34 protein-coding genes, 1 pseudogene and 1 riboswitch (2 of these 36 only partly in view) are annotated in these 57671 nt (G+C 64.5%); of the genes and pseudogenes, 20 read left to right on the forward strand and 15 right to left on the reverse strand.

Annotated features, from left to right (window positions below; all coding sequences use genetic code 11):
* The 4 genes from tuf to rpsL form a co-directional block, all read right to left on the reverse strand.
* Positions 1–78, reverse strand: the 5' end (the start) of a protein-coding gene (tuf, locus tag EWM63_RS11075; protein WP_130186564.1) for an elongation factor Tu. It extends 1113 nt beyond the left edge of the window; the window shows 78 of its 1191 coding nt (coding positions 1–78); the start codon lies at positions 76–78; its stop codon lies beyond the left edge, outside the window.
* Between the two features lie 76 nt (positions 79–154).
* Positions 155–2260, reverse strand: a complete 2106-nt coding sequence (gene fusA / locus EWM63_RS11080) for an elongation factor G (protein WP_130186565.1) — start codon at positions 2258–2260, stop codon at positions 155–157.
* A 99-nt stretch (positions 2261–2359) separates the two neighbouring features.
* A complete protein-coding gene (gene rpsG / locus EWM63_RS11085; protein WP_130186566.1) occupies positions 2360–2830 on the reverse strand; it encodes a 30S ribosomal protein S7 in 471 nt (156 codons plus the stop codon).
* 134 nt (positions 2831–2964) lie between these two features.
* A complete protein-coding gene (rpsL, locus tag EWM63_RS11090) occupies positions 2965–3348 on the reverse strand; it encodes a 30S ribosomal protein S12 (RefSeq protein WP_130186567.1) in 384 nt (127 codons plus the stop codon).
* A gap of 324 nt (positions 3349–3672) precedes the next feature.
* On the opposite strand from rpsL, the gene EWM63_RS11095 reads away from it, so the two are divergent.
* Positions 3673–5502, forward strand: coding sequence for a phosphoethanolamine transferase (locus tag EWM63_RS11095; RefSeq protein WP_130186568.1), 1830 nt, complete (start codon positions 3673–3675; stop codon positions 5500–5502).
* A 76-nt stretch (positions 5503–5578) separates the two neighbouring features.
* Here the strand turns inward: EWM63_RS11095 and EWM63_RS11100 are convergent, their stop codons facing one another.
* Positions 5579–5980, reverse strand: a complete 402-nt coding sequence (locus EWM63_RS11100) for a DUF4148 domain-containing protein (protein ID WP_130186569.1) — start codon at positions 5978–5980, stop codon at positions 5579–5581.
* Between the two features lie 259 nt (positions 5981–6239).
* Between EWM63_RS11100 and EWM63_RS11105 the strand changes: the two genes are divergently transcribed.
* The 10 genes from EWM63_RS11105 (at position 6240) to EWM63_RS11150 (ending at position 18529) form a co-directional block, all read left to right on the forward strand.
* Complete coding sequence (locus tag EWM63_RS11105; RefSeq protein WP_130186570.1) at positions 6240–7511, forward strand: efflux RND transporter periplasmic adaptor subunit; 1272 nt, start codon at positions 6240–6242, stop codon at positions 7509–7511.
* A gap of 34 nt (positions 7512–7545) precedes the next feature.
* Complete coding sequence (locus EWM63_RS11110) at positions 7546–8238, forward strand: ABC transporter ATP-binding protein (protein ID WP_130186571.1); 693 nt, start codon at positions 7546–7548, stop codon at positions 8236–8238.
* Positions 8239–8247: 9 nt separating this feature from the next.
* A complete protein-coding gene (locus EWM63_RS11115) occupies positions 8248–9558 on the forward strand; it encodes an ABC transporter permease (protein WP_130186572.1) in 1311 nt (436 codons plus the stop codon).
* A 10-nt stretch (positions 9559–9568) separates the two neighbouring features.
* Complete coding sequence (locus EWM63_RS11120) at positions 9569–10810, forward strand: ABC transporter permease (protein WP_130186573.1); 1242 nt, start codon at positions 9569–9571, stop codon at positions 10808–10810.
* Between the two features lie 21 nt (positions 10811–10831).
* Positions 10832–12181: a sigma-54-dependent transcriptional regulator gene (locus EWM63_RS11125; protein ID WP_130186574.1), complete on the forward strand. Its 1350-nt coding sequence runs from the start codon at positions 10832–10834 to the stop codon at positions 12179–12181.
* 62 nt (positions 12182–12243) lie between these two features.
* Positions 12244–13590, forward strand: a complete 1347-nt coding sequence (locus EWM63_RS11130) for a sensor histidine kinase (RefSeq protein WP_130190323.1) — start codon at positions 12244–12246, stop codon at positions 13588–13590.
* A gap of 130 nt (positions 13591–13720) precedes the next feature.
* A complete protein-coding gene (locus EWM63_RS11135) occupies positions 13721–14257 on the forward strand; it encodes an FxDxF family PEP-CTERM protein (RefSeq protein WP_130186575.1) in 537 nt (178 codons plus the stop codon).
* Positions 14258–14421: 164 nt separating this feature from the next.
* Complete coding sequence (locus EWM63_RS11140) at positions 14422–14910, forward strand: FxDxF family PEP-CTERM protein (protein WP_130186576.1); 489 nt, start codon at positions 14422–14424, stop codon at positions 14908–14910.
* A gap of 149 nt (positions 14911–15059) precedes the next feature.
* Positions 15060–15818 (forward strand): spermine/spermidine synthase domain-containing protein, encoded by a 759-nt coding sequence (locus tag EWM63_RS11145; protein WP_130186577.1) that lies wholly within the window; start codon positions 15060–15062, stop codon positions 15816–15818.
* A 260-nt stretch (positions 15819–16078) separates the two neighbouring features.
* On the forward strand, positions 16079–18529 hold the full coding sequence (locus tag EWM63_RS11150) for a TonB-dependent receptor plug domain-containing protein (protein WP_130186578.1): 2451 nt from the start codon (positions 16079–16081) through the stop codon (positions 18527–18529).
* 59 nt (positions 18530–18588) lie between these two features.
* Here the strand turns inward: EWM63_RS11150 and pdxR are convergent, their stop codons facing one another.
* Positions 18589–20085, reverse strand: coding sequence for a MocR-like pyridoxine biosynthesis transcription factor PdxR (gene pdxR, locus EWM63_RS11155; RefSeq protein WP_130186579.1), 1497 nt, complete (start codon positions 20083–20085; stop codon positions 18589–18591).
* Positions 20086–20194: 109 nt separating this feature from the next.
* Here pdxR and EWM63_RS11160 point away from each other — a divergent pair.
* The 3 genes and pseudogenes from EWM63_RS11160 to EWM63_RS11170 all read left to right on the forward strand — a co-directional run.
* Positions 20195–20821: pseudogene (locus tag EWM63_RS11160) on the forward strand (pyridoxamine 5'-phosphate oxidase family protein); the annotation flags it as partial.
* 103 nt (positions 20822–20924) lie between these two features.
* On the forward strand, positions 20925–21731 hold the full coding sequence (locus EWM63_RS11165; protein ID WP_130186581.1) for a class I SAM-dependent methyltransferase: 807 nt from the start codon (positions 20925–20927) through the stop codon (positions 21729–21731).
* A gap of 468 nt (positions 21732–22199) precedes the next feature.
* On the forward strand, positions 22200–22868 hold the full coding sequence (locus tag EWM63_RS11170) for a PEP-CTERM sorting domain-containing protein (protein ID WP_130186582.1): 669 nt from the start codon (positions 22200–22202) through the stop codon (positions 22866–22868).
* Between the two features lie 203 nt (positions 22869–23071).
* On the opposite strand, the gene EWM63_RS11175 is transcribed toward EWM63_RS11170, so the two are convergent.
* Together EWM63_RS11175 and EWM63_RS11180 are read right to left on the reverse strand one after the other, a co-directional pair.
* Entirely contained in the window at positions 23072–24682 is a 1611-nt protein-coding gene (locus EWM63_RS11175; RefSeq protein ID WP_130186583.1) for a serine hydrolase, read from the reverse strand.
* Between the two features lie 10 nt (positions 24683–24692).
* Positions 24693–26540, reverse strand: coding sequence for a M1 family metallopeptidase (locus EWM63_RS11180; RefSeq protein ID WP_130186584.1), 1848 nt, complete (start codon positions 26538–26540; stop codon positions 24693–24695).
* Between the two features lie 113 nt (positions 26541–26653).
* Positions 26654–26787, forward strand: a riboswitch (yybP-ykoY riboswitch).
* Between the two features lie 92 nt (positions 26788–26879).
* Between EWM63_RS11180 and EWM63_RS11185 the strand changes: the two genes are divergently transcribed.
* Positions 26880–27455, forward strand: coding sequence for a TMEM165/GDT1 family protein (locus tag EWM63_RS11185; RefSeq protein ID WP_130186585.1), 576 nt, complete (start codon positions 26880–26882; stop codon positions 27453–27455).
* 164 nt (positions 27456–27619) lie between these two features.
* On the opposite strand, the gene EWM63_RS11190 is transcribed toward EWM63_RS11185, so the two are convergent.
* The gene (locus tag EWM63_RS11190) at positions 27620–36283 is read right to left on the reverse strand and encodes a glycoside hydrolase family 94 protein (protein ID WP_371861209.1); all 8664 of its coding nucleotides are present in this window, start codon (positions 36281–36283) and stop codon (positions 27620–27622) included.
* A gap of 219 nt (positions 36284–36502) precedes the next feature.
* Positions 36503–38437, reverse strand: coding sequence for an aminotransferase class V-fold PLP-dependent enzyme (locus tag EWM63_RS11195; RefSeq protein ID WP_130186586.1), 1935 nt, complete (start codon positions 38435–38437; stop codon positions 36503–36505).
* Positions 38438–38536: 99 nt separating this feature from the next.
* Here EWM63_RS11195 and EWM63_RS11200 point away from each other — a divergent pair, with 99 nt between their 5' ends.
* Positions 38537–39025: an Lrp/AsnC family transcriptional regulator gene (locus tag EWM63_RS11200; RefSeq protein ID WP_130186587.1), complete on the forward strand. Its 489-nt coding sequence runs from the start codon at positions 38537–38539 to the stop codon at positions 39023–39025.
* A 61-nt stretch (positions 39026–39086) separates the two neighbouring features.
* Positions 39087–40208 carry an HPP family protein gene (locus EWM63_RS11205; protein WP_229487853.1) on the forward strand — a complete coding sequence of 374 codons (1122 nt, stop codon included), beginning with the start codon at positions 39087–39089 and terminating at the stop codon, positions 40206–40208.
* A gap of 132 nt (positions 40209–40340) precedes the next feature.
* Here EWM63_RS11205 and EWM63_RS32350 read toward each other — a convergent pair whose 3' ends face one another.
* Positions 40341–41009 (reverse strand): PEP-CTERM sorting domain-containing protein, encoded by a 669-nt coding sequence (locus tag EWM63_RS32350; RefSeq protein ID WP_229487854.1) that lies wholly within the window; start codon positions 41007–41009, stop codon positions 40341–40343.
* Positions 41010–41229: 220 nt separating this feature from the next.
* Here EWM63_RS32350 and EWM63_RS11215 point away from each other — a divergent pair, with 220 nt between their 5' ends.
* Positions 41230–43059 (forward strand): DUF885 domain-containing protein, encoded by a 1830-nt coding sequence (locus tag EWM63_RS11215; protein ID WP_130186589.1) that lies wholly within the window; start codon positions 41230–41232, stop codon positions 43057–43059.
* A gap of 241 nt (positions 43060–43300) precedes the next feature.
* Here EWM63_RS11215 and EWM63_RS11220 read toward each other — a convergent pair whose 3' ends face one another.
* Positions 43301–43747, reverse strand: coding sequence for an acyl-CoA thioesterase (locus EWM63_RS11220; protein ID WP_130186590.1), 447 nt, complete (start codon positions 43745–43747; stop codon positions 43301–43303).
* Positions 43748–43950: 203 nt separating this feature from the next.
* Between EWM63_RS11220 and EWM63_RS11225 the strand changes: the two genes are divergently transcribed.
* Complete coding sequence (locus EWM63_RS11225; protein WP_130186591.1) at positions 43951–45381, forward strand: sensor histidine kinase; 1431 nt, start codon at positions 43951–43953, stop codon at positions 45379–45381.
* Positions 45382–45385: 4 nt separating this feature from the next.
* Here the strand turns inward: EWM63_RS11225 and EWM63_RS11230 are convergent, their stop codons facing one another.
* Positions 45386–45994: a helix-turn-helix domain-containing protein gene (locus EWM63_RS11230; protein ID WP_130186592.1), complete on the reverse strand. Its 609-nt coding sequence runs from the start codon at positions 45992–45994 to the stop codon at positions 45386–45388.
* 75 nt (positions 45995–46069) lie between these two features.
* On the opposite strand from EWM63_RS11230, the gene EWM63_RS11235 reads away from it, so the two are divergent.
* A complete protein-coding gene (locus EWM63_RS11235) occupies positions 46070–48973 on the forward strand; it encodes a M16 family metallopeptidase (RefSeq protein WP_165390802.1) in 2904 nt (967 codons plus the stop codon).
* A 373-nt stretch (positions 48974–49346) separates the two neighbouring features.
* On the opposite strand, the gene rpoC is transcribed toward EWM63_RS11235, so the two are convergent.
* Both rpoC and rpoB read right to left on the reverse strand, forming a co-directional pair.
* Positions 49347–53588 (reverse strand): DNA-directed RNA polymerase subunit beta', encoded by a 4242-nt coding sequence (gene rpoC / locus EWM63_RS11240; protein WP_130186594.1) that lies wholly within the window; start codon positions 53586–53588, stop codon positions 49347–49349.
* A 137-nt stretch (positions 53589–53725) separates the two neighbouring features.
* Positions 53726–57671, reverse strand: the 3' portion of a protein-coding gene (rpoB, locus tag EWM63_RS11245; protein WP_130186595.1) for a DNA-directed RNA polymerase subunit beta. It continues 164 nt past the right edge of the window; 3946 of the gene's 4110 nt are visible here — the last part of the coding sequence; its start codon lies beyond the right edge, outside the window; its stop codon occupies positions 53726–53728.

Here is a 57671-nt window from a genome sequence, read left to right on the forward strand (position 1 = left end):
GGTTTTACCGTGGTCGACGTGACCGATGGTGCCAACGTTGACGTGCGGTTTGGTCCGCTCAAACTTACCTTTTGCCATTTTATTTCTTCCTTAGAACTATGATTTAAGGTTGTCCGGCCGGGGTTTTGCCCCGGCCGATAAACGCTATTCTGATTTATTTCGCTTTTGCGGTCACGATTGCGTCGATAACGTGCTTCGGCGCTTCGGAGTAGTGCTTGAATTCCATCGTGTACGTTGCACGGCCTTGCGTTGCGGAACGCAGCGAGGTCGAGTAACCGAACATTTCGGACAGCGGAACTTCGGCCTTGATGATCTTGCCGCCGCCGCCCGGGATTTCGTCCATGCCCTGCACCATGCCGCGACGGGACGACAGGTCGCCCATCACGTTACCGGCGTAGTCTTCCGGCGTTTCCACTTCCACGGCCATCATCGGCTCGAGGATGACCGGCGATGCCTTGCGGCAGCCGTCCTTGAACGCCATCGAACCGGCCATGCGGAACGCGTTTTCGTTCGAGTCCACGTCGTGGTAGGAACCGAACGTGACGGTCACTTTCACGTCGACGACCGGGTAGCCGGCCAGCACGCCCGAGTTCAGCGTTTCGCGCACGCCTTTTTCCACCGCAGGGATGTATTCGCGAGGAATCACACCGCCCTTGATGGCGTCGACGAACTCGAAGCCCTTGCCCGGCTCTTGCGGTTCGATCGTCAGCACGGCGTGGCCGTACTGGCCGCGACCACCGGACTGCTTGACGAACTTGCCTTCCACGTCGGTGACGGCCTTGCGGATCGTCTCGCGGTAAGCAACCTGCGGCTTGCCGACGGTGGCTTCCACGCCGAATTCGCGCTTCATGCGGTCGACGATAATTTCCAGGTGCAGCTCGCCCATGCCGCCGATGATGGTCTGGCCGGATTCTTCGTCGGTCTTCACGCGGAACGACGGATCTTCCTGTGCCAGGCGGTTCAGCGCCAGGCCCATTTTTTCCTGGTCGGACTTGGTCTTCGGCTCGACGGCCTGCTGGATCACCGGCTCAGGGAAGACCATGCGTTCCAGGATGATCACCGCGGTCGGATCGCACAGCGTTTCGCCGGTCGTCACGTCTTTCAGGCCCACGGCAGCGGCGATGTCGCCGGCGCGCACTTCCTTGATTTCTTCACGCTGGTTGGCGTGCATCTGCAGGATGCGGCCCAGGCGTTCCTTGCGGTTCTTCACCGAGTTCAGCACGGTGTCGCCGGAGTTCACGGCACCGGAGTACACGCGGAAGAACGCCAGCTGGCCGACGAACGGGTCGGTCATGATCTTGAATGCCAGCGCGGAGAACTTCTCTTCGTCCGAAGCGGTACGGGTGACAGGCTGCTCGTCGTCGTCGGTGCCGCCGACCGGTGGGATGTCCACTGGCGATGGCAGGTATTCGATGACGGCGTCCAGCATGGCCTGCACGCCCTTGTTCTTGAACGCGGTGCCGCACATCATCGGCACGATTTCCGAAGCGATCGTACGGGCGCGCAGCGCCTGCTTGATCTCGGCTTCCGTCAGGTCGCCTTCTTCCAGGTACTTGTTCATCAGCTCTTCGCTGGACTCAGCGGCCGCTTCGACCATCTTTTCGCGCCACTCGTTGGCGGTAGCTTGCAGTTCGGCCGGAATATCCTTGTAGTCGAACTTCATGCCTTGGGATGCTTCATCCCAGATGATCGCCTTCATCTTGACCAGGTCGACCACGCCGGCGAACGAATCTTCAGCGCCGATAGGGATCTGGATCGGCACCGGGTTTGCCTTCAGGCGAGCGCGCATCTGCTCGTAGACCTTGAAGAAGTTGGCACCGGTACGGTCCATCTTGTTGACGAAGGCCAGACGCGGCACTTTGTACTTGTTCGCCTGACGCCACACGGTTTCCGACTGCGGCTGCACGCCACCGACTGCGCAGTAGACCATGCAGGCGCCGTCCAGCACGCGCATCGAACGTTCCACTTCGATCGTGAAGTCGACGTGGCCCGGGGTATCGATGATGTTGATGTGGTGCGGCTGGAAGTTGCCGGCCATGCCTTTCCAGAAGCAGGTCGTGGCCGCGGACGTGATCGTGATGCCGCGCTCTTGTTCCTGCTCCATCCAGTCCATGGTTGCTGCGCCGTCGTGCACTTCACCAATCTTGTGGTTCACGCCGGTGTAGAACAGCACGCGCTCGGTCGTGGTCGTCTTGCCGGCGTCGATGTGAGCGGAAATACCGATATTGCGGTAGCGCTCGATGGGGGTCTTGCGGGCCATAATGAGATCCTAAATCTTTGAATGGACAAAACCGAGCAACATTTTTGAATCAAAAATGCGCCCGGCTTGAACAAAGGCCGGTCTTGCCGGCCGGAGTGTTTAGAAGCGGAAGTGCGAGAACGCCTTGTTCGCTTCAGCCATACGGTGCACTTCGTCACGACGCTTCATTGCGCCGCCGCGACCTTCCGCAGCTTCCAGCAGCTCGCCACCGAGGCGTTGCGGCATGGATTTTTCGCTGCGCTTGTTTGCAGCTTCACGCAGCCAACGCATGGACAGGGCCAGGCGGCGCACTGGGCGCACTTCAACCGGCACCTGGTAGTTGGCACCGCCGACACGGCGGGACTTCACTTCAACCATCGGCTTGGCGTTGTTGATTGCTGCGGTGAACACTTCCAGCGGATCCTTGCCGGATTTTTGCTGGATATGGTCGAATGCACCGTAGATGATGTTTTCTGCGACCGACTTCTTGCCGGACAGCATCAGAACATTGACGAATTTGGCGACTTCGGTGTTGCCGAACTTTGGATCCGGCAGAATTTCGCGCTTGGGTACTTCACGACGACGTGGCATGTCTATTCCTTCCTGTCTTCAGTTGAGTGCCTCGATCGGCACTCGCGTGGGCCATCATGGCCTCACACTTACTCGGTCTCGCGACCGCCTCAACTCATTGTGTATGCGACTAAGTATGACTTAGTGCAAGAAAATTACTTCTTGGCTGCCTTGGCGCGCTTGGCACCGTACTTCGAACGAGCCTGCTTACGATCCTTGACGCCCTGGGTATCCAGCGAGCCGCGAACCATGTGGTAACGCACACCCGGCAAGTCTTTCACACGGCCGCCGCGCAGCAGCACGACACTGTGTTCCTGCAGGTTGTGGCCTTCACCGCCGATGTACGAAATGACTTCGAAACCGTTGGTCAGGCGCACCTTGGCGACTTTACGCAGTGCCGAGTTAGGCTTCTTCGGAGTGGTGGTGTACACGCGGGTGCACACGCCACGCTTTTGCGGGCAGTTTTCAAGTGCCGGCGATTTGCTCTTCACGACCAGTGCGGTACGTGGGTTGCGAATCAATTGATTGATGGTTGGCATCGTTCTAAATCCAACAAAATTACTGCTATTGACAACCCGGGCAGCCGAATCACAGATGAATCGTGCTCCCGGGGGCTAAAACCAGTCTCCAGAGTCGAAACCGCAGGGACGCGAACAGCCACCTTGTCGAAAGGCGGCCTGAAAAAGGCGTATACGAGGTGCAGACTAAATTGAGAACTCGCGAGTATAGACGGAGCTCAAGGCCCAGTCAACCAATTTGCAAACCAATTAGGCAAGGCAATGGCTGCCCGGCGTGTGAAATTGCCCGCATAATAGCGCCCTTCCCGCCACCTGCCCTGTCGCGCCCTTCCCGATCACCGCCGCATGCCATCGTTGCCATTCGAATTCCGGTACCCGCGCCCGGCCCACCTGTTCATCCTGCTCAGCTACCTGGCGCTGTCGCTGGTGCCATGGATCCGTGTACTGCTCGACAATCCCGTCGCCGGCGGCTGGCAGATCCTGGGCATCGAGATTGCCGCATGGACCGCCGTATGGGCGGTGTTCAAGCGGCCCGCCTACTTTCACTGGCTGCTGATTCCCGCCTTCATGGCGCTGCCTACCGAACTCTACCTGCTGGTCTTCTATGGCCAGGGGATCTCGACGCACCACCTTGGTATCCTGGCCGAGACCAGCCCCGTCGAGGCGCTCGAATTCCTCGGGAACAAGGTGTGGACGATGCTGGCCGTGATGGTGTTCGTGGCGGCCTGGTGGGTAATGACGTTCCGCGCGGCCCGGCTCACGCGCGGCCTGGACTGGCAGGGACCGTCGCGCTGGGTGGCGCTGGGCCTGCTGGGCAGCTTCGCCCTCGTTGCCGCCTATGCCTGGGAATTCGGCGCGGGCAAGCCGCCAGCCGCGTCTGCCAGCGCCACGGCCTCGGTGTCGGCAGGAACCGCCCGTGGCGCCCACGTCACCGGATGGCCGCTCGCACCGCTGCCGGCCTGGGCCCGCCCGCCCGTGCACTTCGGCGCCTTCATCGATTCCTGGCCATTCGGGCTGGCCGCGCGCGGCATCGATTTCTACCGCGAGCGGCGCTACCTGGCCCAGCTGAACGAAACGAGCCGCCATTTCAAGTTCGGCGCCGACCAGGGCGCGCCCGACGACGTGCCGGAAACGATCGTGCTCGTGATCGGCGAATCGTCGCGCCAGGACCGCTGGCGCCTGTTCGGGTACCAGCGCGATACCAATCCGCTGCTGGCGCGGGAAACCAACCTGGTGGCGCTGCCCGACGTGATCACCGCGGTGTCGGCCACGCGCCTGTCGGTACCAGTCATCATTTCCAGGAAGCCGGCGAGGCAGAGCCTGAAAGATGGCTTCAATGAAAAATCCTTCATCACCGCTTACAAGGAAGCGGGTTTCCGCACATGGTGGCTGTCGAACCAGATCTCGTTCGGCAAGTTCGACACGCCCGTGTCCGTGTTCGCCCGCGAGGCGGACGTGGTGCAATTCACCAACCTGGGCGGCTTCTCCGACAAATCGAACCTCGACGAAGTGCTGTTCGAGCCGCTGCGCGTGGCCATGGCCGATCCCGCGCCGAAGAAGCTGATCGTGCTGCACACGCTGGGCAGCCACTGGAACTACAGCCAGCGCCACCCGCAATCGTTCGACCGCTGGCACCCGTCGCTGTTCGGCATCGACAAGCCCGTGTACACCGATATCGCGATCAAGGAACGCCTGAACAACAGTTATGACAACACGATCCTGTACACGGACTGGTTCCTCGCCCAGTTGCTGGGCCGCCTGAAAGGCGCGGCGCATCCCAGCGCGCTGCTGTACGTGGCCGACCATGGCCAGACGCTGTACGACGGCACCTGCCGCCTGGCCTTCCACGGCCACAACACGCAGCATGAGTTCCGCGTGCCTGCCTTCATGTGGTATTCCGCTCAGTATGGCGACCGCTACCCGGCCAAGGTGCGCGAGCTGCACCGGCACCGCAAGGCGAAACTGGCCACCGAGAACATGTTCCACACGCTGCTCGACATGGCCGACATCCGCTATCCGGGCGACCGCCGCGATTGGAGCTTCCTGTCGCCCGACTTCAAGCGCCACACGCGCTGGGTCGACAGCTATGGCTGGACGGATTACGACAATGCCACGCTGAAGGGCGATTGCCGCGAAGTCATCGCGAAGAAGCCGAAAAAGCCGGCCAGGCATTAGCGGCCAGCGGCAGGTCCGCCGCCGAACGCCCGCGCGTCGCCCTTCCGGGGGCGGCGCGCATTGCCGTGGCGCCGCCTCAGTACATCGCAGCCACCGGATAGGTATCGCCGTCGACCAGCGTGCCGGCTGCGCGTGCCGCCCCCAGTTCCGCGCGCACCGCCGCGCGGGCAACCGGCTTCGCCTCGGGGAACGGGCCCGGATAGGCTTCGCCCGCGTACAGCGTGCCGGCGGCATGGGCGGCCGCGAGGTCGGCCTTCACGTCGGCGCGGCTGCGTGTGGACAGGAAGGCATGGTCGATGGCCTGGTAGCCTTCCCCGCCGCTGGACAGCGTGCCCGCGGCCCGGGCCGCCAGCACTTCGGCGCGCACCTGCTCGCGGGTCAGGCCTTCGGCGCCGGCGGCGCCGGAAGCGATGGCGGAAACGGCCAGCAGCAGCGCGCCGATCAGGTTCTTCGTGTTCGTGTTGTTCGTCGTGTTCATCGTGGGCTCTCGTGGTTGGTTGCGATGGGTTCATTAGACCGCCCGCATGTATGGCGCATATGTCCACATCCCTGCCCGGGTGTAAGGCCGCGTATCGCCGGCCGCACGGATACACGGTGATACACATGGCGCCCGCGTGGACGCCCGCGGACGCCTGCGGACACCGGACAAACCCGGCCCCGGCCAGTCGATTCAAGCACTTAGCGAATGGCACGCTTCCTGCATATCACTACCGCGACAACCACTGACCACTGACACCATGATTCGCGACACCTCTCACCAGGACACCGCCATCGCCACGCCGCCCGGCCGGCCGTGGAAACGCCGCGCGCTGCTCGCTGCCGGTGGCGCGGCCATCGCTGCGGCATTCGCTGCGGCCTTCGCCAACTGGTCGGCCAGCGAACATTCGGTCAGCGCGGCGCGGTTACGCATCGCCGAGGTCACGCGTGGCACGCTGGTGCGCGACGCGGCCGTCAATGGCCGCATCGTGGCCGCCGTCAGCCCCACGCTGTATTCGACGGCGCCCTCCTCCACCGTCACGCTGAAGGTGCGCGCCGGCGACACCGTGAAACGGGGCGACGTGCTGGCCGTGCTGGAATCGCCCGACCTGGCCGACGAACTGAAAAAGGAACAATCGAGCTACCAGGAGCTGGCGGCCGAGGTGGCGCGCCAGCAGATCCTGGCGCGCAAGCAGAAGCTGCTGGCGCAGCGCGATGCCGATACCGCCGAGATCGACCGCCTGTCGGCACAGCGCACGCTGGAGCGTTACGACGGCGTGGCCAACGAAGGCGTGGTCGCCAAGATCGACTACCAGAAAGCCAGGGATGCACTGCGCGCCGCCGAGATCCGCGCCCGGCATGCGATCCAGGCGTCGACGCTGGAAAAGGATGACGTCGACCTGGCGCTGCGCACCAAGAGCGCCCAGCTGGAACGCCAGAAGCTGGTGATGGCGAATGCACAGCGCCGCGTCGACGAGCTGACCGTGCGCGCGCCCGTGGATGGTTTCGTGGGCACGCTGAACGTGGCCAACCGCAGCGTGGTGCAGGCCAACACGCCGCTGATGACGCTGGTGGACCTGTCCGCGCTCGAGGTGGAACTCGAAGTGCCGGAAACCTATGTGAACGACCTAAGCCTGGGCATGCGCGCCGAGATCACCGTCAACGGCGCCACCGCCATCGGCAAGCTGTCGGCCCTGTCTCCCGAAGTGGTGAAGAACCAGGTGTTGGCGCGCGTGCGCTTCGAGGGCACGCAGCCGGACGGCCTGCGCCAGAGCCAGCGCGTGCAGGCGCGCCTGCTGATCGACGAAAAATCGAACGTGCTGTTGCTGCCGCGTGGCTCCTTCGTGGAATCGGAAGGTGGCCGCCATGCCTACCTGGTGCAGGATGGCGTGGCCGTGCGCACGCCGATCCGCATGGGGGCCACCAGCATCAATGCCGTCGAGATCCTTTCCGGCCTGAAACTGGGCGACAAGGTCGTTGTCGCCGGTACCGAAACATTCGAGAACGCCACGCGCGTCGCCATCAACCGCTGACCGTCCGTCCCATCACTCCTGGAAAGAGGCCGCCATGCTGCGCATGCAAAACCTGAGCAAAGTCTATCGCACCCACATGATCGAAACGCACGCGCTGCGCGGCTTCGAGATTCATGTGAAACAGGGCGAATTCGTCACCGTCACCGGCCCCTCCGGCTCGGGCAAGACGAGCTTCCTGAACATCGCCGGCCTGCTGGAGGAATTCACGGCCGGCGAATACATCCTCGATGGCGTCAACGTGAAGGGCCTGGACGACAATGCCCGCTCCAGGCTGCGCAACGAGAAACTGGGCTTCATCTTCCAGGGCTTCAACCTGATCCCCGACCTGTCGCTGTTCGACAACGTGGACGTGCCGCTGCGCTATCGCGGCTTCAACGCGGCCGAACGCAAGGAGCGCATCGAGGATGCGCTGGCCAAGGTGGGCCTGGCATCGCGCATGCAGCACTATCCGGCCGAGCTCTCGGGCGGCCAGCAGCAGCGCGTGGCCATCGCCCGCGCGCTGGCCGGCACGCCGAAGCTGCTGCTGGCGGACGAACCGACCGGCAACCTCGACACGCAGATGGCGCGCGGCGTGATGGAGCTGCTCGAAGACATCAATGCCCAGGGCACCACGATCCTGATGGTCACGCACGACCCCGAACTGGCCACGCGCTCGCAGCGCAACGTGCACATCATCGACGGCCAGGTGTCGGATCTGGTGCGCAAGTCGCCCACGCTGGCGGCGTAAGGAGCGGCCATGTTCACGTATTACTTCAAGCTGGGCCTGCGCAACCTGCGCCGCAACCCCGCGCTGACGGCACTAATGGTGCTCACGCTGGCCATCGGCGTGGCGGCCAGCGTCTCGACGCTGACGATCCTGCACGTCATGTCCGGCAACCCGATGCCGCACAAGAGCGAGCGGCTGATCGCCCCGGTCTTCAACAATGGCCCCAAGGAGGACTATTCCCCCGGCGACGAGCCAAATGACGACCAGGTGTCCTACCGCGACGCGATGAACCTGCTGGCCAGCGGCCAGGGCGACCGTCGCACGGCGATGATGGGCGTGGGCGGCGCGCTGCAGCCCGACCGCAAGGACCTGGCGCCCTTCAATGTCACGGGGGGCGGCCCGACGCGGGATTTCTTTGCGATGTTCGACATCCCGTTCGTGTATGGCCAGGCATGGAGCGAGGCGGACGACAAGGCCGGTGCCGACGTCATCGTGCTGACACGCGCATTGTCCGAAAAGTTGTACGGGAACGCGAACCCGGTCGGCAAGCGGCTGCGCTACAACGGCTTCGACCTTTTCGTGACGGGGGTCATCGACACATGGGACCCGGTGCCGCGCTTCCACCGCATCGTCGGCATGGGCCCCTTCGACCAGAATGACGAGTTCTTCATTCCGCTGTCCCTGGCCGTCCGCCATGAATGGAACAACTGGGGTAGCACGAACTGCACCAGCAACGTACCGGCCGGCTACCAGTCTTTCCTCGATTCGGAATGCACATGGCTGCAATTCTGGTTCGAGCTGCGCTCCGCCGCCGACCGGGAGGCATTGCAGGACTGGATCGACGGCTACGCGGCCGAACAGCGCAAACTGGGCCGCATGCAACGCAATGCGCCGAACGCGCTGTACAACCTGACCGAGTGGCTGGAGCACCTGAAAGTCGTCGGCAACGACAACAAGCTGTCGGCCTGGCTGGCGTTCGGCTTCCTGGTCCTGTGCCTCGTGAACACGATCGGCCTGCTGCTGGCGAAATTTTCCGTGCGGGCGCCGGAAGTCGGCGTGCGCCGCGCGCTGGGCGCTTCGCGCGGCGAGATTTTCCGCCAGTTCCTGGTCGAAACAGGCGTCATCGGCCTGGCCGGAGGCGTCCTGGGACTGCTCCTTGCGGTCGGCGCGCTGTTCCTGATCTCGCTGCAGTCGAAGGAACTGGCCATCGTCGCGAGAATGGACTGGACGATGCTGCTGGCGACGTTCGCCATGGCCGTCACCGCCGCACTGCTGGCAGGCCTGCTGCCGACGTGGCGTGCCTGCCAGGTCACCCCCGCCCTTCAACTGAAATCCCAATGAGAGGCCAGCCATGGAATTCCGCCCCATCCTGTCCGCGCTAATGCGCAACAAGACCGGCCCGATCCTCGTCGCCGTCCAGGTCGCGCTGAGCCTCGCGATCCTGGCCAATGCGCTGCACATCGTCAGCCAGCGGCAAGCCGTATCGAGCCGCCTGTCCGGTGTCGTGCAGGAGCAGGACATCTTCCACCTGCAAGTGAGCGAACTGAAGTCGGAAAGCACGTTCAACGAGATGCTGGCCACGCAGCAGCGACAGCGCGACATACTGCGCGCGGTGCCCGGCGTGCTGTCCGTCGCGCAGACGAACCAGGTGCCGCTGTCCCGTTCCGGCAACAACACGGGCATGGCGGCCAGCCCCACGCAACTGAAGGTCACCAGCAGTACCGCGTTCTATATCTCGCCCGACTCACTGGTCAGGACATGGGGACTGAAACTCGTCGAGGGCCGCGACTTCCTGCCGACCGAGATCGTCAACTATGACACGAACAAGGATGCATACGAAACGAATGTCATCATCCTGACCCAGGCGCTGGCGAAGAAGTTGTGGCCGGATGCCACCGGCTACGTGGGCAGGAACGCGTACTTCGGTACCGGCAAGGATGCGTCGGTGGCGCGTGTCGTCGGCGTCGTCGAGCGGCTGCAGTCGACCGGTGCCGAAGTCGGCGAACGGGGCGAGATGTCGATCATCCAGCCGATCCGCCGCATCAGCGTCCCCCGGGCGATGTTCACGCTGCGCGCCGAACCGGGCCAGCGCGACCGCGTGATGAAGGAAGCCGAAGAGGCACTGCGCAAGGCGGCCGGCAACCAGCTCATCGTGCGCGCAAAAACACTCGAAGGCGACCGGCAGGACCGCTACCGGGCCGACCGTGGCCTGGCATGGATGCTGATCACCGTCAGCGTGCTGCTGATGCTGGTGACGGCCAGCGGCATCGTCGGCATGGCCAGCCTGTGGGTCACCCAGCGCCGCAAGCAGATCGGCGTGCGGCGCGCGCTGGGTGCACGGCGCGTCGACATCCTGCGCTACTTCATCACCGAGAACGTGATGATCACCAGTGCCGGCGTGGCCGCAGGCCTGCTTGGCGCGCTGGCCCTGAACCACCTGCTCGTGAGCAGCCTGGAACTGGCGCGCCTGCCGGGCACTTATTTGCTGGCCGGCGCTGCCATCTTCCTGGCACTGGGCGTCGGCGCCGTGTACGGCCCGGCCTGGCGCGCGGCCAGCATTTCCCCGGCCACGGCCACCCGCGGGGTCGTATAGGGATGCTATGCTGACGCTACCATGCCGACCGTACTGATCATCGACGACAATGCCGCCATCACGATGGCGCTGGAAGTGCTGTTTTCCCTGCACGACATCGCCGCCCTGCGCGCGGCGTCGCCCGAGGAAGGGCTGGCCGTGTTGGAGCGCAACGCCGCCGCGATCGACCTGGTCATCCAGGACATGAACTTCACCGCCGACACCACGTCCGGCGAGGAAGGCGCGGCGCTGTTCCGGGCGATCCGCCGGCGCCACCCGGACCTGCCGGTGATCCTGCTCACCGCGTGGACGCAACTCGATGCGGCGGTGGAACTGGTCAAGGCCGGCGCCGCCGATTACCTTGCCAAGCCATGGAACGACGGTCGGCTGGTCGCCACCGTCAAGAACCTGCTGGAACTGGGCCAGGCCAATCGGGCGCTGCGCCAGCGGCTGCAGGGTGAGCTGCGGCAGCGGCGCGAGCTTGAACAGCACGACCTGCGCGGCATCGTGTGGCAGGATCCGGCCACCGAGCGTGTGATCCACCTGGCATGCCAGGTGGCGCGGGCCGACGTGCCGGTGCTGGTCAGCGGCCCGAACGGCACGGGCAAGGAACGCATCGCCGAGATCATCCAGGCCAACTCGCACGTGGCCGATGGCCCGTTCGTCGTGCTCAATTGCGGTGCGCTGCCGGCGGAACTGATCGAGGCCGAACTGTTCGGCGCCGATGCGGGCGCCTACACCGGTGCCTCGAAGGCGCGCGAGGGCAAGTTCGAGGCGGCCGACGGCGGCACGCTGTTTCTCGACGAGATCGGCAACCTGCCACTGGCCGGCCAGATGAAATTGCTGCGGGTGCTGGAAACCGGCCGCTTCGAACGCCTGGGCTCGAACCGAGAGCGGCAGGTACGGGTGCGCATCGTCAGCGCCACGAATGCCGACCTGCCGGCGATGATCCGCGCCGGCACCTTCCGCGAAGACCTGTATTACCGCCTCAACGTGATCGAACTGAAGTTGCCGGCACTGGCCGCCCGCCCGAACGACATCCTGCCGCTGGCGCGCCATTTCCTCGGCGCAGGCAAGGCGCTGCGGCCGGATGCGGAAGCGGCGCTGCTGGCACACCCGTGGCCGGGCAATGTGCGCGAACTGAAGAATGTGATGGCGCGTGCCAGGCTGTTGTCCGCCGGGCCGGACATCGGCGCCGCCGACCTGGGCCTGCCCGCGGCCCCGCCTGCACCCGCTCCTGGTGCGGCCGCCGAACAGGAACCGGACCGCGATGCGATCGGCGCGGCGCTGGCCCGTGCCAACGGCATCGTGGCGCAAGCAGCCGCCGATCTGGGCCTGTCGCGCCAAGCGCTGTACCGCCGCATGGAGCGGCTTGGCATCGCGCGACCCTGATGGCCACCGGCGGCGAGGAAGCCGGCCACTCCCCCGCGTCGCCGCCCACGCCGGACGCCAGGATGCCCGCCTTCCGTCTCTCCCTGCTGACCCGCTGGTCCGCGCTGGTCGGCACGCTGCTGGCCGTCGGCATCGGGATCGCGCTGGCGCTCGACCATTATTTCCCGGGCCAGCCCCTGGTCGTGCTGGGCATCTGCCTGGTATGCGTGGTGCCGCTGTCGGTCATCACGATCCGTGCGCAATTGAAACCGATGCTGTCGCTGTACCGTGCGCTGGCCGGCACCGTCACCAGCTACCGCGATGGGGATTTTTCATTCAGCCTGCACTGGCCGCAGGATGACGAGCTGCGCGAACTCGTGGCCGCCCACAATGCGCTGGGCGAAGTGCTGCGCGAGCAGCGGCTCGATCTCGTGCAGCGCGAACTGCTGCTCGATACGATGGTGCAGAACACGCCGGTGGCCATGCTGCTGGTCGCCGACGCGGGGCCGATCGTGTATGCCAACGTGGCAGCCCGGCACCTGCTCAACGGGGGCCGCAAGCTCGAAGGCCACCGGCTCGATGAATTGCTCGGGCGATCGAAGGCGGCACTGCGCGAAGCGGTCGTGCGCGGCGGCGACGGCCTGTTCACGATCGGCGAAGGCGAAGACGAGGAAGTCTTCCACCTGGCACGCCGCCGCTTCAGCCTGAATGGCCGGCGCCACGAGCTGCTGCTGCTGCGCCAGCTCACGCTGGAATTGCGACGCCAGGAAGTGCAAACGTGGAAAAAGGTGATCCGCGTGATCAGCCATGAACTGAACAATTCGCTCGCCCCGCTGGCATCGCTCGCCCATTCCGGTGCCGAACTGGTACGGCGCGGCCAGACCGAACGGTTGCCGCAGATCCTGGCCACGATCGAGGAGCGCACGCGCCACCTGGAAGGCTTTATCCAGGGTTATGCGCGCTTTGCCAAACTGCCCGCGCCACGCAGGCAGGCCTACGCGTGGCCCGCGTTCGTGGCCCGCCTTGCCGAGCAGGTGTGTTTCCAGATGGCCGATGCGCCGCCTCTCGAGCCGGCAGCGTTCGATGCCGCCCAACTGGAGCAGGCGCTGCTGAACCTGTTGAAGAACGCGCATGAATCAGGTTCGCCGCCGTGTGACGTCACACTGGACATCCGCCGCCTGCACGACACCGTGCGCATCGAAGTGCGCGACCGCGGCCCCGGCATGAGCGATACGGTCCTGGCGAATGCGCTCGTGCCCTTTTATTCCACCAAACGCAGCGGCACCGGCCTGGGGCTGGCGCTGGCGCGCGAGATCGCCGAAGCGCATGGCGGCCGCATCACGCTGGCCAACCGCGACGGGGGCGGCCTGGCCGTGACACTGCTGCTGCCGGCCAGCTACCCGGCCGATGGTGCCCGCCCCGAACTTTGAGTCGTACGTCGTTATTTTTAATGATTTGAAATTGATCAAAAATTAAACATATAATTTTTGCAACTGAGCCCGACAGTTCTAATGTGGTCCTTGCGCGGCCCGCGGGGCCGCATTTTTCGGGGATTCCACCATGAAATTTTCATCGTTCTTGCCCACCGCCGCGCTGGCCGCGGCGCTGGCCGTCGCGGGTACCGCCCAAGCCGACGATACGGTCACCAATGTCAACCTGGGCGGCAACGGCGACGGTACCCTGTCCGCACACTTTGGCGTCACGCATACCGAAGCGGGCAGCTTCATCGATACCTTCAACTTCTCGCCGACCAGTGGTTCCTGGTTCGTCGACTCGAGCCTCGTGCAGATCGGTTTCCAGCCGTCTTCCGACATCGATTTCCATTGGGCCGAGATCAACGGCCACGCCATGACATTGACGCCGAACGGTGTATTCGAATACGGGTGGATGATCAACGAGCCGATCCTTGGCCCCCTCGTGCTGACGGTCTATGGTACGGTAGCAGGGCTCGGGGGCGGTGCGTCGGCCAGTTTTGCTGGTACGATCAACATCAGCCCGATTCCCGAACCAGGTACTTACGGCATGTTGCTGGGCGGCTTGGGCATGCTCGCCTGGATGAGCCGGCGAAAATTCTCAATTGCACTTAAAAGTGCCTAAAAGAACTCATCAAGTACGGATCAGGTACTGATGAGTAGCAAAAAAGGCGCTTTGGCGCCTTTTTTTGTAGCCAATTGTAACGCACACAATAAAATATTGACAACACCTTAAAGCTGGCTTAACTTGTCGACTCCTATAGTTAATAACTCTTCGACGAGGTAAGCATGAAATTGAAATCCATCGCCGTGGCAGCTGCACTGCTGCCAGCATTCGGTTCCGCTTTTGCTGACGACTTCAACGTCAACCTGATCGGTGGCCCGAATGTCTACTCCGCTGGCCTGGCCGCCACTCACCTGTCGGGCGACTTCACCGATACCTTCACCTTCACCGGCTTCGACGGTGCAGGTACGGTCTTCGCTGGCCTGATCAACAACGCCAGCGCCTTCAGCGACCTGACGTTCACCGAAGTGACGCTGAACGGCGTGGCCGTGCCAGCATACGGTGACGTTGGTCCGCTGTCGATCGCTGCGATCCTGGGTCAAGCCACCACCGGCCCGCTGACGCTGGTCGTCAGCGGCACCGTCACGGGCCAAGTTGCCAGCTACGGCGGCAACTTCAGCGTGACGGCTGTTCCGGAACCAGCAACCTACGGCATGCTGGCTGGTGGCCTGGCTGTTCTGGCCTTCGCCGCACGTCGCCGCAAGCAGCAGTAATCTGGTTTAGCAGTCTCGTATGATTGAAAAGGCGCTTCGGCGCCTTTTCTTGTTTACGCCGTGACAGCTTTTTACGCAGTGGCGGCACCGAAACGCGGGTGGCGGTTCGTATCCCGCACGAACAGGGAGTGCGCTGGTAAACTTCCGGAATGCAAAAGACCCGTTTCGACCAGCCCGGCCATCCTCCAGCCACCATCACCGAATTCGAAGGCGTACGCTCGCTCCACCTCGGCACCTCATGGGTGCAAGGTGCGATGCGCCTGTCGAAACCGGACGCCATCGAGCTTGAATACGTGCAGATGATGATGATCTGGATGCTGTTCCTGAAAAATCCCCGCCATATCGCCCAGCTCGGCCTCGGCAGCGCCGCCTTGACGAAGTTTTGTTACCAGCGCTTTCCGGGTGCGCGGGTCTCGGCGGCGGAACTCAATCCCAACGTGATTGCCATATGCGAGGCAATGTTCGGGCTGCCACCCAACGATGCCCGGCTGGACGTGCGCCGGATGGATGCGCTCGACTTCGTCAACGACCCGGCCAACCGCGGCGCCATCGACGTGTTGCAGGTGGACCTGTACGACGAAGAAGCGCGTGGCCCGGTGCTGGATTCACCGGAGTTCTACCAGGCATGCAGCGACTGCCTGACCGAACACGGCATCATGACGGCCAATGTGTTCGGCGATTTCGACAATTACGACAGGAACCTGCAGCACATGGAGCTGGCATTCGACGCCGTGGTGTGGCTGCCGGAAGTGCATGATGCCAACATCGTCGCGATCGCGTTCAAGAACGCGCCGGTGCTGGACTTTTCGGACCTGTACGAACGCGCCAGCGCGATCCGGAAAACGTTCAACCTGCCGGCGAAAAAATGGGTCGATGGCTTGAAGGAATGGATGCTGGACCAGCAATAGCCCGCAGCCGGGTGGGCGTGCAAGGCGCGCTGGAATGGTGCCTGTCGTAAAAATGCCTCGCGTTGCCCGCGAAATCGACCGTTCCCCCTGGCTGGGGGCAACAGGGTACGGCAAAAGCCGATACAAATCGAGCAATATTTTCCACACGTTCATTCGGCGCAACAGCCCGTTACTACTTTGTTACGTGCGCGGTTAGACTCAGTGCGGGCTACCCCCACGCATGCTTCACACCCATCCAACCAAGAGACGATAAAAGACACATGAAGCAGAATACTTTCCGCCGCACCGTGCTCGCTACCGCCGCACTGCTGCTGGCCACGCACGCCGCCGCGCAGACGGACACCACCACTGCCGCACAGCCAGCCGCGCAGCAAGCCGAACAGCAAACCGTGGTCGTGCTGGGCTCCCGTTCGGCTGCCCGCACCGCCCTCGACACCGCCGCGCCGGTGGGCCTGATCAACGTGAAGGACATGCAGACCGCCGGCCCGCTGGAACTGGGCAAGCTGCTGCAGTCGCTCGACCCGTCGTTCAACTTCTCGTCGACCTTCATCAGCGACGGCACCGACATCATCCGCCCGGCCACGCTGCGTTCGCTGGGCCCGGACCAGCTGCTGGTACTGATCAACGGCAAGCGCCGCCACCAGCAGGCGCTGGTGAACGTGCAGCAGACGGTGGGCCGCGGTTCGGCCGGCACCGACATCAATGCGATCCCGCTATCCGCCATCCACCACATCGAAGTGCTGCGCGACGGCGCCGCCGCGCAATACGGCTCCGATGCGATCGCCGGCGTGATCAACATCGTGCTGAAATCGAACGTGAACGAAACCCAGGTTTCCGGCCAGTTCGGCACCACTTCCGAGGGTGACGGCGACATGGTTTCCGGCAGCGTAAACCGCGGCTGGGCACTGGGCACCGACGGCGGCTACATCAACGTTTCCGTCGAAGGCCGCCGCCGCAACGAGACCAACCGTGCCGGCCTCGATACCGCGCGCACCGATCCGCCACGCGTCACGCAGCGTATCGGCGACAGCGATTCGAAGGACGCCTACCTGTGGGTCAATGCGGCACTGCCCGCAGGCCCCGGCGGCGAGTTCTATGCCTTCGGTGGCGCGTCGAAACGCAAGGGCGACTCGTCCGGCTTCTTCCGTTCGGCGGGCGACGACCGCACGGTGACGGCCGTGTACCCCGATGGCTACCTGCCGAACATCCGCACCACCGTCAAGGATGCGTCCATGGCCGTGGGCTACCGGCTCGACCTGCCGAACGAGTGGAAGGCCGACGTCTCGGTCAACCATGGCCGCAGCGAACTGGCGTTCCATGAAAAGAACACGATCAACGTCAGCTACTGGTACGAACCGCGCCCCAACGGCGGCGGCATCTACGGCGAGTCGCCGCTCGAGGCGGATACGGGCACGCTGAAGTTCAACCAGACCACGTTCAACGCCGACCTGAAAGGCCCGGTCGCCAAGGGCGTGTTCTTCGCCACCGGCTTCGAATGGCGGCGCGACGGCTACGAGATCGAGGCCGGCGATCCGGTGTCATACCAGTATGGCCGCACGAACAATCCGGCAATCCAGATCCTCACGCCGAGCGGCAGCGTGGCCGCTTCCGGCACGCAGGGCTTCCCCGGCTACACACCGTCCACCGAGGTCGACGAAGGCCGCCACAATATCTCGCTGTATGGCGACGTGGAATGGCGCGCGCTCGACACGCTGCTGCTCACCGGCGCGGTGCGCTACGAGAAATACTCGGACTTCGGCAACACCACGACCGGCAAGGTCACGGCGCGCTGGGACCCGAGCAAGCAGGTTGGCGTGCGCGGCAGCTTCTCGTCCGGCTTCCGCGCGCCCGGCGTGCAGCAGGCGTTCTACAGCTCCGTGTCGACCAACCTGAACGCGGAAGGCGTGCTGACCGAGACGTTGACCGCGCGGCAGAACAGCCCCGTGACCCGTGCGCTGGGCATCGCGCCGCTGAAAGAGGAAACGTCGCGCAACGCCAGCTTCGGCCTGGTGCTGCGCCCGGTGCCGAACTTCTCGCTGACGGCGGACGTGTACCAGATCAAGATCAAGGACCGCATCGTGTTCTCCAGCACGATCGCCCCGGAAGCGGGCGGCGGCCCGATCGCCAACGTGCTGACCCCGCTGAAAGTGGGCCAGGCGCAGTTCTTCACGAACGCCGTCGACACGAAGACGCGGGGCATCGACATCGTGGCCGAGCACACGTCGCGCTGGCCGGGTTCCACGCTGGTGCTGTCCGGCCAGCTGGGCTTCAACAAGACGGAAGTGACCGGTCGCCACTCCACGTCGTCAATCCTGACCGGCGAACAGCTGTTCGACGAGTCGCAGGTCACGCTGATCGAGCATGGCCAGCCGCGCAAGCACCATGTGCTGTCGGCCGACTACACGATGGGCAAGTGGAATGGCAACGTGCGCGCCAATTACTACGGCGAGGTGCAGGGCCAGGGCTTCACGCCCGGCTTCATCCAGACCTGGGAAGGCAAGTGGATCGCCGACATGACGCTGCGCTACAACTTCACGAAGAAGCTCGGCCTGCAACTGGGCGTGAACAACGTGTTCGACACCTACCCGACGGAATGGGACAAGACCCGCGCCGCGCCGTTCCCGCAACTGGGCTTCACGCGCTGCTGGGAAACCTGCCCGTTCGGCATCAATGGCCGCACCATGTACGTGCGCGCCGACTACGCGTTCTGACGTAACCCACAACGCGAACCGGAGTTCAGGCCCTCGAAAGGGGCCTGGCTCCGGTTTTTTCATGTCGCGGAAAGACGTGTCGCGTTGTACGCAGCCAGGTGGATCACAGCCGCCAGCCGCTTCACCAACCCTGCCATTTCCCCGGCCGGCACCTGCGCATAGCCGAGCATCAGTCCATTCCAATGCGCATTCCCTGCCGACGCATGCGGGACGGCGTGGGTCGACAGCGCATTCACCACGATCCCCTCTTCCCGCGCGCGGGCGCGGATCGCTTCGTCGGGCAGCCAGTCCGGCAAGCGCAACGACAGGTGCATGCCGGCCGAAGCGCCATGCACGGTGGCGATGCGGCCAAGGTGTTCTTCCAGCGCGGCGACCAGGGCATCGCGCCGCTCGCGGTACAGCCGCCGCATGCGGCGCAGGTGCAGCAGGAACTGCCCGCTGGTGACGAATTCGGCCAGCGCCAGCTGCTCGGCCACCCTTCCCGCCGCCGCCGACTGCGCGCGCAGCAGTGCCAGTTGCGGTGCCAGGGCGGGCGGCACCACCAGGTAGCCGATGCGCAGGCCGGGGAACATCGTCTTGCTGAATGTGCCGCAGTACAGCACCGGCGCATCCGGCGCCAGGCCCTGCATTGCCGCCAGCGGCGGCCCGTCGTGGCGGAACTCGCTGTCGTAGTCGTCTTCGATGATCAGCGCGCCGGCACGGCGGGCACCGTCGATCAGCGCCAGCCGCCGCGCCAGCGACAGCACGGTGCCCACCGGGTACTGGTGCGAGGGTGTCGTGTAGATCAACCTGGGGGGGCGGGCCTTCCAGTCCTGTGCCGAAGGCGCCATGCCTTCCTCGTCCACGGCAATGCCTTGCACCACCAGCCCGGCGTGGCGGAACGCGGCCAGCGCGCCGCCATAGCCGGGGTTTTCATGCCACACGGTGTCGCCCTCGTCGGCACAGGCACGGGCGCACAGGTCCAGCGTGCCCTGGCTGCCGTCGGTGATGAACACCTGTCCGGCCTCGCAGATGACGCCTCGTGAAGCACGCAGGTAATCCGCGATCGCGGTCCGCAGCGGCCATTCGCCGGCGGGGTCGCCATAGTTGAGCTGCGCGGGATCGAGGCCGCGCCAGGCACGATCCAGCAGGCGCCGCCACAATGCCAGCGGAAATGCGTGCAGGTCCGGCACGCCCGGCACGAAGGCCTGGCCATCGCTGGCGGCGTTCGATATCGCGCGCAGGTTCATCGCCCGACGCGCCAGACCGGCATGTGCAGCCGGCTGCCGGCCGCCACGTTCGGACGCCGGTTCCGGCGCGACGCGGGCCACCATGGTGCCACGGCGATCCGGCACCACGAACCCTTCGCTGGCCAGCTGTTCATAGGCATACAGCACGGTATTGCGCGCCACGCCCAGCTCGGCCGCCAGTGTGCGCGTGGCCACCAGCCGGGTACCGGCCGCCAGCGTGCCGGCGCGAATCGCGTGGCGCAGGCATTCGTGCAGCAGCCGCTGGCGCGGCCAGCTGCGGTGTCCGTGGTCGCGGTCGAAGTTCGACAGCAGCAGCGCATAGTCCATCGTGGCTCCCTGGGAATGCCAGCTCCTGGACCTGTTCCCGGAGCCAGCAGCGCGATTATAGTGCCCCCTCAACCCACCGAATGGAGACCATGAACACTTCACCTTCCCCCGCACGCAGGTAAAACGCTCCGCGAACCGCGCCAGCCACGATCCCGCGGTACTGCACGCGATCATCGATGCCGCCTGGATCTGCCACGTGGCCTTTCGCGACGAGCGCGGCGTGCATTGCATTCCCACAGCCTGCTGGCGCATTGGCGCGCACCTGTACATCCACGGCTCGAACGGCAGTCGCATGGTCAGGCGGCTGATGGAAGACGAATGCTGCGTGACGATCACGCACGTCGATGGCCTCGTACTGGCGCGCTCGGCGTTCAACCATTCGATGAATTACCGCAGTGCCGTCATCTATGGCCGCTTCGAGCCGGTGGAGGAAGCCGCCGCCGGAACGGGCAAGCGGCAGGCGATGGAAGCGTTCATGGAACACCTGGTACCGGGCCGGCAGGGCGAGATCAGGCCAGGCAACGACAAGGAATATGCCGCGACCACCGTGCTGCGCATCGCGCTGGCCGAAGCGGCCTGCAAGGTCCGCAGCGGGCCGCCGGAAGATGACGAGGAAGACATGGGCGTGCGCGCCTGGGCCGGCGTGCTGCCGCTGCGCGAGGCGCGTGGCGCCGTGGTGCCGGATCCGGCGTGCGCCATGGCGGCACCGGACTATGTGCGGCGCTGGGCGGACTGACGGTGCGGGCATGCCGGTCGGTACTTGACCGGCTTGTCTTTATTGCACATCATCGCCGGGTCGTGGCCAATTCGCGCCACGCATATGCCCACAAGGAGATCGCATGAAACGAATCCTCGCCGCAGCCATCCTGGCAGCGACCTGCAGCACGCCGGCGCTGGCCGACGATGCGCTGAAGGCCGCCGTCAATGGCAGCCAGCGCAGCCCGGAGAACATGAAACGGGACACCTATCGCCATCCCTACGAGACACTGACCTTCTTCGGCATCCGGCCCGACATGACGGTGGTGGAACTGTCGCCCGGTGGCGGCTGGTATACGGAGATCCTGGCGCCCTACCTGCGCGAGCGGGGCAAGCTGATCGTGGCCGGTGCAACCCCGGAATCGAAGGCCGCCAACGTGGCGCGGGCCGGCGAACGCTTCAAGCAAAAGCTGGATGCCAATCCAGGCGTATTCGGCAAGGTGCAAATGGGCGCGTTCGAGCCCGGCAACGGCGTATTCAACTATGCGCCGAAAGGCGGTGCCGACATGGTCCTCACTTTCCGCAATGTGCACAACTGGAAGGATGAAGGCGATGCCCGACTGAAGGCCGTGCTGAAAAGCGCGTACGACGCGCTGAAGCCCGGGGGCGTATTCGGCGTCGTCGAACATCGCCTGCCCGCGGCGAAAACGCAGGATGCGACGGCATCGAGCGGCTACGTGCACGAAGCCTATGTGATTCGCCTGGCCGAGGCGGCCGGCTTCAAGCTGGCGGCAAAATCGGACGTGAACGCGAATCCGAAGGATACGGCCGACCACCAGGGCGGCGTGTGGGCGCTGCCACCGACCTACGGGAACAAGGATGTGGACCGGGAAAAATATGCGGCGATCGGCGAAAGCGACCGGATGACACTGAAGTTCGTCAAGCCATGACGGGCACCGGCATGACAGCGGATCGGGAAGCCTGACCTGCACAGCCGCCGGAGATGTCGGCCGGCGGCTGTCGTATCCTACCTGCGCTGGAGGCGGCTCATGAAGCTGCAAAAGACCACGAAGCCTACCACCATGGAACCGCATACGGCGGCAACCGACAACATCAGCTCATTCATGCGAGGAAACTTTCACTTTATGACAACCGCGTGATTATGCTGCATTTGCACATGAAACAGTCTCACTGAAACTCACTGTTACAAGCACAATTTTCTGTGGCTATCGAAGGTCGCAGCGGGCCTCAGTTTGCTAGCTTACCTCCAGGCATGCCCGCAGGACAATGCCGAGTGTTGTATATTTTTATACTATTTAAAATAATTCCATCAGCTCATCCATGAGCTTCGGTGTTAGCGCTAGCATTAGTGGACCGCCATCGCGGTAAGACTTTCCCTCTCTCACCAGGAGCTCATCATGCGTAAAGCACTCATCGGGCTGATGCTCGCGGCAACGGCAATTACCTCGCAGGCCAGCGGATACTTCACCGAAGACGCGGTGCCGTTCGATACCCTCATCGGCAGCAGTGCCCAGCACCAGGACTTTTCCGGCCCGTACACGCGCACCGGTTATTCATGGAGCTGGGGTGACGTGACCTTCACCTGCAATGCCGTCCAGTGGTGCGACAACGCCAGTTTTGAATTCGGCGGCTACAACGACCACTTCAATTTTGTCGAAGGCAATTTTGTTTATTATGCCCCGCCAGATAGCGCTACCTTCACCTTTGCGAATCCGATCATCGCATTGGGCATGGACGTCTACGGCATCGGCGGCGGCCAATACTCGCCCGGCGGCTCCCTGCAGCCCACGCCGATGACGATAACGTTCGACGACGGCTCGCATGTGTTCTTCGAGGACTACGTCCACAACTACAACATCTCGGTACCGGTCTTCGCGGGCATCCTGTTCGACAAGCCGGTCACGTCGATCACGGTCTCTGGCGAATGGGAGAACAACGGCATGTTCTTCACCAACCTGCGCTATGTGACGGCACCGGTGCCGGAACCATCGACCTACGCCATGCTGTTCGGCGGCCTGGTGGTGCTGGGGGCCTTTGCGCGGCGGCGCAGCAACGTGGCCGACTAGCGACAAAAACCGTTGCCAAAAATCGGGGACAGGGGGAGTAATGGCATGCATGCCATTACCGCTTGGCAGGCGCAGAGCGTGCTCTGCGAAGGTACCGCCATGCAGGGCGGTACCGTTTAGCAGGCGTGGAGCATGCTCCACGAAACCCCTGCTTCACTCCCTGCCGCGCCCCAGATTTTGAGCAACATTTGCGGATGGCAGGCTTATTCGGCTTTTTTCGCCTTCACGGGCATCAGCGACAGGTCGTGGAAGTCGTAGCTGAAGTCGGTTTCGTCGGAGATCGCGGACATCTTGGCGCGTTCGATCGAACCGTCGGGGTTCAGCGCGAACGTCACGTAGGCGTCGGCGTTGAAGTTGCGTTCCTTCCAGCGCACGATGAACGTGTCGTGCTGGAAGTGCTCCATCTCGCCCACCAGGTCGGGCGTGCGCGTGAAGGCCATGAGCTGCTTCCTGCCTTCGTGCCGGATCACGACCTTGCCATACCACGGGTCGCTGTACTCGCCATCGTAGGCGCGGCGCGGCAGCGAAGGCTTCGAGCCGGCGGCTCGGGTCGCGGCGGCCTTGCCGGTCTTTTCCTGGTCCTTGCGCAGCCGTTCCTGCTCCTCGGCGGCGATGATGCCGATCCAGTCCGTGGGTGCGGCGCCCAGGTAGTGGTCGAGGATGCGCCATTGCAGCGACGTCATCGAGCCGCTGTTTTCCGCATTCGTGAAGATGGCGATGCCCAGCTTTTCTTCAGGCACCATCAGCACGCGCGAATAAAAGCCCTGCAGGGCGCCACCGTGCAGTACGAGCTTCTTGCCGCGGTAATCGCGGATGTTGAAACCCAGGCCGTAGGCATTGAAGTTGGCGCGCGTGGCGGCCAGCGCCCCTGCCGGTTCGGCGATCTTCATCGGCGTCACCGGCGTCCAGATCTCCTTCGACTGCGTGGCGGAGAACAGCCGCTGCCCGCCCGGCAGTTCGCCGCCGGCCAGCAGCGCGTTCATCCATTTCGCGATGTCTTCGGCATTCGTGTTGATGCCGACCGCGCCCACGGCGTTATCGACCGGCATCGGCTTGACGACCGACTGCCTGCCATTGATCCTGCTGTGCGGTGCCGAATAATCGGCCGCCTTCACCATGGCGGCCACGCTGGTCGTGGTGTCGGCCATGCCCAACGGTGCCAGGATCTGCGCCTGCACGGTGTCGCCCCAGCTCTTGCCATTCTTTTGCGCGATGATGCGGCCGGCCACGATGTACAGCAGGTTGTCGTAAGCGTAGTTGGCCCGGAAGCTGGTAGCAGGCTTCACATGGCGCAGGTTGTGGATGATCTCGTCGGTGGAAAACGTCGTCGTCGGCCACCACAGCAGGTCGCCGGCGCCCAGGCCCAGGCCGCTGCGGTGCGTCAGCAGGTCGCGCACCGTCATCTCCTGGGTCACATAGGCATCGTGCATGCGGAAGTCCGGCAGGTGCCTGATGACCGGATCATCCCAGTCCAGCTTGCCCTCGTCGACCAGCTTCGCCAGCGCCACGGCGGTAAAGGCCTTGGAATTGGATGCGATCTCGAACAATGTCTTCGACGTGACCGGCGCCGGGTCGCCCAGCCTGCGCACGCCGAAGCCCTGCGCGGCCACGACCTTGCCATCCTTGACGATCGCGATCGCGATGCCCGGCACGTCGAAGGTCTTCAATGCGCGGTTCACGTCGCGCGCCAGGTCGAACGCCGGCGCGGTGGCGGCAGCGGTGCCATCGAAAGCCAGCGCGGAGCTGGAGAAGAAAGCGGGGGACAACGCGCAGGCGCACAGCGCCAGCGCGATCGTGGTTTTTTTCAGCGACATCCTTGCTCCATTACTTTTTCAACAGCTTGTCGACGGATTTCTGCGTTTCGGGGTGATAGCGGGGGCGTGCCTTGGCGAAGACGCCCTTCGCCCATGCCGCATCCTTTGGGTTGGCCAGCAGCGCGGTGTACAGCGGCACCACGAACTTCTGGCGCCCCACGTTCATCAGGAAGGTATCGAGCTGCTCGCGCACATCGTAGCCGGCATGCACGGCGGCGAGATAGAAACGGTAGGCGATCTCGTTGTTCTTGCTGGTCTTCAGCGCGAAGATCTGGTCGAGTTCACGCAACTGCTGCGCGCTGGCCTTGTTGTCGATGGCGTTCAGGAAGTGCATCCACTCGGCGGCGCTCCAGCTGCGCGCGGTCAGGTCGGCCGTCGGCTGCTCGCCCTTCAGCCAGGCGGCACGCTGGGTATCGACGGCCTGCAGGCGCTGCGACACCACGCGCTTCGCGCTGGCCGGGATGCCGGAACCATACAGCCATTCGTCGAGTTCCGCCTGGGTCATCACGTTGGGATGCTTGTCCAGCAGGTTGGCGCGCAGGTAGGCCAGGAACTGCTCGGTGGTGGCCGACTGGAAGGCGTGCTGGTCGAACCAGCCGCGCAGGAACGGATCGAACACGTCACGGCCGGCACGCTGCTCGAGCGTGCGGAGAAGCCATGCGCCTTTCGGATAGGCGAGCCCCTCGTCCGTGTAGGTTTCCGGATTGACGTCCGGATCGCGCGTCAACAGGGCCTGCTTGGCGGCCGGGATATCCTTCAGCGACGCCAGCGCCTCGTCCTGCTCCACCTGCAGGTTCATCTCGGCCGCTTCGACGCCGTACAGGATCTCGATGATGCGCGTGGTCACGTAGGTGGTGAAGCCTTCGTTGAGCCACCAGTGTTTCCAGGATGCGTTGGTGACGAGATTGCCGGACCACGAATGCGCCAGCTCGTGCGCGATCAGGTCGTTCAGGCTGCGGTCGCCGGCGATCATCGTCGGCGTCAGGAACGTCATGCGCGGATTTTCCATGCCGCCGATCGGGAACGACGGCGGCAGCACGATCATGTCGTAGCGCCCCCACCGGTAGGGGCCATACAGCGACTCGGCGGCGGCGATCATCTTCTCGGTATCGGCCAGCTCGAACGCTGCCGCCTCGATGCGGCCCGGTTCCGCGTACACGGCCGAGCGCGGGCCCACGTTGCGCATGTCGATCTCGCCGATCGCGATCGCCAGCAGGTACGACGGCACCGGCTGCGGCATGCGGAACGTCCAGCCCCCCTTGCCGGTCGACTGCGGATCGTTCTCGGCACTCATCACCACGCGCATGCCGGCCGGCGCCTCGATGCGCGCACCGTAGGTGAAGCGCACTGCCGGGGTATCCTGTACCGGCGCCCAGGAACGGGCCTCGATCGCCTGCGACTGGCTGAACATGAACGGCCGCTTGCCCGACAGCGTCTGCATCGGCGTCAGCCATTGCAACGCGCCGGCGGTGGGCGCCGTGTGGTAGTACACGCGCACCTTCCTGGGCTGGCTGCGCAATGCGATGCGCAGCGCCTGACCCTTCTTCGGATCGGGGCGGTCCAGCATGTACGAAGCGGGAACCCAGCGGCCGTCGTCATTCTGCACCTGCACCCGCGCGATCTTCAACTGGCGCGTATCGAGCACCAGCGTGCGCACGTTCTTGTCCAGCCAGTTCAGGGTCAGCTCGGCGTAACCGGTCAGCGTCTTTCGGGAGAAGTCCGCCTTGAGGTCGAGATACAGGTCGGTCGTTCGCACCTCGTTGTAGCGGGCGTAGCTGAGCGGGTCCTGGGCGTGGGCCGCTTGTGCGAGCAGTGCCAGCGCGGCCGATAGTGCCAGGCGCAGAGAAATTTTTCGCATGTGCTTCCTTAGAAAGAGTCAGGCTGGCACCGGGATCGCCGGCGCGGGCGCGGTGCAGAATAGCATAGGGAACGTCATTTTCGCCCTCCCCGACAGCGACTCTGCTATCATGGCGCCCGTTCTTTGGGGAGTAGCCTCCTTGCCCGCCACCAGCCCACGCGCTGCGCGGGAAGTACCTGCGTCAACACGATCGGCCGGCAGGCCGTGGCGCAGGTGGCCGGCGCGGATGGTACATCGCGCCAGGCCTGGCGAGACCAATGATCCACGGGCGGCCGCATACATCAAGGGGCCGGGACCGCCCATGGATCCTTGGTTAACATCCGGCCCCCAGCCACCTATATGGAAGCCTTCCTCGTCTCCACGGGCATCGTTGCCCTCGCCGAAATCGGCGACAAGACCCAGCTGCTCGCCTTCGTGCTCGCCACCCAGTTCCGTCGCCCGCTGCCCATCGTCGGCGGCATCTTCGTCGCCACGATCGTCAACCACTTCTGCGCCGCCGCTGTCGGCACGTGGCTCACCGATCTGCTGGGCCCAAACGCACTGCGCTGGATCCTCGGACTGGGCTTCATCGCGATGGCGGCATGGATCATGGTGCCGGACGAAATCGACGAGGACGACGCGCCGGCCAGCCGCTATGGCGTGTTCACCGCCACGCTGATCGCGTTCTTCCTGGCCGAAATGGGCGACAAGACACAGATCGCCACCGTGGCGCTGGCCGCCCGCTTCGACGCGCTGATCCCGGTGGTCGTCGGCACCACGCTGGGCATGATGCTGGCGAACGTGCCGGCCGTGTACCTCGGCAAGCGCGCCGCCACCGCCGTCAACCTGAAGGTGGTGCACGGCATCGCCGCCGTGATCTTCGTCGTACTGGGCGTGGCGACGCTGATGGGCGCCGGCACCGCGGTAGGTCTGTAAAGCAAAACTGGGGACGTACCCTGGTTTTGAGGAAAAACTGGGACGTCCCGGATCGGCGGGCCGCCTGGTTTTGAGGCAATAACCGCCGATGTGCTGGGCAGGCCACCCACCTCGCGGTCAGGAATTTCCCTAAAACCAGGGTACGTCCCCTGTTTCCAGGAAATTCACGATATGCGCAATTCCACAGCATGCTCGCGGCCGTCGTCGGTCAGTGCGATCTCGTTGCCGTCCTGCGCGACGTCATCGACGGTGAGGGAAGCCCCTCCACGCACCACGTGGATCGCGTAGGTCGATGATCCGTAGCGGTAGGACAGGCTGAATTCATTCCACTCGTCCGGCATGCGCGGGGCGAGCGACAGCCGGTCGCCGTTGCGCGTCACGCCCAGCAGCGATTCGAGGATCAGCCGGTACATCCAGCCGGACGATCCCGTGTACCAGCTCCAGCCGCCGCGGCCCACGTGCGGCTCGACGGCGTAGATGTCGGCCGTTACCACGTAGGGTTCCACCTTGTAGACGGCCACGTTTTCCGCACTGGACGCGTGCTGCACCGGGTTAATCAGGCGCATCAGCTCCCACGCCTTCGCGGTATCGCCCAGCGCCGCGAAGGCCATCACGGTCCACACGGCGGCATGCGTGTACTGGCCGCCGTTTTCCCGCACGCCGGGCACATAGCCCTGGATGTAGCCGGGGTTCGGGTCGGCCTTGTCGAATGGCGGGTCGAGCAGCTGGATGAAGCCGCCGTCGCGCCGCACCAGCCGCGCGTCCACCTGCGCCATGGCGCCGCGCACGCGTTCCGGATCGGCCGCCCCGGAGAGCACACCCCAGCTTTGCGAGATCGAGTCGATCTGGCATTCCTCGTTCTCGTGCGAGCCGAGCGGGGTGCCGTCGTCGAAGTAGGCGCGGCGGTACCACTGGCCATCCCACGCGTTCTGCTCCACGTTCGCCGCCAGCTTGACGGCCTCGGACCGGCATTCTTCGGCAAACCCGGCATCGCCGCGCCGCTCGGCCACCACCGCGAACTGGCGCAGCACGTCGACCAGGAACCACGCCAGCCACACGCTCTCGCCCTTGCCTTCCGCGCCGACCTTGTCCATGCCGTCGTTCCAGTCGCAGGAACCGATCAGCGGCAGGCCGTGCGTGCCGAACCGCAGGCCATTGCGGATCGCGCGCACGCAGTGCTGGTACAGGTTTTCCGCCAGCGGCGAACGGCCCGGCATGTCGTAGTACGATTCCTCGTCCGGCTTCACCGGCCGGCCTTCCAGGTAGTGCGCCTCCTCGTCGAGCACCGACAGGTCGCCGGTCACCTGCACATAGCGGGCGGTGGCCAGCGGCAGCCACAGGTAATCATCCGAACAGTGCGTCCGCACGCCACGGTCGGATGGCGGATGCCACCAGTGCTGCACATCGCCCTCCGCGAACTGGTGCGCCGCGCACAGCACCAGGTGCTCGCGCAGAAGGTGCGGCTCGGTATGCACCATCGCCATCGCATCCTGCAGCTGGTCGCGGTAGCCGAACGCGCCGCCGGACTGATAGTAGCCACTGCGCGCCCACAGCCGGCACGCGATGGTCTGGTACATCAGCCAGCCGTTGGCGATCACGTCCAGCGCCGGATCGGGCGTGGCGATGCGCACGGCGCCCAGCGTGGCATGCCAGTGCGCGTGCACGGCGGCCAGCGCATCGCGTGCGGCGCCGGCGCCGCCGTGCTTCTGCACCATCGTGCTCGCGTCGGCATTGCGGCGCCCGCCCATGCCCAGCACGAACACGAGCTCCCGCTCTTCTCCCGGCAGCAGCTCGAACGGCACCTGCAGCACCGCGCAGGCATCGAGCCCCGTGCCGACCTTGCCGGACAGGCGCTGCCGCCGCAGCGCGGCCGGGCTGGCCAGCGTGCCGTTACGCCCCAGGAATTCGGTGCGGTCCGCCGTTGCCGTGCGGGTCGTTGCGTCGACATGGAAGAACGCCACGCGGCCCGAAAACTCCGTGTTGTAGGGATTGCGCGCGAATAGCGCACCGCTGACCGCGTCGAGTTCCGTCACGATGTGCATGCCGGACTTGGCGCGCATTTCGCCCAGCACCCATTCCACGTAACCGGTGGCCGACAGCTTGCGCGCCACCGGCGAATCGTTGCGCACCTTCAGCACCGTGTAGCGCACCGGCGCGTCGTTGGCCACGTATGTCGTGAGGGTCGAAGTGATACCCGCCTCGGTATGCGCGAACGTGCTGTAGCCGAAGCCGTGGCGCGTTACATAGTCGCCTGTGCCGCGCGCCGGCAGTGGCGTGGGCGACCAGAAGTGGCCGCTGGCATCGTCGCGCAGGTAGAACGCCTCGCCGGCGGCATCCGTGACCGGGTCGTTGTGCCAGGGCGTGAGCCGGAATTCATGCGCGTTCTCGTGCCATGTGTAGGCTTGCCCGCTTTCCGAGATCACGCTGCCGAATTGCGCGTTGGCCAGCACGTTCGACCAGGGCGCCGGCGTGACCCGGCCACGGCCAGTGACGATCACGTACTCGCGGCCGTCCGGCGTAAAGCCGCCGAAGCCGTTCCACAGGATCAGGTCGTGCGGTACGTGCGTGGCCGGTCCGGCATCGTCGTACTCGCCGCGCGCGTCGGCCAGCAAGGGCGGCATGCGCAGCGCCGGCGGGCCGGAGCGCTTGATCTGCTCGGCCAGCGGACCGCGGGCGTCGTTGACGATCACCCGCGCCACCGTCTGCAGCAGGATGCGGTCTTCGCTGGAGATCTGTTCGAGCGGCCGCACGAAAATGCCGCCCGGCCGGTCGATCGCCTGCGCGTCGATGCCGGAGGCGATCATGCCGATGATCTGGTCATACAGCGCCTGGCGGTAGCCCGACGTGTCCTCGAACCAGATCACCAGGTCCACCACCAGGCCCTTCAGGCGCCAGTATGCGTGCGCCTGCACCATCTGCCGCGCCACCTCGATATTGGCCGAATCCTTGACCTGCAGCAGCACGATGGGCAGGTCGCCGGAAATCGCGTACGGCCACAGGTTCGACTGCCCGCGCCCGTTCTTGATCAGCACCGAAGGATCGGCGCGCAGCGCGGCGTTCGGGTAGATCACGTGGTTGGCGAGACGGCTGTACAGCTGGCCGTCGGCCTCGGTGGCGTTCAGCTGGCGCAGCACCACCTGGCTGTGCGTCCAGGCCAGCTCGAACACGCGGTCGGCCATGTGGCGGTCCTGGTATTTGTCGATCAGGTGCTGCGCCGCCTCGCGCGTCTCGGTCATGCCGGTGGCGATGTCGACGGTCGCCATCTGGTCCGGTTGCAGCGTGATGCGGTAGCGGATCGCCACGGCCGGGTCCAGCACGGAACCGTGGCCGCCACCCAGCGGGCCCGGCTCGACCAGCGCGCGCGGCGCGCGCGCGCTGTTGCCGCGGCCAATGAAGTGCGCCCGGTCCGTTTCATACGATACCTCGATCACCTCGGCATCGTGCACCGTCATCAAATGCAGCATGAACGGCGGCTGCTCGCCCTTGCCGCGCGGGCGCCGCGTGCACAGGATGGCCTTTTCATCGCCCAGGATCTCGGTCTGCACGAACAGCTTGGAGAATGCCGGGTGCGCCGCGTCGGCAGCGGCCGGCGCCATCACCACTTCGGCAAAGCTGGTCAGCTCGAGCGTGCGCGGGCGGTTCGAATTGTTCGTCACACGCAGCCGGCGCATCTCGATATCGTCTTCCGGGGAAACGACGATTTCGGTGTACAGGTCGATGCCACGGTCGGTGCGCCGGAACTCGGCGCGGCCCTCGGAAAAAATCACCTCCTGGTGTTCCGGCTCGGCCAGCGTGGGCTGGTAGGTGTTGGACCAGAAATGACCATCCTCGTCGCGCACGTAGCAGAACTGCCCCCAGTTGTCGCGTGTGGCATCCTCGCGCCAGCGCGTGACCGCGAGGTCGTGCCAGCGGCTGTGGCTGCCGCCGGCCGCCGTCACCATCACGTGGTAGCGCCCGTTCGACAGCAACTGCACTTCGGGCACGGGCGTATTGGGCTGCGCCAGCACGCGCACCGGGGCAGCCTGGTCGTGCGATGTCGAACGCGCCGCGGCGGCCTGCTCGGAGGCGGTGGAGAAGAACGCGCCGATACGCGGGCTGCGTTCCTGGAGCATCAGCAGCGCCGATTGCAGCATCGGATCGGATTCGAAGCGGCGCTGCATCGGCCGGTCGTGCAGCAGGTACGACAGCGCCAGGAAGCCCATGCCCTGGTGGTGCACCATGAACGATTTCACCACCGCGAAAGACTGCCCCCTTGGCAGCCGCGCCGGCGTGTAGTCGATCGCCTCGTAGAAACCATAGCGACCCATGAAGCCCAGGCCAGCCATCTTCTGCAGGTTCTGGCATGCCGCTTCCGGGTCCACCATCAGCGCCATCATCGATGCATAAGGTGCGATCACCAGGTCGTCCGCCAGGCCCCGCTTCATGCCCAGGCCCGGTACGCCGAACGCGCGGTACTGGTAGTTCATCGCCGCATCCACCGTGGTGTAGCCGGACTCGGACACGCCCCACGGCACGTTGCGCTGGCGCGCGTACTCGATCTGCGCGGCCACCACCGAACGGTAGGTCTGGTCCAGCAGCGTGCTCGGGTAGGTCGGCATCACCAGCAGCGGCATCAGGTACTCGAACATGGAACCGCTCCACGACATGAGCACGGGCTGGCCATGCACGATGGCGAGCTGCCGGCCCAGCGCGAACCAGTGCTCCTGCGGCAGCTGGCCCTGCGCCACGGCCACGTAGCTGGCCAGCCGCACCTCGGAGGCGAGCAGGTCGTAGTAGCTGGCGTCGAGCCGCCGTTCGCTGACGTTGTAGCCGATCGCCAGCAGCCTGGTGGTGCGGTTGTAGAGGAAACCGTAGTCGACCTGCGCGAAGCCGCACGCCTGCATTGCGAGTTCCTGCAGGTGCCCGATACGTTCGCGCGCCACGGCGGCGCCCTGCTCCATCAGCATGCCGAGCTGCTCGCGGCGCTCGCGTTCACCTGGCGCCAGGTCCGACAGCGGCGCACCGACCGGCGGATACGCCGCCAGCTCGCGCAGCGTCGGGATTTTCAACGATCCCGTATCGAGCACGGCGCCGGTATCGCCGGTGATCCATGGCGCCAGCAATGTCAGCTCGTCGAGGGCGGCGCGGCATTGCGCGGCCAGCGCGCCGGCCCACGTGCCTGCCATGGCGTGGCTCGCCAATGCGGCGGTAGTGGCAAAGGCTTCGGTGGCGCCGGTGGCGCGTTCCAGGCAGGCGCGCAGCTCCGGCAGATTCGACGGATACAGTGGCTGTTGCGGCGTCACCGCTTCGCGCAGCGCCGCCAGTGCCGCGGCGTCGATACCTTCGGCCGCTTCGACATCGGCCAGCGCTTCCTGCAGCACGTCCAGCGTGCTTTCCAGGCCGGCCAGCACTTGCGGCCCCAGGATCGGGGCATCGACCGCGTTCAGGAGTGCCGCCTGCAGCACCAGCAGGTGGCCGGCCAGGTTGCCGCTGTCCACGGTCGACACGTACATCGGGTGCAGCGGCTTTTTCGACTGCGTGTCGTACCAGTTGTAGAAATGGCCCTGGTGGCGTTCCAGTTCGCCCATCGTATCGAGCGTGTTGCGGGTGCGCTGCAGCAGCTGCGCCAGCGTCACGTAGCCAAAATCCCAGGCGCTGACATTGGCCAGCAGCGCCATGCCGATATTGGTGGGCGACGTGCGGTGCGCGATGACGGTACTCGGGTGTTCCTGTACGTTATCGGGTGGCAGCCAGTGGTCATCCGGCCCCACGTAGGTATCGAACCAGGCCCATGTCTTGCGGGCCACCGTGTGCAGGAAGCGGCGCTGGTCGTCGCCCAGCTGTGCTTCCAGGCGCTCGACCGGGCGGCTGATCCACCACGCGACCACGGGCGCGACGAGCCAGGCGACGAGGAAGATCGCGGCCGCCTCGAACGCCTTCACGCGCCACAGCGCCAGCGCCGTGCCGGCCGCCAGCGCCAGCACGGGCGAGACCCACATCGCCCGCCAGCTGGCACGCAGGCCACCATCCGCCTGCGACAGTGCCGACGGGCGCCACTGCAGCAGGTGCTTTTTCGTGACCAGCATGCGCCAGCCCGTGCGCACGATCGCATCGAGGCTGATGTAGGCCTCGTATGGCAGGAATGCCAGCGACAGCACACCGTGGGCGAAGTGCAGCCGGCTGCGGCGCAACGAGTTCGACAGGTGCTGCCGCCACAGCGTATCCGGCGACTTGTGCGCCAGGTCGTACAGCGCGGCGGCGATGGCGGGCACGAAGATGATGGCCAGGACCATGCTCGTGTAGAACCACGGGTGCGGCAGCACCGCGAAGGCGAACAGCAGCGACAGCGTCAACGCCGGTGCCACCAGGCTGCGGCGCAGGTTGTCGAACAGCTTCCAGCGCGACAGCGCCGACAGCGGGTTCTTCTCGCGCCCGCCGATCGCCGTGCGCACGCGGCCGCCCAGCCAGCCCGCCAGTTGCCAGTCGCCGCGGATCCAGCGGTGGCGGCGGCTCACGTCGTCCCGGTAGCGCTGCGGATACTGTTCGTACAGCTGGGCGTCGGACAGCAGCCCGGCGCGCAGATAACAGCCCTCCAGCAGGTCGTGCGACAGGATGCGGTTATCCGGGAAGCGCTCGCCCAGGACCTTCTCGAACACGTCCAGGTCGTAGATGCCCTTGCCGATGAACGAGCCTTCCGCGAACACATCCTGGTATACGTCCGACACGGTGCGCGTGTACGGGTCGATGCCCGGTTCGCCGCCGCACAGCCGCTCATACAGCGAAGCGTCCGGGCTTGGCAGGCTGACGGCCACGCGCGGCTGCAGGATGCCGTAGCCGGACACCACGCGGTTATTCCGGGCATCGATCCTGGGCTGGTTCAGCGGGTGTTTCATCGTGGCGATGAACTGGCGCGCCGAATCGCGTGCCAGCTGCGTGTCGGCATCGAGCGTGATCACGTATTTCACGGTGTGCAGTTGGCCGCTCTCGCCGACGACCAGCGTGAAGCGGTCGCGCGCGCCGCCGCGCAGGTACCGGTTCAGGTCCGCCAGCTTGCCGCGCTTGCGCTCATGGCCCATCCACGCGCGCTCGGCAAGGTTCCACAGGCGCGGGCGGTGCAGCAGCACGAACGGGCAGGCGTTTTCTTCCCGCCCGTACTTGCGGTTCAAGTCTTCGATATGGCCGCGCGCCCGTTCGAGCAGGCCCGTATCGGTGGGCAGCGTTTCGGCCTGCGCATCGGCGAAATCGGTCAGCAGGCAAAAATGCAGGTTCGGATCGCGGTTGGCGAGGAAGCGCACCTCGAGCTGTTCGCACAGCTCGTCGACGTTTTCCAGGCTGTAGAACAGCGACGGCACGACGACGATCGCACGCGCATCGGAGGGAATGCCTTCCTTGAAATCCATCCGTGGCAACGGGCTCGGGTGCGTGACCAGGGTGGCGACCCAGTTCACCAGCGCCAGCGCCAGCTGGCTGCTGCCCATCAGGCCCAGCAGCGCCAGCACGACGGTTTCCCAGCCGGCCACGCCATCGCGCATCGCGCGCTCGACCATCAGCGCGGTGGCGATCACCGACAATGCGGCGATGGCTCCCAGGTAGGACGTGAGCGGTGCCGCGCGCACGGTGGCGCGCAGCGATTCGCGCGGCGAGCGGCGCCGCGCCACTTTCTTCTCCAGCAGCAGCACGCCCCTGTCGACCAGGTAGAAGCCCACGTGGCCATGGCGCGGATCGTCGCCGCCCCCGTGGGCACGCGCCAGTTCCACCGCTTCCTGCGCTACCTGCGCTTCGGACAGCACACAGCCGCGCGCGATCTTTTCCACCACGTGGCGGTATTGATCGCGGGTGGCGAAATCCATTGCGCCATAGATGCCGGACGGGTCTTCGCGCAGCACCCGTTCGACGGTGCTCATGGTTTCGACGAATTCCTGCCAGTCCATCGTGCCCAGGAAGCGCAGGCTGCCGATCGTGTTCGCCATCGATACCTGCTCGGCCGCCTGCTGGCCGATCTCGGCCTGGATCTGCTGGTCGATCGTCTGCCCCGCTTCGGCCAGCCGGTAGGTGACCCACGTGAGTGCCAGTGTCAGCGCCGGGCTCTGGCCCTGCAGGCGGCGTGCCAGCTCGGCCACGAAGCCGCTCGTGATGGGGGGATTCGACCGCGCCATGTCGGCCACCAGCAGGATCAGGCCGGAAGGATTCTTGTCGGCGATTTCCATCATCCCGTCGGCCCAGTTGTTCGCCAGGTCGCGCTGGTAGCGGTTTTCGGCCACGCGCGCGGCCACCCGGCGCAGGTTCTCCAGCAGCGCCAGGCGCAGCATGATCGGGATCGCCCACAGTTCGCCCAGCGTCAGCGGTGCCAGCTCCTGGTAGGCCTCGACGAAACGGCACAGGCTTTCCGGATCGACGCGGCCATCGCCATGGGCGATCACTTCCAGCGCCAGCCGGTAGACGCGCGGCGTGCCATCCGTTTTTTCCAGGCGCGGGAGTTCCTTGCTGTAGTCCTTCGGCAGATGGCGCCGCGCGATGCGGATCTGCTCTTCGATCAGGTAGTAGTTATCGAGCAGCCATTCGGAGGCCGGGGTGACCTGGCGGCCGCCCTTGACGGCGATCGTCAATTCCTCGGCCGTGGTGCGCAATACGCGGGCGTTGTCGGTGAGCCGGGCCAGCAGCCGGTCGGGGCCGCCACGCTTGCTCAGCACGTGCGCTTCCGCCAGTGTGCGGCCATGGTGCGCCATCTGCTGAGCACTGTAGAGCTCGGCGCGCAAGGGCGAGTCTTCGGCATCGGGGGCGGCGGAACCGGGCGCGGCTTCCTGGAATCCGGCGGTGAAGCCGGGCCACAGTTTGAGATGTTCTTTCAAGGGAGCCTCGCTTCGGGTGGCTGGCAAGACAGCTGCCACGGCTGGGAGTATGTTGCAGGAAATATTATGCCGGCGCACGTCACGTCACTGTACGCTAGCGTACATAACGATGGTGCAGTGCAAAAAGATTACCAGCTGTTACCGATTCATGGCCCGCCGAGAATGACAAAGGCGGCCTCCCGGCCGCCTTTGCGATACTTCCGGTCGACCGGAAGTCGATCAGGACAGTGCGACGCCGCCTTGCAAATGGAAAGCCTCGGCATAACCAAGGCTGCGCAGGCATCCGGCGGCACGGGCACTGCGGTTGCCACTCTGACAGAAGAACACCAGTGGCAAGCGCGGCGCCTGCGCCAGCCACGCTGGCAGCGCCCCGGCCAGCCGGCTCAGCGGGATGCTGACCGCCTGGGGGCCGATGCATGGCTCGGCGGCAGCATGTTCGTAAGGTTCGCGGACGTCGACCAGCAGCGCGGCGGGATGCTCGCGCAACAGGGTTTCCAGCGTCGCGGCGTCGAGGTGCATGGCTGCGGGCGATGTTTTGCCGGGACCGGCACGCAGCGTGGTGCACAGCGCGGATTGCGCCTCCGTTGCCGGACACAGCAGCAGATCGGCCGGCAGCACACCGGCCAGGCTACTGGGTTCGGCACTGCCGATGAACGCATGCCGGGGCGATTCGCCTTGCGGCCCCAGCAGGTAACACGCCCTGCCCTTGCCGGTGGCCGCGCGACGCAGGCGCCAGCGGCCGATGGCGAGGCAGTCCTCGGGTGCCGGCCACGTGGCGTCACCCTGGGTGAACAGGCGTGCCACCAGCCGGTATCGGTGCGCGCGCAGCAGGGTATCGATGCGTTCGTCCAGCGCGGGGTGCGGGTCGATCGCGGCGCAGGTGCCGCTGGCGGCGTCGAGCACCAGCCACGTATGATGCCCGCCGGCGGTCCATTGCAGCAGGCCATCCGGCCGTGCGGCGGTGGTGTCGCCGAGCAGCCCCGACCGGCGCAGTGCTTCCCCGCAGCGGGCGATCCGTGCGCAGGCTTCGGCGACGGTGGCGGCATCCATCAGCGGGCCGAACGACAACCTCACGGCACTGCTGCTGCGCCATTCGGGCAGCCCCATCGCGTCCAGCACATAGGATGGCTGCGCCTTTGCGGCGGAACAGGCGCTGCCGGCCGACACGCGCACGGCGGCGGCATCGAACAGGTCCAGCAATTCCTTGCTGGACAGGCCGGGCACGGAAAAATTGAGCGTGGTCGGCAGCGCCCGGTCGAACGGCACGTTGAAGACGATGCCGGGCAGCGCCTGGCGCAGCGCGTTCGCCAGCTGTTCGCGGAAAGCATGCAGTTCGGCGTGGCTGCGGAAGGTCACACCATCCTCCAGCGCCGCCAGCACGGCGCCGAGCGCGGCGATGCCCGCCATGTTCTCGGTGCCGGAACGCCAGCCCGTTTCCTGGCCACCGCCCTTCATCAAGGGCGTGAACGGCGCGCCGGCGCGCACATACAGCATGCCGATGCCTTTCGGCGCATACAGCTTGTGGCCGGAAAACGGCGCGTAATCGATGCGCGTGGCAGCCAGGTCGAGCGGCAACTTGCCCAGCGCCTGCACGCAGTCGACCATCCACAGCGCGGCGCTGCCGTCCAGCGCGGCGGCAATGCCGGCCAGGTCCGAGATCACGCCGGTTTCATTGTTGGCGGCCATCGTGCAGACCAGCGCGGCATCCGGTGCCAGCCGGCGCAGAGCCTCCAGGTCATGGCACCCGCCGGCGTCGACCGGCAGCGGCACGAGATCGAGGCCCAGGCCAAGCAGCACATTCCAGTGCGCCAGGCTTTCAGGCACGGCCTTGTGCTCGGTGGCACCGTAGACCAGCAGCGTGCCGGTGCGCTCCCCGGCGGCGCGGCGCGCCCGCACCGCGCACAGGGCGGACAGCACCACGGTCTGGATGCCTTCCGTGGCGCCACTGTTGAACATCAGCTGTCCGGTACCCACGCCGAGCAGGCGGCAGGCGCGTGCCCGTGCCGCGTCGAGCACCGCTTTCGCCTTCAGTCCCGTGGCATGCGTGCTGCTGGGATTGCCGTAGCGCTCTTCCATCGCGAAAACGGCGGCCCGCAGCGCGGCGGGCAGGACGGCTGTCGTGGCATTGCCGTCGAGGTAGATTTCCTTGTTCATCCATCCAGATTAACGGACAAGGGCAGAGCAACCATGCCAATGCTGCCTCTAAAAGCCGCATAATGAGAACACTTATCCTTATATTTTGCCAAATGCAGCATGAACGATCTCGATAAATTCGATTACGCGATCCTGGGTGCGCTACAGGTGGATGGCACGCTGTCCGTGGCCGAGCTGGCGGACAAGGTAGGGCTGACCAGCACGCCCTGCTGGAAGCGCCTGAAACGCCTGCAGGAAGACGGCTACCTGGACCGCCGCGTGGCGTTGGTCAACCGCCGCAAGGCGGGCCTGCCGGTCACGGTCTTCGTCAGCGTGCGCACCAGCCAGCACGATGAAAAATGGCTGGCGAAATTCGCCGCCGCCGTCATCGCGCTGCCGGAAGTCATGGAATTCCACCGGATGAGCGGCGACGTGGATTACCTGCTGAAGGTGGTGACGACGGATATCGACGGCTATGACCGCTTCTACAAGAAACTGATCCGCGTTGCCAACCTGACCGGTGTGTCGTCGGCATTCTCGATGGAGCAGATCAAATACACGACCGCGCTGCCGCTGGATCTGGTCGCGCATGGGGTCGCCGTGGGATAATCAAAAGATGCGTGTAAGATCTTTGTTTAGCGTTTTGCTGCCCGCTCCCAGCACGGCCAGCATGACCGAACGCCTGCGTGCCAGCGCCGGCGCCTTGCTGGGGCTGCTCGTCACCGGTACCGTTGCCCACCTGATGCTGGGCCCCGATGCGATCTGGCTCGTGGCACCGATGGGGGCTTCGTCGGTGTTGCTGTTCTGCCTGCCCGCCAGCCCGCTTGCGCAACCATGGTCTGTCATTGGCGGCAACGTCATTTCCGCGCTGGTTGCCGCTGCCTGCGTGCGCTGGCTTGGCCACCTGATGCCCCTGCCGGCGCTGGCCGCCGTGGGCACGGCGCTGGCCATCGCCGCCATGTTCTTCATGCGCTGCCTGCACCCGCCGGGCGGCGCGGCAGGTCTGACGGCCGTCATCGGCGGCCCCGCGGTCCACGCGGCCGGCTTCTCTTTCGCGCTGGGCCCGGTACTGGTCGACTCGCTGCTGCTGGTGACGGCGGCCATCCTCTACAACAACCTGACCGGCCGGCGCTATCCGCACGCGCAGACGCTGACGCACCCGAATCCCCACGCCACGAAGGACGACGTGCCGACCGTGCGGCTGGGCTTCAAGCCGGAAGACCTGGACGCGGTGCTGCAGCGCTATGGCCAGGTGCTCGACATCAGCCGCGACGACCTGGAAGCGCTGTTCCTGCAGACCGAGTTGCGCGCCTACCAGCGCCGCTTCGGCGTGATCAGCTGCGGCGACATCATGTCGCGCGACGTGGTGACGGCGGAATTCGCCACGCCGCTGACGGAGGCATGGCTTGCAATGCGGGGCCGGCATCTTGCGGCGCTGCCCGTGCTCAATCCCGCGCGGCGCGTGATCGGCATCGTGACGCAAAGCGATTTTCTCAAGCACAGCGGGCTGGACGACTACCGCGGCATGCGTGAGAAGCTGAAGGAGTTCTTGAAGCCGACAGGCCTTTCCCACACGGAAAAGGCGGAAGTGGTGGGACAGATCATGACACCACGTCCCCGCGTGGCGCGCACCGATACGCCGATCGTGGACCTGGTGCCGCTGATGGCCGATGCCGGCTTGCACCATATTCCCGTCGTCGACGCCGAAGAACGCTTCGTCGGCATCGTCACCCAGTCGGACGTGGTGGCGGCCCTGTACGAGCACCGGCTGGCGGAAGCGCAGCCGGCCTGACTGGCCAGCCGCGGAGTGACTGGCTCCAAACCGGGCGCAAGCCGCGGGTTTCGTTAACAGGCACCGGGTTTCCCTCCCCTCGCGTCGCCCCGGCAGCGCCCCCGCACTGCCCGGTCGACGCCGGCCTGTGGATCAGGCGGGCTGTTGCAGCTTGTCGCTCTTGCGGCGACGGCCCATCAGGCCCAGCATGGCGCCACCGGCAAGCAGCATGCCCCAGGTGCCGGGTTCCGGCACCGCAGTGACCGCGGCACCGAACGAGGCGCCATACCAGTATTCGCTCACCGGCGTGGTGAAGTACAGGTCGGTATAGCTACCGTTCAGGCGCACCACGCCATGGCCTTCGATGCCGGTGACCGTGCCGCCGGCGATGCTGAGTTCGCCGTCACCGTAGTAACCGTCGCCTTCGCTGACCAGCGTGATATCGCTGACATTGGCGAAGTTGAATGTCGCGGCGCTGCCGTCGCGGCCCAGGCTGACGATGGCCAGGTAGGGATTGACGACGGCTTCGGAGAAGTGCAGGTGGTGGACGACTTCGGTACCGCCGACAAAGCTGAACATGCCGTCGGTGCCCGGGCCGTTCGTGACTTCGTCGCTGATGTAGGCGGCCTCGCCGGTGAAATAGTCGGCATGCGTGAGGCCGATGGAGCTGTTGCTGAACGTGACGTCGATGGTCTTGCCATTCTGTACTACCGTACCGGCCAGGCCGGTCCAGTTTATCCAGTCGACGGTGTCCGCGGCGGACACATGCAAAGGCGCGGCCAGGGTTGCGGCCAGCAGGCCGGAACCAATCAGTTTGTTCATCTTGTTTTCCTTGGTCGAAGTTGAAAGCGGTGTCAAACGGTGGATTCGCCAGCCCGGGTTCTGGCAGGAAGTTAGTTTAAATGCATGGATTCACGACTGAAACCGTCGAGACAAAGCAATACAAATTGCTGACCGTTGCGGACAAATCCCTGCCCGTAAGGCAACAGATCGCTTATGCTTGCGCCGTTGTCATCCCAATACCATCCCTGGAAAATCACACATGAAGCACCGTATCAAGTTGCGTGCCGCGGGCGCGCTGACCGCCGCCCTGCTGCTGGCCTTTGGCCCGGCAGCGCACGCCGCGCCACCGGCAGCCCACAAGGCCACCGGCAAGGTTGCGGCCGACGTTTCCGCCGCCGAGAGCAAGAAATTCCTCGCCCTCGCGGACGAGTACTACGACGCCATCGCCCGTTTCGAACCCGTGTACGCCACCGACAATGGCGACAACCGCTTCGACGACCAGATCGGCCTGGCAATCGCACCGGCCGAGCGCGCCAGGCAGTTTGCCCGCTACCGCGACTACACGCGCCGCCTGGCGGCCATCGACCGCCACAAGCTGACGCACCGCGACCGCATCAACCTGGACGTGCTGGCGTTCGAGCTGAAGACGCTGCTGTCCTATGAACCCTATCCGGGCCACCTGCTGCCGGTCAGCCAGATGGACAGCCTGCCCGTGACGCTGGCCAATTTCGCCAGCGGCGAAGCGTCGCAACCGCTCACCACGGTGAAGCAGTACCGCGCTTACCTGAACCGGCTGACCCAGTTGCCGGCCTGGATCGACCAGGCGATCGTGAACATGCGCGAAGGCATGCGCACCGGCGTGACGCAGCCGAAGGCGATCATGGTCTCGGCGCTGCCGCAGTTCAGGAAGCTCGTCAGCACCACGCCGGAACAGAGCATTTATTACACGCCGGTCAATCGCATGCCTGCCGGCTTTGCCGCCGCGGACAAGGCCAGCCTCGGCGCCGACTACCGCGCCGCGGTCGCGAAGCTGCAGCCGGCGCTGGCGCGGCTGGCCGCGTTCATCGAGAACGAATACATTCCCGCCTGCCGCACGTCGACCGGCTTTTCCGACGTGCCGAATGGCCGTGCCTGGTATGCGGTGCGCGTGGCGGAGTCCACCACCACGAACCTGACGCCGGAAGCGATCCACGAGATTGGCCTGAAGGAAGTGGCGCGTATCCAGGCCGAGTTCGCCAAACTGGGCCCGCAGCTGGGGTACGACGGCCCGGCCGCCGGCCTGCCGGTGTGGGTATCGCAGCAGCCGCGCTTCTTCCCGTTCAAGACGGAGGATGAAGTGCAGGCCGTGTACCGCAAGCTCGATGGCGTGCTGGATGAAAAGCTGCCGGCCATGTTCACGCTGCTGCCCAAGGCAAAGCTCGACCTGCGCCTGGAACCGGAACTGTCGCGCGACACGGCATCGGACCATTACACGGCGCCGGCGGCGGACGGTTCGCGGCCGGGCGTGTTCTGGTCCGTCGTGACCGATCCGGCAAAGTACGGCAGCACGGGCATGACGACGCTGTTCCTGCACGAAGGCAAGCCGGGCCACCATTTCCACATCGCGCTGATGCAGGAACTGGGCTTGCCGAACTTCCGCAAATTCGGCGGCAACACGGCCTTCACGGAAGGCTGGGCGCTGTACGCGGAAACGCTGGGCCGTGAGATGCGCCTGTTCGACGATCCGGCGCAATACTTTGGCCACCTGAACGACGAACTGCTGCGGGCAACGCGCCTGGTGGTCGACACGGGCATGCATGCGAAAGGATGGACGCGCGAACGGACGATCCAGTACATGAAGGACACGCTGGGCTATGACGCGGTGGCGCGCAGCGAGACGGAGCGCTACATGGCGTGGCCGGGCCAGGCACTGGCCTACAAGATCGGCGCGTTGAAGATCATGGAATTGCGCCAGCGGGCGCAGGAAGCGCTGGGCGAAAAATTCAGCCTGCCGGCGTTCCACGAACAGGTGCTGGGTGACGGCACCTTGCCGCTGCGTTTGCTCGAAGCGAAAATCGATGGCTGGATCGCGCAGCAGCGCGTGCCATGACCGCTTGATCGGGCTGGACTGATGCCTGGACGATACGCTGCATTGTTTGGGCAGTGTCGTTCCGGGCGTTGAGCGAGACAGACTTGTCGGCGTGGCTTCGGCCGCGCCGGGACGGCAGCCAGTCGCGTATGACTTTTTCCTGCATGAGTTCTCCCTGCTTGTTTCCTGCTTTACTCGTTCTGCTTTACTTGTCCTGCTTTACTTGTCCTGCTTTACTTCTCTGCTTTTACTGGCCCCTGCTTTACTTCCTCAGTGCATAGCGTCCGATGCGTTTCAGGACCAGTTCCGGCAATGCCTTGATCTGTTTCGTGTGGCTGGCGAAGACGAGTTGCTGGCGCCCCCTGGCAACGAGTTTACCGTTCGCATAGAAGCGGAATTCCAGCCAGAACGAGCAGCGCTTGATGTCGTAGCTGTTGACCTCGCAGGTGATGTCCTGGAACGGGAACGTCTCCTGGAGAAAATCCTGCTCGGCATGCTTGGTGATGAATACCCCTTCCTGCTGCAACATGTCGCGTGAAATGCACTCGTAAAACCATTTTTCGCGGCAGATTCCCTGCCATTCGAAATACCGCGCAAAATACGTGTTCCCATAAGCATTTGAATCCTTCAGGTAGATCGACAGCTGGTGATGAAACGTCAATTCCGTGCTGGTCGTGGCGTCGTTTGCTACGTTGGCGTGCATAAACATGGCTTACTCCTGGGAAGTGGTTGCCGGCCGCCGGCATGATTTTCGGCAAAGATTCTGAACACCTCTACTTTTTGCCGTAAAGCACTATTCTCTTTTGACTAAACGCAACGTTTACGTGGATTGGGGGAACTTGGTACGCACTTCGCCATTTTCTGTTGCTAAGATCGCTTGCCTGTTCACTGTCATCTGCTGGAGGAGCGCGCATGTATTCGATATTGCCGGGTTTGGTGTCGCTGGTATTTATCAGCTACGGCGTATACGTGCTGAATTCGCGTGGGGTGAACCGTGCCAGCCTTACCTTCTTCCTGATCTGTATCACCACGTTCTGCTGGCAAGCTGCGTGGGCATTGATGTTCCAGGTCACCAATGCCGATACCGCGCTGTTGCTCGTCCACCTTGGCTACCTGCCGATCCTGTTCCTGCCGACCACGCTGTATCACTTCATCGCGGAACTGACGGGCCGCCGCGCCGAGCGCCCTTTCGTGCAAGCCAGCTATGCGCTGGCCGGCGTGCTGGCGCTGCTGGTGCCCACCACCGACTGGTTGCTGTCCGGCCTGTATTCCTATTTCTACGGCTTTTATCCGAAGGCGGGGTGGCTGCACCCCGTGCACCTGTTGCAGACCACGGTCGTGATCCTGCGCGGGCTGTACCTGCTGTATCGCCGCCAGCAGGTGGCGTTGTCGACCGAAAAGGCAAGGCTGCGCTATTGCTTCGTCAGCATCCTGATCTACGCGGTGGCCTCCATCGATTACCTGTGCAATTACGGCGTGGAGTTCTACCCGCCAGGCGTGCTGTTCATTGCCGCAAGCCTGGGCCTGATCGCGCAGGCGATGGTGCGCCATAACCTGCTGGCCGATCCCCTGGCGACCGCGGCCAGCATCGCGCATGAAGTGCGCACGCCGCTGGCCACGATCCGCAGCCAGTCGCGCGTGCTGGCGCGCAACCTGCCGGAACTGATTGCCGGCTACCGACGCTCGCAAGCACCCGGCCTGAACGACGAACAACTGGACTACCTGAGCGAGATCGCGCGCCACATCGAGGCCGAAGTCTCGCGCTCGAACTTCATCGTCGACATGCTGCTGGCGTCGGCCCGCGTGGGCTCGCTCGAGCGCGACAATTTCGCGCTGCATTCGGTGAAGAAAGTGGTCGACGAAGCACTGGCCTGCTATCCGTTTACGGAACGGGAACGCGACAAGGTAAGCGTGCGCCTGAGCGACGATTTCCGCTTCTTTGGTTCGGATACGCTGCTCGTCTACGTGCTGTACAACCTGCTCAAGAATGCGCTGCACGCAGTGAAGACCAAGGGCGCGGGCGCGGTGGTGATCGAATGCTACAAGGATTTCGACCAGAACATGGTCGTGGTGACCGATACCGGCCACGGCATTGCCGCCGACGTGCTGCCGCACGTGTTCGAGCCGTTCTACACGACCCGCAAGTCCGGCGGCGGTACCGGCATGGGGCTGGCGTTCTGCCACAAGGTCGTGACCGCCTTCGGCGGCACGATTTCGTGCGAATCGGAAGTGGGCAGTTACACCCGCTTCGCGCTGGGCTTCCCGCACGAGCGCGCACTGCCGGCGCAGGCAACCGGCCAGCACCTGGCGGACGATTTCCCGCTGCCCGACCGGGCCAAGTAATACGCTAGATCCCTGCCTGCGCGTCCTGCACGATGCGGTCCAGGTCTGTTTCATCGCCCAGCACGAAAATCTTGCGTTCTTCCAGTACGGTCAGGATGAAACCCTGCTGTTCGCGCACGCGCCGCTTGAAGTCGGGCAGCGAATAGAGGTTGGGATTGATCTTGCGGCGCAGCAGGCGTTCCGCGACCGGCGTGCGGCTCAGCAATTCCCCATACGTGGTGTCTTCGCCGATCAGCAGCAACTCGACGGCATCCGGCGATGCCTCCGATTCCCTCGCGGTTTTCCCGTAGACGAAAGCAACGTTCAGTGACTTGCGCAGCGGCCCCAGAGTCGAATGCAGCACGCTCAGCAGGCCGAACGTCTTCTTGACGATGCTCGTCAATTCCTCATAGACGGGGCTTTCCTTGTTCGGGCGGAACTGGCGCACATTGCCGATCCGTTCCGACAGGATCAGGCCCGACTCGTGCAACCGTTTCAGCTCGCGTTGCGCGGAGGCGCTGCCCAGCCCTGTGAGGCGCATGATTTCGTTCAGGTGAAAGCCGTCGTTCACCTGCATGAACAGCAAGCCCAGCAGTTTTTGCTGGGCGGGCGTAAACAGGGCGGATGGGATCATGGACCAAATCTTAGCATGATGCATTGCTGTTTCTGCACGCTACAATGGCCTGATCCGTTCATCCCCGGGAGCCCCATGAAACGCACGATCGCCCTCGCCATCGCACTGGCTTCACTTGCTTGCCTCGGCAATGGAACCCTTGCCGCCCAGGCCGCCCCAAAGGGCCCCGCACCGAAAGCCCCGGCCGCGGCGCCCTACCAGCGGCAGGCCTACGTCATCCCCTACAAGCAGTTCACGCTGCAAAACGGGCTGACCCTGATCGTGCACGAGGATCACAGCGTGCCGGTGGTGGGCGTGAATATCTGGTACCACGTGGGATCGCGCAACGAGAAGCGCGGCAAGACGGGCTTTGCGCACCTGTTCGAACACTTCTTCTTCAACGGTTCGGAAAACCATCCGCACGGCTTCCGCGAAGCGATGGACGACCTGGGCGCGAACAACCGCAATGGCACCACGAACACCGACCGCACCAATTTCTTCGAAGACGTGCCCGTGTCGGCCCTGGAACGCACGCTCTACCTGGAAGCGGACCGGATGGGCTTTCTCGGCAATTACATTTCCAAGGCCATGCTGGAGCGGGAACGGGGCGTGGTACAGAACGAAAAACGCCAGGGCGAGAACCAGCCCTATGGGCGGGTGCACCTGGAAAAGTCGGCGAAGATGTACCCGTATTCGCACCCCTATTCGTGGCCGGTAATCGGCAGCATGGAAGACCTGGCGGCCGCGTCGCTGGACGATATCCGCGAGTGGTACCGCACGTACTACGGGCCGAACAATGCCGTGATCGCGCTGGCCGGCGATATCACGCCGGAGCGCGCGCTGGAACTTGTGAAGAAGTATTTCGAGTCGATTCCGCCAGGACTGCCGCTGCCACGTACGGAGGCGTGGATTCCACGGCTCGAGCGCACCGTGCGCGATGAAATGGCAGACCACGTGCCGCAGGTGCGCATCTACCGCAGCTGGCATGTGCCAGGCTGGCGCGACATGGACACGGTCAAGCTCGGCATGTTCTCGGATGTGCTGGCCAATTCGAAGAATGCGCGCCTGAACCGCCGGCTGATCGACGAGAAGCAGCTCGCCACCGGGGTATCGGCCGGCGTCGACACCAGTGAACTGTCGAGTACATTCGACATCGCCGTGACCGTGCGCCCCGGCGTCGATCCCGCGCTGGTGGAAAAGGAACTCGACGCCGTGCTGGCCGACCTGCTGGACAGGGGACCGACGGCGCAGGAAGTGGCGCGGGTCAAGGCCAGTACGCTGGCGGCGTTTGCGCGCAATATCGAGCGCCTGGGCGGTTTCGGCGGCCGCTCGGACGTGCTGGCGGAAAGCATGACCTATGGCGGCACACCGGATGCCTACCTCCAGCAGCTCGACACACTGTCCGGTGCGCAAGCGGCCGCGATCAAGGCCACGGCCGCGCAATGGCTGCGCGCGCCCTTCTACGCCATGACGGTGAAGCCGTTCGCCAAGGTGTCGGCGGCCGCCACGACCGTCGACCGCAAGATCCTGCCGGCGCTGGGCGATGCGCCGGACGTGAAGTTCCCGGCCATGCAGAAAGCCACGCTGTCGAATGGCCTGAACGTGGTACTGCTGGAACGGCATTCGGCGCCCATCGTCAACGTGGCGCTGGCGATCGATGCGGGCACGGCGGCCGACACGCCGGACAAGGCGGGCCTGGCCTCGCTGACGCTGGAGCTGCTGGACAAGGGGACGAAGGCACGCGATGCGTACCAGATGTCCGACGCGCTCCAGTCGCTGGGCGCGCGCCTGTCCACAGGCACCGGACCGGACATGTCGCTGGTGCGGCTGCAAGCCACGTCGGCCAACCTTGCGCCATCGCTGGCGCTGCTGGCCGAAGCCGCGCTGGCGCCGGCCTTCCCCGCCGACCAGTTCGCACTGGCGAAGCAGCGCCGGCTGGCCGGCATCGCGCAGGAAAAGGCGCAGCCGAATGCGCTAGCGCTGCGCACGCTGCCGGCGATCCTGTACGGTGCCGGCAGCAGCTATGCCCTGCCGGCTTCCGGCTTCGAAGCTTCGGTGGCAAGCCTGGCACGGGACGACCTCGTGCGCTGGCATCGCGACTGGTTCAAGCCAGGCAGTGCGACGATCGTCGTCACCGGCGACACGACACTCGCGCAAGCGATGCCGCTGCTGGAAGCGGCCTTCGGCAAATGGCAGGCCGGGCGCTCGCCCGCCAAGGCAGCGCTCACTGCCCCTGCCCCTGCTCCCGCCTCCGCTTCCGCGCCAGCGCCGGCGAAGCAGATCTACCTGATCGACAAGCCCGATGCGCAGCAGTCGACGATCCTGGCCGGCCACCTGTCGCTGCCGCCCGGCCAGCCGGAAGACCTGGCGATGGAACCGGTAATGCAGAACTTCGGCGGCATGGCCACCTCGCGCCTGAACCGCAACCTGCGGCTCGACAAGCACTGGAGCTATGGCGGCACGGGCCGCCTGACGAGCGTGCGCGGCCCCCGCCATTTCTTCACGCTGATCGCCGTGCAGTCCGACAAGACGATGGAATCGCTGGTCGAGGTGGACAAGGAAATCCGCGACATCGCCGGCAAGCGGCCGATCGAAGGAGAAGAGTTCGCGAGCATCATGCGCAACATGACGTCGCGCCTGGCCGGCCGGTTCGAAACGATCAACGCGCTCGAGTCGGCCGCGCTGGAAACGATCAACCTGGGATTGCCGGAAGATTACTGGGCGAACTACGCGTCGAACATGCGCACCTTGCAGTCCGCGCAGCTGGCTGGCGCCGCGGGCAAGTTCATCCGGCCGGATGCGGTGACGTGGCTGGTGGTGGGCGACCTGAAGAAGATCGAGCCGCGTATCCGGGAACTGGGCTGGGGGAAGTGGTCGTGCTCGACAACGATGGCAAGCGGGTACGGTGATTCCGTGTTGTGGCAGTTCATGACCTACGGCAAGGTTTGCGCCAGATCAAAGTGGCGCCATCCATGGTGCGTACGATGGCATTTCCTGTGAGCATGAGTTGCGATAAGCGCTTGCGTTGCGGGATTCGTTCACACTCCGGGGCCCATCATGAACAGAACTTACCTGCAAGCCGTCGCACTCCTGCTGGGGACCGTGGCGGCCACCATCATCACGGCGGAGTGGCGCTGGGAGCCGGCAAGTGCCGGGAATTACCTCGTTGTCGTGGGGCCGGGCGTACCAGTCGCTGCGGAGGGCTGGATACTTCGATGTAAACCCGAAGGCAACTGCCGGGGTCAGACCCGCGGGGTCTGACCCCATACGTTCGCCGTTGGGGTAAAGGCATGGCGCATCGAAACGCATGCGCTAAAAAAACGGCACCTTTCGGTGCCGTTTTCATTTCATAACCCGAAGGCTATGGCAGGGATCAGCCTTCGCCACCCTCGTGGTGCTGTTCGGCTGGGGTTTCCAGCGCTTCCAGCTCCGTGCTCGCTTGCGCTGCGCGCTCGGCTTGCAGCAGGGCGTTGCGCTCTTCCGCTTCCCACACTTCCTTCTCGCGGCGGGCGCGGTGGAAGGCGAGACCCGTACCGCCCGGGATCAGGCGGCCGACGATCACGTTTTCCTTCAGGCCGCGCAGGCCATCGCGCTTGCCCATGATCGCGGCTTCGGTCAGCACGCGGGTGGTTTCCTGGAACGATGCGGCCGAGATGAACGAGTCGGTCGACAGCGATGCCTTGGTAATACCCAGCAGCACGTTTTCATACGTGGCCGGCAGCTTCGCCACGGCGTTCATCTTGTCGTTCTCGTCCAGCAGTTCCGAACGTTCCACCTGCTCGCCGACGATGTAGTCGGTGTCGCCGGCGTTGGTGATCTGGACACGGCGCAGCATCTGGCGAACGATCACCTCGATGTGCTTGTCGTTGATCTTCACGCCCTGCAAGCGGTACACGTCCTGCACTTCGTCGACGATGTAGCGGGCCAGCGCTTCGATACCCAGCAGGCGCAGGATGTCTTGCGGATCGGCCGGGCCGTCCACGATCATCTCGCCCTTGTTCACCACCTGGCCGTCGTGCACCAGCACCTGCTTGTCCTTCGTGATCAGGAACTCGTGCTTGTTGCCGTCCATGTCGGTGATTTCCAGGCGCTGCTTGCCCTTCGTCTCTTTACCGAACGCCACCGTACCGGTGACTTCCGCCAGCATGCCGGCATCTTTCGGGGAACGTGCTTCGAACAGTTCGGCAACGCGCGGCAGACCACCGGTAATGTCGCGGGTCTTCTGCGATTCGGTCGGGATACGTGCCAGCACTTCACCCACCGATACCTGCTGGCCATCCTTCACCATGATCAGCGCGCCGACCTGGAAGCCGATCGCCACGGCGTGTTCGGTGCCGGCGATCTTCACTTCCGCGCCTTCTTCGTTCAGCAGTTTCACCTGCGGACGAACGGTCTTCGTCAGCGAACCGCGGCGCTTCGCGTCGATCACGACCAGCGTGGCCAGGCCGGTCACTTCGTCCACCTGGCGGGCCACGGTCACGCCTTCTTCGACGTTCTCGAAACGCACCGTACCGGCGTACTCGGTGATGATCGGACGGGTCAGCGGATCCCACGTTGCCAGCGGCACGCCGGCCTTGATGGTCATGCCATCCTTGACGATCAGCGTGGCGCCGTACGGCACCTTGTGGCGCTCGCGCTCACGGCCATGGTCATCCGTGATCAGCACTTCGCCGGAACGCGAAATGACGATCTGGGAGCCCTTGCCGTTGGTGACGTAACGCATCGTGGCGGTAAAGCGCACGGTGCCGTTCGACTTGGCTTCGACGGACGAGGCCACCGCGGCGCGCGATGCCGCACCACCGATGTGGAACGTACGCATCGTCAGCTGGGTACCCGGCTCACCGATCGACTGTGCCGCCACCACACCGACGGCTTCGCCGGTGTTCACCAACTGGCCGCGGCCCAGGTCACGGCCGTAGCACTTCGCGCACAGGCCGAAACGGGTGTCGCAGGTCAGCGGCGTGCGGACCTTGACTTCGTCGATGCCCAGGCGTTCGATGTCCTCGACCATGTCTTCGTCCAGCAGCGTGCCGGCTTCGTACACGGTTTCCTGGGTTTCAGGATTGACCACGTCGTTGAGTGCCACGCGGCCCAGGATACGGTCGCGCAGTGCCTCGATGACTTCACCGCCTTCGACCATCGCCTTCATCAGCGTGCCGTTGGACGTGTTGCAGTCGTCTTCGATCACGACCAGATCCTGCGTCACGTCGACCAGGCGGCGCGTCAGGTAACCCGAGTTTGCCGTCTTCAGTGCCGTATCCGCCAGACCTTTACGAGCGCCGTGGGTCGAGATGAAGTACTGCAGAACGTTCAGGCCTTCGCGGAAGTTCGCGGTAATCGGCGTTTCGATAATGGAACCGTCCGGTTTCGCCATCAGGCCGCGCATACCGGCCAGCTGGCGGATCTGTGCCGCGGAACCGCGGGCGCCCGAGTCGGCCATCATGTAAATCGCGTTGAACGATTCCTGCGTCGACTGCGTGCCGTCGCGCTTGACGACGTCTTCCACTTTCAGCTGGTCCATCATCGCCTTGCCGACTTCATCGGAGGTCTTGCCCCAGATGTCGACGACCTTGTTGTAGCGCTCGCCCGCGGTCACCAGACCGGAAGCGTACTGCTGCTCGATCTGCTTGACTTCGGATTCGGCGGTGGCGATCAGCGATTTCTTCACGTCCGGCACCAGCATGTCGTCCACGCAGATCGAGATACCGGCGCGCGTCGCCAGGCGGAAGCCCGACTGCATCAGCTGGTCGGCAAACACCACGGTGGCACGCAGGCCGCACTTGCGGAACGACGTGTTGATCAGCTTCGAGATCTCTTTCTTCTTCAGCGAGCGGTTCAGCACGCTGAACGGCAGGCCTTTCGGCAGGATCTCGGACAGGATCGCGCGGCCGACCGTCGTTTCATAACGCGTGACGGTACGGACGAATTCGCCCGTTGCCGGATCGCGTGGGTTCTCGACGATACGCACGGTGATGCGGGTGGCCAGTTCCACTTCCTTGTTGTCGTACGCGCGGATCACTTCCGACACGTCCGGGAACAGCATGCCTTCGCCCTTGGCGTTGATCGCCTCGCGGGTCGCGTAGTACAGGCCCAGCACGATATCCTGGGACGGCACGATCGACGGTTCGCCGTTCGACGGGAACAGGATGTTGTTCGACGCCAGCATCAGCGTGCGCGCTTCCATCTGTGCCTCGATCGACAGCGGCACGTGGACGGCCATCTGGTCACCGTCGAAGTCGGCGTTGAACGCGGCGCAGACCAGCGGGTGCAGCTGGATCGCCTTGCCTTCGATCAGCACCGGCTCAAATGCCTGGATACCCAGGCGGTGCAGCGTCGGTGCACGGTTCAGCATGATCGGGTGTTCGCGGATCACGTCTTCCAGGATGTCCCAGACCACTGGCTCTTGTTGTTCAACCAGCTTCTTTGCGGCCTTGATGGTCGTGGCGAGACCCATCAGTTCCAGCTTGTTGAAGATGAACGGCTTGAACAGCTCGAGGGCCATCAGCTTCGGCAGGCCGCACTGGTGCAGTTTCAGCTGCGGACCCACCACGATGACCGAACGGCCCGAGTAGTCGACGCGCTTGCCCAGCAAGTTCTGGCGGAAACGGCCGCCCTTGCCCTTGATCATTTCAGCCAGCGACTTCAGCGGACGCTTGTTGGCGCCGGTCATCGCTTTGCCGCGACGGCCGTTGTCCAGCAGCGAGTCCACTGCTTCCTGCAGCATGCGCTTTTCGTTACGCGTAATGATTTCCGGCGCGCGCAATTCCATCAGGCGCTTCAGGCGGTTATTACGGTTGATGACGCGGCGATACAGGTCGTTCAGGTCGGACGTGGCGAAACGGCCGCCATCCAGCGGGACGAGCGGACGCAGTTCCGGCGGCAGCACCGGCAGCACTTCCATGATCATCCAGTCCGGCTTGATGCCGGAACGCTGGAACGCTTCCAGCACTTTCAGGCGCTTGGCGTATTTCTTGATCTTGGCTTCGGACTTCGATTCCTTCAGCTCCACGCGCAGCGTTTCGGCATCGCGGTGGATGTCGATCGAGCGCAGCAGTTCACGGATGCCCTCGGCGCCCATGAATGCGGTGAAGTCGTCGCCGTATTCTTCATACTTGGCGGCGTAGTCGTCTTCCGACATGATCTGGCACTTCTTCAGCGGCGTCATGCCCGGATCGGTCACGACATATGCTTCGAAGTACAGCACGCGTTCGATATCGCGCAGCGTCATGTCCAGGACCATGCCCAGGCGCGACGGCAGCGATTTCAGGAACCAGATGTGGGCGACCGGCGAGGCCAGCTCGATGTGGCCCATGCGCTCGCGGCGCACCTTGGCCAGCGTGACTTCGACGCCGCACTTCTCGCAGATCACGCCACGGTGCTTCAGGCGCTTGTACTTGCCGCACAGGCATTCGTAGTCCTTGATCGGGCCAAAGATCTTGGCGCAGAACAGGCCATCGCGCTCGGGCTTGAAGGTACGGTAGTTGATGGTTTCCGGCTTCTTGACTTCGCCGTAGGACCACGAACGGATTTTTTCAGGCGAGGCGAGACCGATCTTGATCGCGTCGAAGGTCTCGTTCGTCTGTACTTGCTTGAATAAATCGAGCAGGGCTTTCATGTATCACTCCAGGTAGTGATGAATTCTTCAGTTTTTTCCCGCGATTTTCAGGCCGCGGTTCGTGCAGGCTTTTCACCCCAGAGGCAGATGCCGGGGTCAGACCCGGCGGGTCTGACCCCAGATTCATGCCGTTGGGCTTAGGTGCGTTCCAGGTCGATGTCGATACCCAGGGAACGGATTTCCTTCACCAGCACGTTGAACGATTCCGGCATGCCGGCCTCGATCACGTGATCGCCCTTGACGAGGTTCTCGTACACCTTGGTACGGCCATTCACGTCGTCGGACTTCACGGTCAGCATTTCCTGCAGCACGTACGATGCGCCGTACGCTTCCAGTGCCCACACCTCCATCTCACCGAAGCGCTGGCCGCCGAACTGGGCTTTACCACCCAGAGGCTGCTGCGTCACCAGCGAGTACGGACCGGTGGAACGGGCGTGCATCTTGTCGTCGACCAGGTGGTGCAGTTTCAGCATGTGCATCACGCCGACGGTGACCTTGCGCTCGAACGCTTCGCCGGTGCGGCCGTCGTACATGGTGACCTGGTTCTTGGACGGGGTCATGCCCAGCTTCGAGGCGATCTCGTCCGGATACGCCAGGTCCAGCATGCGGCGGATTTCCGACTCGTGCGCACCGTCGAACACCGGCGTCGCGAACGGCACACCCTTCTTCAGGTTGGCCGCCAGCTTCATGATCTCGTCGTCGGACAGCGATGCGATGTCTTCCTTGGCGCCGGACTCGTTGTACACGGTCGTCAGGTAGCTGCGCATCTCTTCGACCTTGATCTGCTGTGCCAGCATTTCGCCGATGCGGATGCCCAGGCCTTTTGCCGCCCAGCCCAGGTGGGTCTCGAGGATCTGACCCACGTTCATGCGGGACGGAACGCCCAGCGGGTTCAGCACCACGTCGGCCGGCGTGCCGTCAGCCATGTAAGGCATGTCTTCCACCGGAACGATACGCGACACCACACCCTTGTTACCGTGGCGGCCCGCCATCTTGTCGCCGGACTGCAGGCGGCGCTTGACGGCCAGGTAGACCTTGACCATCTTCTGCACGCCAGGCTGCAGCTCGTCGCCTTGCGTGAGCTTCTTGCGCTTCTCTTCGAAGGCCAGGTCGAACTGGTGACGCTTCTCGTTGATCGATTCCTTGATCGCTTCCAGCGCGGTCGCCGCATCGTCATCCGCCGGGCGGATGTCGAACCAGTGGTACTTGTCCAGATCGGCCAGGTATTCCTTGGTGATCGCGGCGCCCTTCGCCAGCTTCTTCGGACCGCCGTTGACGACTTTACCGATCAGCATCTTTTCCAGACGCTGGAAGGCATCGCCTTCCACGATACGCATCTGGTCGTTCAAGTCCAGGCGATAGCGCTTCAGCTCGTCGTCGATGATCTGCTGGGCGCGCTTGTCGCGCGGGATGCCTTCGCGGGTGAACACCTGCACGTCGATCACGGTACCGACCATGCCCGACGGCACGCGCAGCGACGTATCCTTCACGTCGGAAGCCTTTTCGCCGAAGATCGCGCGCAGCAGCTTTTCTTCCGGCGTCAGTTGCGTTTCGCCCTTCGGCGTCACTTTACCGACCAGCGTGTCGCCGGCCTGCACTTCGGCGCCGATGTACACGATGCCCGATTCATCCAGGCGGGCCAGCTGGTTTTCGGCCAGGTTCGAAATGTCGCGGGTGATTTCTTCCGCGCCCAGTTTCGTGTCGCGAGCGACCACGGACAGTTCTTCGATGTGGATCGACGTGTAACGGTCGTCTTTCACGACGTTTTCCGAGATCAGGATCGAGTCTTCGAAGTTCAGGCCGTTCCATGGCATGAAGGCCACGGTCATGTTCTGGCCCAGTGCCAGCTCGCCCAGGTCGGTCGATGCGCCGTCGGCGATCACGTCGCCCTTGGCCACGCGGTCGCCCACTTGCACGATCGGACGCTGGTTGATGTTGGTGTTCTGGTTCGAACGGGTGTACTTGATCAGGTTGTAGATGTCCACGCCGACTTCGCCGGCTTGCGCCTCTTCGTCGTTCACGCGGATCACCACGCGGCCTGCATCGATGTAATCGACCACGCCGCCACGCAGCGCCTGCACGGTGGTGCCGGAGTCGACTGCCACGGTGCGTTCGATGCCGGTACCGACCAGCGCCTTTTCAGGGCGCAGGCAAGGCACGGCCTGACGCTGCATGTTGGCGCCCATCAGTGCACGGTTCGCGTCATCGTGTTCCAGGAACGGAATCAGCGAAGCTGCCACGGACACGATCTGGCCCGGGGCCACGTCCATGTACTGGATGCGTTCCGGCGACACGAGGATCGTTTCGCCGGCTTCACGGGCCGACACCAGTTCGTCGTCCAGCTGGCCTTCTTCATTGATGCGGGCGTTAGCCTGGGCAATGATGTAGCGGCCTTCTTCGATGGCGGACAGGTAATCGATCTTGTCGGTGACCTTGGAATTCTCGACCTTGCGGTACGGGGTTTCCAGGAAGCCGTATTCGTTCAGGCGGGCATACAGTGCCAGCGAGTTGATCAGGCCGATGTTCGGGCCTTCCGGCGTTTCGATCGGGCACACGCGGCCGTAGTGGGTCGGGTGCACGTCGCGCACCTCGAAGCCGGCGCGTTCGCGCGTCAGGCCGCCCGGGCCCAGTGCGGAAACACGGCGCTTGTGGGTGATCTCGGACAGCGGGTTGGTCTGGTCCATGAACTGCGACAGCTGCGACGAACCGAAGAATTCGCGGATCGCGGCCGAAATCGGCTTGCTGTTGATCAGGTCATGCGGCATCAGGTTGTCCGCTTCGGCCTGGCCGAGGCGTTCCTTGACGGCGCGTTCCACGCGCACGAGGCCGGCGCGGAACTGGTTTTCGGCCAGTTCGCCCACGCAGCGCACGCGACGGTTACCCAGGTGATCGATATCGTCGACTTCGCCGCGGCCATTGCGCAGCTCGACGAGGATCTTGATCACGGCCAGCACGTCTTCGTTGGCCAGCGTCATCGCGCCGGTCAGTTCGTCACGGCCGATGCGGCGGTTGAACTTCATGCGGCCGACGGCGGACAGGTCATAGCGGTCGGCGCTGTAGAACAGGCCGTTGAACAGCGCTTCCACCGATTCTTCGGTCGGCGGTTCGCCAGGGCGCATCATGCGGTAGATCGCGACGCGGGCGGCGTTCTGGTCGGCCGTATCGTCGATGCGCAGCGTCTGGGAGATGTAGGCGCCCTGGTCCAGGTCGTTGGTGTACAGCGTCTGGATCGCCGGGATGTTGGCATCGCGCAGGCGGTTCAGCAGCTCTTCGGTCAGCTCGTCGTTGGCCGAAGCGACCACTTCGCCCGTTTCCGGATCGACGATGTTCTTGGCCAGCACGCGGCCCAGCAGGTAGTCTTCCGGCACGGAAATGTGAGCGATACCGGCGGCTTCGATTTCACGCACGTGCTTGGCGTTGATGCGCTTGTCCTTCGTGACGATCGTCTTGCCATCCTTCGGATTGACGATGTCGAAGCGCGCGACTTCACCGCGCAGGCGTTCGGCCACGAACTCGAGTTCGCCGCCTTCCGAGCGCAGGTTGAAGTTGTCGAACACGAAGAAGTTCGCCAGGATCTGTTCCGGCGTCATGCCGATGGCCTTCAGCAGGATCGATACCGGCATCTTGCGGCGGCGGTCGACGCGGAAGTACAGGATATCCTTCGGATCGAACTCGAAGTCCAGCCACGAGCCGCGGTAAGGAATGATACGGGCCGAGAACAGCAGTTTGCCGGACGAGTGCGTCTTGCCGCGGTCGTGTTCGAAGAACACGCCCGGGGAACGGTGCAGCTGCGACACGATCACACGCTCGGTGCCGTTGATGACGAAGGAACCGGTGGTCGTCATCAGGGGCAGCTCGCCCATGTACACTTCCTGTTCCTTCATTTCCTTCACGACCGGCTTGGTCGGCGATTCCTTGTCCAGGATCACCAGGCGCACTTTCGCGCGCAGCGGGGAAGCGAAGGTCAGGCCACGGAGTTGGCACTCTTTCACGTCGAAGGCGGGGTCGCCCAGCACGTAGGACAGGAACTCCAGGCGTGCAAAGCCGTTGTGCGAAACGATCGGGAAGATGGAGGTGAAGGCC

Source organism: Pseudoduganella lutea, assembly GCF_004209755.1.
In the GTDB taxonomy this organism is placed as follows: Bacteria; Pseudomonadota; Gammaproteobacteria; order Burkholderiales; family Burkholderiaceae_D; genus Rugamonas; species Rugamonas lutea.

Coding starts and splice junctions, on each gene's coding strand:
- rpoC (WP_130186594.1), bottom strand. CDS start 53,588: ATGAAAGCCCTGCTCGATTTATTCAAGCAAGTACAGACGAACGAGACC.
- EWM63_RS11205 (WP_229487853.1), top strand. CDS start 39,087: ATGACCGAACGCCTGCGTGCCAGCGCCGGCGCCTTGCTGGGGCTGCTC.
- EWM63_RS11180 (WP_130186584.1), bottom strand. CDS start 26,540: ATGCGAAAAATTTCTCTGCGCCTGGCACTATCGGCCGCGCTGGCACTG.
- EWM63_RS11165 (WP_130186581.1), top strand. CDS start 20,925: ATGAAACGAATCCTCGCCGCAGCCATCCTGGCAGCGACCTGCAGCACG.
- EWM63_RS11145 (WP_130186577.1), top strand. CDS start 15,060: ATGCAAAAGACCCGTTTCGACCAGCCCGGCCATCCTCCAGCCACCATC.
- EWM63_RS11215 (WP_130186589.1), top strand. CDS start 41,230: ATGAAGCACCGTATCAAGTTGCGTGCCGCGGGCGCGCTGACCGCCGCC.
- EWM63_RS11235 (WP_165390802.1), top strand. CDS start 46,070: ATGAAACGCACGATCGCCCTCGCCATCGCACTGGCTTCACTTGCTTGC.
- EWM63_RS11175 (WP_130186583.1), bottom strand. CDS start 24,682: ATGTCGCTGAAAAAAACCACGATCGCGCTGGCGCTGTGCGCCTGCGCG.
- EWM63_RS32350 (WP_229487854.1), bottom strand. CDS start 41,009: ATGAACAAACTGATTGGTTCCGGCCTGCTGGCCGCAACCCTGGCCGCG.
- EWM63_RS11170 (WP_130186582.1), top strand. CDS start 22,200: ATGCGTAAAGCACTCATCGGGCTGATGCTCGCGGCAACGGCAATTACC.
- EWM63_RS11150 (WP_130186578.1), top strand. CDS start 16,079: ATGAAGCAGAATACTTTCCGCCGCACCGTGCTCGCTACCGCCGCACTG.
- rpsG (WP_130186566.1), bottom strand. CDS start 2,830: ATGCCACGTCGTCGTGAAGTACCCAAGCGCGAAATTCTGCCGGATCCA.
- EWM63_RS11110 (WP_130186571.1), top strand. CDS start 7,546: ATGCTGCGCATGCAAAACCTGAGCAAAGTCTATCGCACCCACATGATC.
- EWM63_RS11140 (WP_130186576.1), top strand. CDS start 14,422: ATGAAATTGAAATCCATCGCCGTGGCAGCTGCACTGCTGCCAGCATTC.
- EWM63_RS11120 (WP_130186573.1), top strand. CDS start 9,569: ATGGAATTCCGCCCCATCCTGTCCGCGCTAATGCGCAACAAGACCGGC.
- EWM63_RS11200 (WP_130186587.1), top strand. CDS start 38,537: ATGAACGATCTCGATAAATTCGATTACGCGATCCTGGGTGCGCTACAG.
- EWM63_RS11095 (WP_130186568.1), top strand. CDS start 3,673: ATGCCATCGTTGCCATTCGAATTCCGGTACCCGCGCCCGGCCCACCTG.
- EWM63_RS11220 (WP_130186590.1), bottom strand. CDS start 43,747: ATGTTTATGCACGCCAACGTAGCAAACGACGCCACGACCAGCACGGAA.
- EWM63_RS11135 (WP_130186575.1), top strand. CDS start 13,721: ATGAAATTTTCATCGTTCTTGCCCACCGCCGCGCTGGCCGCGGCGCTG.
- EWM63_RS11115 (WP_130186572.1), top strand. CDS start 8,248: ATGTTCACGTATTACTTCAAGCTGGGCCTGCGCAACCTGCGCCGCAAC.
- EWM63_RS11125 (WP_130186574.1), top strand. CDS start 10,832: ATGCCGACCGTACTGATCATCGACGACAATGCCGCCATCACGATGGCG.
- rpsL (WP_130186567.1), bottom strand. CDS start 3,348: ATGCCAACCATCAATCAATTGATTCGCAACCCACGTACCGCACTGGTC.
- EWM63_RS11185 (WP_130186585.1), top strand. CDS start 26,880: ATGGAAGCCTTCCTCGTCTCCACGGGCATCGTTGCCCTCGCCGAAATC.
- EWM63_RS11195 (WP_130186586.1), bottom strand. CDS start 38,437: ATGAACAAGGAAATCTACCTCGACGGCAATGCCACGACAGCCGTCCTG.
- fusA (WP_130186565.1), bottom strand. CDS start 2,260: ATGGCCCGCAAGACCCCCATCGAGCGCTACCGCAATATCGGTATTTCC.
- EWM63_RS11100 (WP_130186569.1), bottom strand. CDS start 5,980: ATGAACACGACGAACAACACGAACACGAAGAACCTGATCGGCGCGCTG.
- pdxR (WP_130186579.1), bottom strand. CDS start 20,085: ATGGACTATGCGCTGCTGCTGTCGAACTTCGACCGCGACCACGGACAC.
- EWM63_RS11225 (WP_130186591.1), top strand. CDS start 43,951: ATGTATTCGATATTGCCGGGTTTGGTGTCGCTGGTATTTATCAGCTAC.
- EWM63_RS11230 (WP_130186592.1), bottom strand. CDS start 45,994: ATGATCCCATCCGCCCTGTTTACGCCCGCCCAGCAAAAACTGCTGGGC.
- EWM63_RS11105 (WP_130186570.1), top strand. CDS start 6,240: ATGATTCGCGACACCTCTCACCAGGACACCGCCATCGCCACGCCGCCC.
- EWM63_RS11130 (WP_130190323.1), top strand. CDS start 12,244: ATGCCCGCCTTCCGTCTCTCCCTGCTGACCCGCTGGTCCGCGCTGGTC.